Source organism: Streptomyces sp. NPDC056480 (assembly GCF_042795405.1).
Lineage (GTDB): Bacteria > Actinomycetota > Actinomycetes > Streptomycetales > Streptomycetaceae > Streptomyces.
In genome coordinates this window covers 1-55,727 of the sequence record NZ_JBHTSA010000024.1, presented here as the reverse complement: position 1 = coordinate 55,727, position 55,727 = coordinate 1, and the positions used below count along the sequence as shown (strand labels likewise).

The window sequence follows — 55,727 nt, the reverse complement described above, 5'->3', positions numbered from 1 at the left end:
CGGCCTCGCGGAAGGCGTTGACGATGGCCGCCGCCGCCCCCACGGCCGGCAGGCCCTTGCCCCGTACGTCACCGATGAGGAGCCTGACTCCGTACGGCGTGTCGACGGCCTCGTAGAAGTCTCCGCCGATGCGCGCCTCGGCCGCGGCCGCGAGGTACAGCGACTCGATCTCGACGTTTCTGAAGCGGCGCGGCATCGGGCCGAGCACCACCTGCTGCGCCGCGTCGGCGACGAGCCGCACCTGCAGGAGGGTGCGCTCCCGCTGGAGCCGCACATGACTTCCGTACGCAGCGGCGACGGTGACGGCGATGATCCCCGCGGCCGTCCACCAGGTTCCGAGGTCGGGGAAGACGAGGCTGAGGCCGATCATCAGCACCAGGCAGACCGTGCCGAGCAGGACAGTGGGGAGCACCGGCCACATGGCGGCGGCCAGGGCGGGTGCGGCCGGCAGGAGTCGGCTGAAGGCCATCTCCGGCGGAGTGTTGTAGGCCAGTGCGGCGATCACGACCGTCAGAAAGACCGGCGACAGCCGCACGAACATCCCTGGGCCATAGCGCCGACGGAACCGTAGCCGTAGCTGTCCAGACTCGATCACACCGGACAGAATATCCACATAAGAGGGACAAAGCGCCCCAGAGGGCAGGGGCGGCCACAGAGGGTAGCGAGGGTCCGGCACCGGTCAGGCGCGAGCCGGGTACCGGTCGCGGGTGGCATCACCGCTGATCACACGTCGATCCCGCCTCCCGACCCGACGGGCCGGGCGGGCAGCAGGAGGACGCCTGCCCGAACCGCCTTGCTCGCTGCGCGTCAGCACGCCTCGGCCGGGAAGGGGCCCGGCCTCCGCGTCGACCAGGACGACAGGGACGGCAAGGACTGCGAGGAGGGCAGGGACGGCGAAGACGGCCGCAGGTCTACTCGGCGGCCCTGTTCACGTCTACTCGGCGGCCCTGTTCACGCGGATCAAGGTCTGCTGGCCGTTGGCGACCAGCTTGCGCGAGCCGTCGCCCTGGACGCCGTACACCTCCAGCAGGCACACGGTCAGGGTGCGTCCGGACTTCAGGACGGTGCCGACCGCTTCGAGGTGGTCCCCGGTGGCGGGCGCGAGGAGGTTGATCTTGTACTCGACGGTGAGGACGTCCGATTCCTCGTCGAACAGCGTGAGCGCCGCGTAGCCGCCGGCACTGTCCGCGATGGCACTGGTGGCGCCGGCATGGACGTAACCGTGCTGCTGGGTCACCTCGGGTCGGGCCGGGAGCACGATGTGGACGCGACCGGGGCCGATATGCGCAAGGCGCGCGCCGAGGTGGGCCATGAGGCCCTGAAGGTCGAAGCTGTCCTGAACGCGTTTCCGGACTGCGGGGCTCGCCTGTTCCTGCCCCACCTGGCCTTGGCTTTGGCCATGGTTCTGACTTTGGCCTTGCGTGGGGTCTTCCACGTGCCTGCTCCCCTTCGGGACCGTGTCGGATGGAGCTCGGATGGAGCGACAGGGCCATCGCCGGTCGGCCGGAGCCGTCGGCACCGCCCTGGCAGGCGCGCCGCGCCCTACGAGGGCGCCGGCTCGTCGGCGGTGTCCTCGGCCTCCCAGCGCAGCAGGTCTCCCGGCTGGCATTCGAGCACGTCGCAGAGCGCGGCGAGCGTCGCGAACCGCACCGCCTTGGCCCGGCCGTTCTTGAGCACCGCGAGATTGGCGGGCGTGATCCCCACCCGGCCGGCGAGCTCGCCCACGGACATCTTCCGCCTGGCCAGCATCACGTCGATGTCGACGACGATGGGCATCAGATGACCTCGTCCAGCTCGGCCCGCATCCGCGCGGCTTCGGCATCGCGGTCGACGGCCTGCGCGAGCAGCATCCGCAGCACGAACACGATGAGCGCGACCCCCAGGACGGCCACGCCGATCCCGCCCATGATGACGGTGACGCCCGGGTCGTCCCGTTGGCCCGGCGCGTTGATGACCGTGACCGCGAACCACAGGACGGCGGCCGCCACGATCGCGCCGATCACGCGGTCCACGTACCGGAAGGCGGCGAGGGAGAACACCGTTCCACGCCGCACCATCGCCACCAGCCGCCACACAGAGACCAGAGCGACCTGCGCCGCCACCATCCCCAGGGCCACGATCACGCGCAGCGGGGTCAGCGGGAGCGAGCCGTCCTCCGGGTCACTCCCACTGACCACCACCCACACCATCAACACCTGCACCAGAACGGTGCCGACGAGCACCACCGCGAGCACGGTGCGCAGCGCACCCACTGCCAGCTTTCCCATGACCCCTCCTCACATCGACTTACGACCGAAAGCTATCGACTTTCGATAGATCGAGCAAGGGGTGGATCCGAGTGGCGTCGGGGCTCCGGTCACAGCGGGTGGCACCCGGTCGCTATTCGATGCCGGTGTCGCCCAAGGTCTCCAGCACCTGCCGCAGGCCGGCGCCGGTGTTCGCGACCAGGTCGCGGTCCACATCGGCGAGCAGTCGTGCGTAGTTCGCCAGGTGGTCGGCGAAGGCGGCGCGGGTGACCTCGTGACCGTGCTCGGTGAGACGGATCTTGATGGTGCGACGGTCCTCGCCGTCGCGGACCCGCTCGACCAGCCCTTTCGCCTCCATCCTGTCGATCCGGTTCGTGATCGCACCCGAGGTGACCATGGACGCCTTCAGGAAGGCCCCCGCCGTCAGGGCGTAGGGCGAGCCCGAGCGCTGCAGCGTGGTCAGGACGTCGAACTCCCCGTGCTCCACGCCGTGCGCGGCGGCCGAGACCTTGGCGGACTTGTCGATCACCCGGGCCAGCCGCTGGATCCGCCCGAAGAGCTCCACCGGCCACAGGTCCTCCGCGACGTCGGGGCGCTCATTGACCCACTGCCCGATGATCGCGTCCACGGCATCACTCATCGCCGCACTCCTCTCCATAGAAATCCTCTCAACGTTAAGACACTTGACGTTGAGAGAGTCGAGCTGCTTTTATCTCAACGTTGAGATTATCAAGGCTGAACGACAGGAGCATCCCATGCCCGAGCTCGCCCTTCACCCCGCCGCCCAGGACCTCCTCTTCCGCCAGGCCCGTACCGCCAACACCTTCACCTCCGAGCCGGTGACCGAGGACCAGATCCGGGCCGTCTACGACCTCGTCAAGTACGCCCCCACCGCCTACAACCAGTCCCCGCTCCGGGTCGTCCTCATCCGCAGCGACGAGGCCCGCGAACGGCTCCTGACGCACATGGCCGAGGGCAACCGGCGCAAGGCCGCCGCCGCGCCGCTGGTGGCGATCCTCGCCGCCGACAACGAGTTCCACCAGGAACTCCCCACCCTGCTCCCGCACTTCCCCCAGGCCAAGGACGTCCTCTTCGCCGACCGCCCCGTCCGCGAGGAGTCCGCCCTGCTCAACGCGACGCTCCAGGCCGCCTACTTCATCCTCGGCGTCCGCGCGGCCGGGCTGGCCGCAGGGCCGATGACCGGCTTCGACTTCCCCGGCGTGCGCAAGGAGTTCCTGGACGACGACCACAGGCCGCTGATGGTCGTGAACATCGGCCGCCCGGGCGACGACCCCTGGTTCCCCCGGGCCCCGCGACTCTCCTACGACGACGTCGTCACCGCCGTCTGAACCGACTGGCGCCGCGCCCCCCGCCCCGTATCCGCGCCACACGCACCCCGCACCATCCCGCACCATCCCGCACCCACTGCCACACAGGCGCCGCCACGCCTCGTGCCCCGATCGGTCCGCGCCCCCTTCTCCGGAGTCCGCCGTGTCCCTGCTCGACCGCACCCGCCCGATCCAGCCCACCCAGGCACCGCGCCAGATCCACGCGCTGTGGCTCGCGCTGCTCGCCACACCGTTCGCCGCGAGCGCCAACAGCCCCGTCCTCATCCTCCCGGACATGGCCGAGTCCTTCGGTGTCTCCACCGGCACGGCGACCTGGCTCGTCACCGTCTTCGCCTGGGCCGTCGCCGTCGGCACCCCCCTCATGGCGGGACTCCTGCGCCGCCGCGGACCGGGCGTCACGCTCCGGCTCGCCGCCGTCCTCATCACGGCCGGCACCGCCGTCGTCGCCGCGGCCCCCTGGCTCCCCCTCGCCATGACGGGCCGCGCCGCCCAGGCGATGGGCGGCGCCGGTCTCATCACCGTCGCCATGAGCCTGGCCGGCTCGGTCCGCCGCATGGGTGTGATCACCGCGGGCTTCGGCATTCTCGGCGCCGTCGGCCCTCTGCTCGGCTCCACCATCGCCGGCGCGGTGTCCTGGCGCCTCTCCCTCGCCGTCGGAGTCGTCGCGCTCCTCGCCCTGCCGGCCGTCACGCGCCACGCCGACCTGACCGCCGCCCCCAGCCGGACCACCCCCTTCGACGGCCGCGGCGCCGGCCTCCTCGTCCTCCTCGCCACCGCCCTGGTCCTCATCCCCCGTTTCCCGCTCCCCGGGACAGCCGTCTCCCTCGCGGCCGCCGCGCTGCTGGCCCTCCACGTCCGGGCCCACCCCACGGGCTTCGTTCCGGTCTCGCTCCTGCGCACCAGGACCTTCGTCCTGTCCACCCTGCTCGCCTGCACCTTCGCGACCTCGTACTTCACCCTCCTCTTCACCGTCCCGCGGCTGCTCGCCGACCGGACCGACTGGTCGACCTCCACCATCGGCACCGGCCAGCTGATCGCCCTCCTGACCGGTTCCATGCTCTCCATGGCGCTGGCCGCCACCGCGGCCCGGTGGGGCCGCCCGCGCGTCCTGACCATCCTGCTCACCACCGGAGCGCTGGCCCCGCTCATCGTGCTCCTGACCCCCTGGCCGCTGCTGCTCCTGCCGGCCGCGACGCTCGCCGTCCTCACCACGAGCGCGGGCCAGGCCACCCTGGCGGTCTACGCCACCCAGGCCGCGCCCGCCGCGCAACGCCCCACCGCGCTCGGCCTGTTCAATCTCGGCTACCAGCTCGGCGGCGCCTTCGGCCCCGCGATCGCCGCGCTCGTCATCCTGAGCGCCTGAACCCCCGCCTCCCGACGACACGCCCCGCATCCGCAGCCGCCCCCTACCGAGAAGCAGGGGGCGGCTGCGGATGCCTTCGGCAACGGGGCCCGCTCTCTCAGATCCCGGTGGAGAGGGCTACGTGACGCCAGCGGTCGAGTTCACGTCGCACCAGATCCAGCTTCGCCTCGACGCGCTCGATGGCGTCCGCGCCCAGCTGCAGGCGTAGTGGCGGCGCGGCGACCTCCGTGATGTCGACGACGGCTCTCGCCGCCTTGACCGGATCGCCCGGCTGCCGCCCGTCGTTCTCGGCCAGCGCCTTGCGCACCGGCCCCGCGCCGACCACGTAGTCGGCGATGGAGGCCGGCTCGACGCGCATGCTCGAGCCGCTGAGGAAGTCGGTGCGGAACCCGCCCGGCTCCACGATCGTGACGCGGACGCCGAGCGGGGCCAGCTCGCCGTGGAGCGCCTCGGAGACACCCTCGAGGGCGAACTTCGACGCGCCGTACAAGCCCGCTGCCGGAGCGGTGACGAAGCCACCCACCGAGCCGATGTTCAGGACGTGTCCCGAACGTTGCCTGCGCAACGTGGGCAGGGTCGCCCGCAACGTGTTGAGCACACCGAAGACGTTGACGTCGAACAGCGCCCTGGCCGCCTCGTCGGAGACCTCCTCGATCGCCCCGATGAGGCCGTATCCGGCGTTGTTGGCCACGACGTCGATCCGGCCGAATCTCGCCAGGCCGGCCTCCACCGCAGCCGTCAGCTGCTCCGGTTCGGTCACGTCCGCGTCCACCGCCAGCAATCCGTCGGGCACGTACGGGTAGGCCCGGAGCACCGCTGACGCGTCCCTCGCCGTAGCGATCACGCTGTGCCCTCGGTCCAGCGCCTCCCGGGTGATCTCCGCGCCGAGCCCACGCGACGCTCCGGTGACAAACCAAACACTCATGTTCTCCCCTGTTCCGTGGCCCGATGGGCCGACAGCCCGACGCTAGAACCTAGAGTCGGGTCTAGATCAACAGTTGTGTGAGGGAGTGGCGTTCATGGACCTGAGCATCGGCGAGGTGGCACAACGCAGTGGGCTGAGCGTGCACGCGCTGCGGTTCTACGAGCGGGAGGGCCTGTTCGCCAACCCGGTGCGCCGCCTCTCCAACGGCCGCCGGATCTATCACGAGGAAGACCTGGAGTGGCTGGCCATCTGCGTGAAGCTGCGTTCCTCCGGCATGGCCCTGGTGGAGATCCGGCGGTACATCGAACTGGTCCGGCAGGGACCGGGCAACGAACACGAGCGCCTGGAGCTGCTCCGCCGACACGAGGAACGAGTGGAGACGCAGATCCGCGAGCTGCAGGGCACCCTGGACGTGATGCGGCGCAAGGTACGGATCTACGAGGACCACGTCTCCCGTGGTGAAGCCGACCGGCTCTGGAATCCGTCCCATCCGGCTGCGACGCAGGCCCGTGCCCACCAGGAGTGCCGGCCGCCGGAGAGCACGTGATCGTCCGGTGAGGTCTGCACGACATCGGGCTGCGCACCGCCGGGATCCCCGTCCGGACCGACACCTTCTTCGACCGGCATGCCGATGACTTGTAGGATGTACGTCGACATCGCGTGCCGGTCACCGACCGGGTGAGGCATGGAGGTGTCGGGAGATGCCTTCGGAGGCATTCCTTGTCAGTCGAGTTGAACCACACGATCGTCCACGCCCGGGACAACCGCGAATCCGCCGAGTTCTTCGCGGACCTGTTGGGTCTCGAGATCACCGCCGAGTGGGGACCGTTCATCGCGGTCGATCTGAGCAACCACGTCACTCTGGACTTCGCCACGATCCCCGCGGACAGGATCACCCCCCAGCACTACGCCTTCCTGGTCTCCGAGGAGGAGTTCGACGCGGCGTACACACGGATCAGGGAGCGCGGTGTCGAGCACTACGCCGACCCGCACCGCAAGCAGCCTGGCGCGATCAACGACCATGACGGCGGCCACGGCGTGTACTTCGTCGACCCTGCGGGTCACTTCATGGAGCTGATCACCGTGCCGTACGGCGGCCTGCCCTCGTAGACCACCACGTCGAGGGCCGCGCCCCGCGCGCCCCTCGCCCACGCCCCTCGCCCACGCCCCTCGCCCACGCCCTCGCCCATGCCCTCCCCCCTCGCCCACGCCGTCGGCCAAGCCCTCGGTCTCCCACCGGCTCCCAGCTGCGTCCGCGCAGTCATCCCGTGACGACGGCGGGCACGTCGTCCCAGGCCAGCGAGGACATCCTCCAGCCCGCCGGGGTCAGGAGGTACTGGGTGGTCTTGTGACCGGAACCCTCGAACCACTCGCCGTCGCGGTAGCCGGACTTGCGGTATTCACTGAACCGGTGGGCGATCGATCCGAAGATCTCGCTACGCGCGGAGACCTCCTCCTCGGAGAACTCCGTCAGGGTCCCGTCGGTGAGCATCCGCTGACGCGGTGCGATGAACGCGTCGAGATCGTAGATCGCCGGCTCGCCTCCGACGTTGGCGATGATCCTTCCCTGCGGGATGAACACGTCGCGGATCACGTCGAGTTCCGGTCGCCTGCCGCCGGTGTTGGTGAAGGCACCGATGAACACGCCCATCAGCCGGTCGAGTTCGGCCTGGACACCGGACGCGGACCCTTCCACGGCAGCGGGCCACTCCTCGGCGAGGACCGACCAGACCTCGATGTCGTGCCGTACCCCTCGGTACGGAGAATGACGCCGCAGCACGCCGTCGCGCGTCATGCCGAGCCGGCGCGCGGCCCCGATGCTGCGGGTGTTGTGCGCCGCGACCCACCACTCGACCCGGCTCATCCCGCGCTCGGTGAAGGCCCAGTCGATCAGGGTCCGGCAGGCCCGGTTCACCAGGCCCCGCCCCTCCCCCGCCTTCTCGAGCCAGCAGCCGATCTCACACACGCCGGAGACGCTGTCGAAGCGGGTGAACATGACGCCGCCGACCAGCGTGCCGTCCAGCCAGATGCCGAAGATCCCGCCGTTGTCGGTGGCCAGCCGGTCGGCGTAGCGCTGGAGGGTGGCCTTGGCGGACGGCAGGTCGGTGCTGAACGTCGCCCAGGGGATCCACGGGTCGACGGCGTCCCGCGCCCGGTCGATGTGGGCGAGGAACTCCGGTGCCTGCCAGGGCTCCAGAGGGCGGAGCCGGGCCTGATCGCCGATGGGCAGAGTGAACATGTGAGCAGCGCTCCCTCGGTACGTAACAAGCGTTCGGTACGTAAGCTAGCAGGATGCCGCCTGCACCTGGAGACCGTGACGCCCGCCGCGAGGACGTATCCGAGACGGTGTGGCAGGTCCTCGCCGACAAGGGGTTCGGCGGACTGACCCTGCGCGCCGTCGCCACCGCCATGGGCGTCTCGACCGGGATGCTCATGCACTACTTCCCGACCAAACGGGCCCTGATCACCCACGCCCTGGACCTGTTGGAGAAGCGCACCGCGGAACGTCCCCGCCGGGCCCGCCCCGGCGCGGGTCTCGCCACCGTGCGCGTCATGCTGCTGGACATCCTGCCGCTGACTCCGGGTGACACCGCCCGCAACCGCATCTGGGTCAGCTCCTGGGACCTCTCCCTCGCGGACGACGGCCTCGCCAAGGAGCAGGCCGACCGCTACACGCGGCTGCGTTCGGCCCTCCTGCCCCACCTGGAAGCCGCGCGCGACCTCGGCGAACTCCCGGCAGACACCGACCTGGAACAACTCGCCGCCACCGCCGTCGCCTTCACGCACGGCCTCGTCGTCCAGGCCCTCTTCGACCCCGCCAGCTTCCCGGAGGAGGTACAGGGCGCGATGCTCGACGACTTCCTCGCGACGACCACGCTGCCCCGTACCGCCACCGCCACCGCCACCGTCACCGGTGACACCGACACCGACGGCGACGGCGACGGCGACGGCGACGGCGACGGCGGACAGGCCCCCGGCCACCGGTAGGCCAACCAACCACAGTCCCGGCTGCGGCAGTTCACCTCGTAGGAACTCTTGCCGGGGCGACTCCGTCTCTCTAATGTGAACCTTCAAATCCCACGATCGTCACGCAGTGGGCACTTTGAGGGACTGAATTTGAACGCTCAAATCCCCGACTCAGCCGATGCCGCCACCCGCGCGGCCCCCGGCCGGGCCACCCCCGATCGCGGTCCGATGCCGGGCTACCTCGACCACGCCAGGATCGGCCCGCTCTCGCGCAGGGCCGCCGCCGCGCTCGCCGCCGCGACCGCGCTGGCCGGCCGCGCGGACCCCGCCGACCTCGACCGTCTGTTCGCCCTCGGCGACGCCGCCCGGGCCTCCGCCGCGCGGCTCCTCGACGCCCGGCCCCACGAGATCGCCCTCGCCCCGTCCACCAGCAACGGCCTGTTCACCGTGGCCGCCGCACTCCAGGGTCCCGGCACCGTGCTCGTACCCCGTGGGGAGTTCCCCGCCAACGTCTATCCCTGGCTTCGCTTCGCCGGCCGCGGCGGGCCGGACGTCCGTCACGTCGACCCGGACGGACAGCGGCACGTCACCGCCGATCTTCTGCGCCGCCACCTCACGCCCGACGTCACCGCCCTCACCGTCAGCGCCGTGGATTCGCTCACCGGTCATATGGCCCCGCTCGCCGCTCTCAAGGAGGTCCTCGGACCCGACCGGCTCCTGATCGTCGACGCGGTCCAGGGGCTCGGTGCCGTCCCGCTCGAAGCCGACGCCGCCGACGTCCTCGTGAGCGGCGGCCAGAAGTGGCTACGGGCCGGCTGGGGCGCCGCGCTGCTCCTTGTCCGCGACCGGTGCGGCGAGCGTCTCGCTCCCGGGCTCGGCGGCTGGGCCGGTGTCACGGAGCCCTTCGCCGTACGGCATCCGGCGCCCTCCCTCCCCGGCGCCGCCGCCCATCTGGCCACCAATCCGGACTTCCCGGCCGCCGCGGCCATCGGCGCGGCCGTGGACCACCTGCTCGACCAGGGTGGCCCGGCCGTCGTCGGTGCCCGGATCCGGTCCACCCTCGCGGAGTTGCTCGACCGGGCGCGGCAGGCGGGCGCCGAGGTCCTGTCGGACGGGCTCGCCCCCCGGGAGCGCGGCGGAATCGGCACCTTCCGTCTCCCCGGCCATGACCCCGCCACCGTCCATCGCACGCTCGAAGGGGCCGGGGTGATCGTCACGCGCCGAGAGCAGTGGATCCGGCTCTCGCCCCATGCCTCCACCCCGCCCGCCGCGGCGGCGGACCTCTTCGCGGAGGCACTGCGCACCCTCACCCACAGCACCTCCAGCACCTCCAGCACCTCCAGCACCTCCAGCACCAGGGCCAACCTCAGGGCCAACCCCAGCACCAGCACCAGCACCAGCACCAGCACCAGCACCGACCGCACCGCCGAAAGCAGCACCGACGCCCACCCCCGTACCGACGTCCAGGAGCCGACATGTCCCACCAGCTGACCCGACGACAGATCCTTCACCTGGCCACCGCCTCCGCCGCCGGGCTCGGCCTGGCCGCCTGCGGCGGTGGCGGCTCGGGCGGCGGTGCCACCGGTGCCGACGGCGACAGCGGGAAGATCACCGTCTGGAGCTGGACCACCGCGGCCGAGGCCCTGCGCGGCGTCGTCCCCTCCTTCGAACGGGACAACCCCGGCATCGAGGTCGACATCCAGGACGTGGGCAACCCCGCCATCTGGGACAAGATCACCGTCGGTCTCGCCTCGGGCGGCAAGGGGATCGCCGACGTCCTGCACATCGGGGTCGACTACCTCCCCGGTTACCTGGAGAAGTTCCCCGACGGCCTCGCCGACCTGTCGAGACTCGGCGCGGACCGGCACAAGGACGCCTTCGTCGAGGGTCTGTGGCCGACCGTCGTGGGCAAGGACCGAGCCGTCCACGCCCTCCCCTGGGAGGTCAACCCCCTCGGGCTGTTCTACCGGCACGACTACTTCGAGAAGGCCGGGGTAGATCCCGCCTCCCTCACCAGCTGGGACGACCTGATAGCCGCCGGGCCGAAGATCCGTGCCGCCACCGGCGCCCAGCTGCTCGGGCTCGACAAGCCCGGCACCACCCAGGACATGGACTTCTTCCAGAACCTGATGCAGCTCCAGGGAGCCTTATACTTCGACGCGGAGGGAAGGGTCACGCTCGCCTCCCCGGAGGCGGTGCGGGCCCTCACCGTCATCAAGCGGCTCAACGACGGCGGTCTGCTCGCCGACACGGCAGGCCAGGGCACCTGGAAGCGCCTCGTCGGCCAGGGGAGGCTCGCCACCGCCCCGTACCCCGCCTGGGCCGTCGAGTACCTGGCCACCAAGTTCCCCGCGCAGAGCGGCAAGTGGCGTGTGATGCAGCCGCCCGCCGCCGTCCCCGGGGGCGGGCGCAGCGCCATCGTCAACTCCACGTATCTGACCGTCTCCGCCACCAGCAAGCGCCGCAAGGCCGCCTGGCGCTTCGTCGAGTACGCGCTGACCAAGCCGGCCGAGATCAACCGGATGTTCGCCTCCGGCGGCGTCTTCCCCGCCCTCAAGGGGGCCTACTCGGACCCGAAGTTCAGCGCACCCCACCCCTTCTACGGAGGTCAGCAGGTGCTGCGGTCCTTCGTCACCTCGCTCGGCTCCGGTTCGGGCGCGACCAACTTCACCGGTGACTACAGCCGCGCCCTGAAGCTCGCCGCCGACGCCCAGAGCCAGGTGCTGATCAAGGGCGCCGACCCGGCCGAGGCGCTGAAGGCCGCGGCCGGGCAACTCGCCCGGCAGACCGGTCGGCAGCAGGCGGCCTGACCATGTCCCTCGCCCCGTCCGAAAGCGCCCCCGCCGGAGCGCCCGCCGCCTCGGCCGGCCCGCACGCCGGTCGCCGCGGCCACCGCCTCCCCGGCAGGGCCCTCCCCGGCGGCGCCCGCACCGGCCGGCGCCGGCTGCTGACCCGCGCCTCCGTCCCGTACCTGCTGATCATGCCCGCGGTCCTGGGCTTCACGGTCTTCAAGGCGTACCCCATCGCGGCCTCGTTCTGGATCAGTCTCACGACCGGCAACGGCGACGCGCGGCGGTTCGCCGGGCTCGCCAACTACCGTCGCCTGCTTGACGATCCGCTGTTCTGGACCGCTTTGAGGAACACCGCGCTGATCCTGGTCGTCCAGGTGCCGTTGATGCTCGGCCTCGCGCTGCTCGTCGCCCTCGGGCTCAACTCCACCAAGGTCCGGCTGCGTCCGCTGTGGCGACTCGGCGTCTTCGTCCCCTCGCTGACCGGCCTGGTCGCGGCCGGCGTGATGTTCTCCGTGATCCTGAACCACGACGCGGGACTGTTGAACTGGGTCCTCTCCCTGTTCGGCATCGACCGGGTGAACTGGCTCGGCAGCCCCTTCTGGGCCCGCGTCGGCGTCGTCCTCGTCATCACCTGGCACTACACCGGCTACAACGCAGTGATGTACCTCGCCGGCCTCCAGGGCATCCCCAAGGAGTTGTACGAGGCGGCGATGGTCGACGGCGCGGGACCGGTCCGCCGCTTCCTCGCCATCACTCTGCCCCAGCTGCGGCCGATCCTCCTGCTCACGGTGGTGCTCTCGACCATCGGCACCCTGCAGCTCTTCGACGAGCCGTACGTCCTCACCGGCGGCGGCCCCGACAACTCCACCCTCACGGTCACCATGTATCTCTACAACAACGGCTTCAAGTACTTCGACTTCGGCTACGCCTCGGCCCTCGCCTACGCGCTCGCGCTGATCGTGTCCGTCCTCGGCATCCTGCAGGTCCGCCTGATGGGAGAGCGCCGGTGAAGCTCCGCGGCCCCCTGCTCACCGTGCTGCTCGCGGGTGCCTTCGGGCTCTGCGTCGGACCGTTCTGGTGGCTCGCCATGGCCGCCACCCAGGACGACAAGGACGTGTTCTCCTGGCCGCCGAAGCTGCTGCCGGGCGGCCACCTGATGGAGAACCTCCAGGGTCTCGAGGAGTCCATCGGCCTCACGCGCGTCCTCGTCAACACCCTTGTGGTGGCGGGCCTCCAGACCGTCGGCGCGGTCGTCGTCTCGGTCCTCGCCGGGTACGCCTTCGCCAAGTTCGACTTCCGCGGGCGCAACCTGTTCTTCGTCCTGCTGCTCAGCACACTGGTCATCCCCGACGCGGTGATGCTGATCCCGGTCTTCCAGATGATGATGGACCTGGGTCTGATCGACTCGTACGAGTCCGTCGTCCTGCCCGGTCTGGTGACCCCGTTCGGCATCTTCCTGATGCGGCAGGCGCTGCGCTCGATGCCCGACGAGCTCCTGGACGCGGCCCGCGTCGACGGCGCGGGCGAACTGCGCGTGCTGTGGCGGATCGTCATCCCGGTCAACCGGCCGATCATCGCGGCACTCGCGCTGTTCGTCTTCCTCGGCGGCTGGAACCAGTTCGTCTGGCCGCTGATCGCGCTGCGCAGCCCCGAGATGTACACGCTGCCCGTCGCGACCGCCACCCTGCAGGGTCTGTCGACCACCGACTACGCGCAGGTCCTGCTCGCCGGTGCCATCGCCGCCGTCCCCGTGATGGCCCTCTTCCTCGTCCTGCAACGCCAGTTCATCTCCGGCCTGCTCGCCGGGGCCACCAAGGAGTGACCACCGTGACCACCGATCCGAAGACCGTCTCCGCGCAGGACGCTCCTCACCAGGGCTCCGGTCCCCGGCGCGACGCCGACCCCCGACAGCCCGTTTCCCGAAGGCCCGATCCCCAGCGGCCCGACCCGGACCAGCTCGACCCCCAGCAGCCCGATCCCCAGCAGCTCGATCCCGACCAGCCCGACCCCCAGCAGCCCGTCCCGGCCTGGCGACCGGGCGCCCCGACCGGAGGGGCTCCCGGCGCCGTCGTCCACCGCCCGCTCGCCACAGGCCTGTTCCACCCCTCCGGAGACCCGCTCGCCCTCCATCTCACCGGGTTCGGCGGCGACCGGTGGGAGGCCACCGTCGCCGAGGTCCGGGACGGCGTGGCCCTGATCGAGGTCACGGCGGCGGAGGCCGTCACCCTGCGCGCCGAGTGGCGTGTGCCCTGCGTCGGAGCCACCGCCTACTGGACCCCGGACACCGACGCCTCCCGCTGGCTGCCGCCGTCCTGGATCACCCCCCGGACGGTCTCGCTCGCCCTCGGCGCCCCCGTCGCCAGCCTCGTCGGCGCCCACGACCGCGCCCTGTGCACGGCCGCCGCCGGGGAGACCACCGGGCCCGTGCGCGTCGGCGCCGGTGTCGTGGAGGAGAGCGGGGAGTTCGCCTTCACCGTCGAGCAGGACCTCGCCCCGGACGGGCCGCCGATGCGGCTGCGGATCGACCTCAGCGGCCGCCACTTCGCCGCCACCCTGCGGGCCGTCACCGACTGGTGGGCCGAGGGTGTGGACCACCCCGGGGTGGCGCCGGCCGCCCGGATGCCCGCCTACTCCACCTGGTACAGCCTCCACCAGAACGTCGACACCGCCGCGGTCGAGCGGCAGGCCGCGCTCGCCGCCGGCCTCGGCTGCGAGAGCATCATCGTCGACGACGGCTGGCAGACCGCCGACCGCACGCGCGGCTACGGCCACTGCGGCGACTGGGAGCCCAACCCGGCGGCCTTCCCCGACCTCAGGGCCCATGTGGACGAGGTCCATCGGCGCGGCCTCGCCTATCTCCTCTGGTACGCGCTGCCGTTCATCGGCCGGCACGACGACGCCTGGGACCGCTTCAAGGACAAGGTCCTGCGCGAGGAGCCCCACCTGGAGGCGGCCGTCCTCGACCCCCGTCACCCCGAGGTCCGGAACCATCTGACCGACACGATCTGCCGGGCCGTCGAGGAGTGGGGCATGGACGGGGTGAAGCTCGACTTCATCGACCGCTTCGCCGTCGCCGACCCGCCGCCCGCACCGGCCGGCGCCGACCACGTCACCGTCCACGAAGGCCTGCGCCGGCTCCTCGCCGAGCTCGACGCCCGCCTGCGCCGCACCCGGCCGGACGTGATCGTCGAACACCGCCAGCCGTACGTGAGCCCGAGCCTCTGGCCGTACGCCACCATGGTCCGCGCCACCGACTGCCCGCTGAGCCCCGCCGAGAACCGTCAGCGCACCGTCGACTGCCGGCTGACCGCGGGACCGCTCGCCGTCCACGCCGACATGATCATGTGGAACTCCGCCGAAACGCCCGAGTCCGTGGCGGTCCACCTGATCAACGCGCTGTTCTCGGTGCCGCAGATCTCCGTCGACCTCACCGCGGAGACCCCCGGCCGGCTCGCCGCCCTGCGCTTCTGGCTCGGTGTCTTCCGCCGCCACGCCGACGTCCTCCAGCTCGGCGACCTGGAGCCCGCCCGTCCGGACCTCGGCTATCCCCTGGTCAGCGCCCGCGACGACCGCACCACCGTGGTCGCGCGCTACGCGCCGCTGCCCGTCGCCCTCCCGGACCGCGACGGCACGGACGGCCCGTCGACCCTGCTCGTCGCCAACGCGGACCGCGACCACACGGTGCTGCTGGTCGCCAGCGGGCAGGAGCGGGCCCTCGCCCTCGTCCAGGACTGCGGTGGTGAGATCCTGTCCGAGACCGTGCTCGACCTCGTCCCCGGGGTGAACCCGGTGACGGTGCCGACCGGCGGCCTGCTCACCCTGACCCGAGAGCACTGAACGACGGAGGGGCCGGGGACGGCCGTCCGCCGTCCCCAGCCCCTCCGACCAGCGCCCCCAGAGGAACGATGACCGCTCGACAGGTGACCATCGAGGACGTCGCACGCGCGGCGGGAGTCTCCCGCCAGACCGTCTCGAACGCCCTCAACGCCCCCCACCGGCTGCGCGACACCACCCTCGCCCGGGTCACCGCCGCCATCGACGAACTCGGCTACCAGCCCGATCAGTCCGCCCGCAGTCTGCGCACCGGCACCCGCAAGGTCATCGGCTATCCCGCCCCCGCCGACAACCCCGCGGACCCCAACCCCCTGATGGGCGGCTTCCTCCAAGCCCTTGTGAGCGCCGCCGACGCCGTCGGCCACCGCATCCTGCTGTTCCGCTGCGACCCCCAGCAGGGCGTCGCGGAGGTCGCCAAGTCCTTCAACGGGCTGATCGCGGCCCGGCAGGTCGACGGGTTCGTCCTCTCCGACGTCGTGCACGACGACCCCCGCGTCGACGTGCTCGCCGAGGCCGGCTTCCCGTTCGCCGCCTTCGGCCGCACGGCCCCCGGCCGCCCGCAGAACTGGGTGGACATCGACTCCGCGGCCGCCACGGCCGCCCTGGTGGGCCTCCTGATCGAGCAGGGCCACCGCAGGATCTGTTACGTGAACTCCGCGGCCTCGCTGCCCTGGCTCGCCGACCGGCGGGCAGGGCTCCAGCAGGCCGCGGCCGGGGCGCCCGACGGCGCCTTCGAGGTCGGCGTGCCCGAGGACGATCCGGCCGCGCTCTCCCAGGCCCTGCGGCGTCTGCTCGTCGGCCCCGACCGTCCGACCGCCCTGGTGTGCGCGAACGACTGGCTCGCCCTCGCCGCCTACCACGCGGTCCGGGCGGCCGGCCTCACCGTCGGAGTGGACGTCGCCGTCGCCGGGTTCAACGACATGCCGCACTGCACCCTGATCCAGCCGGCCCTCACCAGCGTGCGTCTGCCCCTGTCCGCCATCGCCCACGCCCTCGTCACCCGGCTGATCACCGCCGTCGAGGACCCCGCCGCCGCTCCCACGAGCGGGCTGCTGCTCCCGGCGGAGGCGGTCGTACGGGGCAGCACACCGGCACGGTAGGCGCGCCGCCCGGCCGTGACCAGGACGGGCACCACCTAGCCCCCGGCCGGTCCCCCGCTCCTGGCCCAGAGGGAACGGACGTGTCCCAGGTGCCGGGTCATGCACGCCTCCGCGCCCTCGGCGTCCCCGGCGAGCATCAGGTCGAGGAGTTCCAGGTGCTCCTCGGCCGACGGGATGAGGTCACCGCTCTCGTCGAGGGCGGTGAGCCCGTACAGGCGCGACCGCTTGCGCAGGTCACCGACGGTCTCGACGAGGCGCTCGTTGCCCGCGAGGCCGAGGAGGGTGAGGTGGAAGAGCCGGTCGGCCTCCAGGTAGCCGATGAGGTCGTGCTCACGCGCGGCGCGCACGATCTCCTCGGCCACCGGCCGCAGTGCCTCCAGCTCCTCGCGCGTGGCGGACCGGGTGACGCGGACCACCGTCGGGATCTCGATGAGCGCGCGGATCTCCGTGTACTGGTCGAGGTCGCGTTCGTCGACCTCGGTGACCCTGAACCCCTTGTTGCGGACGGGCTCGACCAGACCCTCACGGGCCAGGTCGAGCATCGCCTCACGCACGGGGGTGGCGGAGATCCCGAAGTCCTCGGCCAGGGTGGGGGCCGAGTACACCACGCCCGGCCGCAGCTCGCCGGAGATCAGTGCGGCGCGCAGGGCATGGGCGACCTGGTCGCGCAGCCGCTCCCGGGAAGCGTTCAGGTCGCGCTGGGTCAGGTGCCCCATGGAGGTGGTGATCCCTTCGGTTCGTTCCGCGTCACCACCGTACGATGTCACGTCGCCGCGCCCGCGGGTGCCAGGGTGTACGTGCGGGAGGACGTGTAGAACTCGAGGGCCGCCCGCCCCTGCTCGCGGGGGCCGTGGCCGGACTGCTTGGCGCCGCCGAACGGCAGGTGGAAGTCGACGCCGGTGGAGGGGGCGTTGATCCGGACCATGCCGGTGTCGACCAGGTCGAGCCCGTACAGGGCCGCGTCGAGGTCGGCCGTGTGGACCGAGGTGACGAGGCCGTACGGCACGGAGTTGGTGATCCGTACCGCGTGGGCGAGGTCGTCGGCGGGGAGCAGCGCGGCGACGGGTCCGAAGACCTCCTCGTTGAGCAGTCGGTGCCCCGGCGGGACCTTCTCGACGAGGGTGGGGGCCGCGTACCAGCCGGGTGTCGTCGGTACGGTGGCGCCGGCGAGGACGGGCAGCCCCTGCCAGGACTCGACGACCCGCTCGCGCGCGCCCTCGTGGACGAGCGGCCCGCACACGGTCTCCTGGTCGGCGGGGTCGCCGACCCGGACGGCCCGGAAGGCCTCGGCGAGGGCTTCGCGCAGGGGGTCGAGGGCGGCCCCGACCGCGACGATCCGGCTGGTGGCGGTGCACTTCTGGCCCGCGAACCCGGCGACCGCGGCGGCGATGTGGGCCGCCGCCTGCCCGATGTCCGCGTCGGGCAGGACGATGGCCGCGTTCAGGCCGCCCATCTCGGCCTGCACGGGGATGCCCCGGGCCGTCGCCGCGCGGACGACGGCCCGGCCCACGGGTGTGGAGCCGGTGAAGGAGACGACGTCGGCGGCGGAGACGAGGGCGTTGCCCTCGGTGGGGCCGCCCGGCAGGACGGTGAACACGTGGTCGGGCAGGGTCTGTCGGACGATCTCGGCGAGGCGCTGGGCGCACGCGGTGGCTTCGGGTGCCGGTTTGAGGACGACCGTGTTGCCGACCGCGAGGGCGGGGGCGGCCTTCCAGCTCGGGATGGCGAAGGGGAAGTTCCAGGGCGTGACGAGCCCGGCCACTCCGTGGGGGCGGCGCCGGCTCAGGAGAAGTCCGGGGCCTGTCGCGGTCTCGTGGACGGAGCCGGTGGGCTCGAACGGCGCCTGGGCGTAGTAGCGCCAGATCGCGACGGTGCGCGCGATCTCGGCCCTGGCCTCGGTGAGGGGCTTGCCGACCTCGCGTACGGCGAGATCGGCGAGTTCGTCGGCCGCGGCGTCCAGGGCCGTGGCGACGGCTCCGAGCGCGGCCGAGCGGGTGGCGGCTCCGGCGCGCTGCCAGCCGGGCTGGGCGGCGCGGGCGCGCTCGACGGCGTCGGCGGCCGCGAAGGCGCCGGGGGCCGGGAGGCTGACGAGTACGTCGGCCGGGTCGGCCGGGTTGTACGAGACGAGGGTGGACACGTCGGTGATCACAGGAGGAAGCCTCCGGGGAAGGGGTCGTCCGGGTCGAGGAAGTACTGGGCGGTGCCGGTGATCCAGGCGCGGCCGGTGACGGTGGGGACGACGGCGGGCAGGCCGCCGACCTCCGTCCCGGCGGTGAGCCGGCCGGTGAACCGGGTGCCGATGAAGGACTCGTTGACGAAGTCGCGGTCGAGCGGGAGTTCGCCCCGTGCGTGGAGCTGGGCCATGCGCGCGCTGGTCCCGGTGCCGCACGGGGAGCGGTCGAACCAGCCCGGGTGGATGGCCATCGCGTGCCGCGAGTGCGTGGCATCGGAGCCGGGTGCCGTGAGGTAGACGTGCTTGAGTCCGGCGATCTCCGGCCGGGTGGGGTGTACGGGACGGTCCGGGGATGCGTTGATCGCGTCCATGATCGCGAGTCCGGCGGTGAGCAGGTCGTCCTTGCGATCGCGGTCGAAGGGCAGCCCGAGGTCGTCGAGGGACACGAAGGCGTAGAAGTTGCCGCCGAAGGCGAGGTCGTAGGTGACCTTGCCGAATCCGGGGACGTCCACGGCGCGGTCCAGACCCACGGAGAAGGCGGGCACGTTGGTGAAGGTGGCGGACTTCGCCGCGCCGTCCTCCACCTGGACGTCGACGGAGACGAGTCCCGCCGGGGTGTCCAGGCGGACCGTGGTGACCGGTTCGGCGACGGGCACCATGCCGGTCTCGACGAGGACGGTGGCGACGCCGATGGTGCCGTGGCCGCACATCGGCAGGAGGCCCGACACCTCGATGTAGAGGACGCCGTAGTCGGCGTCGGGGCGGGTGGGCGGCTGGAGGATGGCGCCGCTCATGGCCGCGTGCCCGCGCGGCTCGAACATCAGGAGCGTCCTGAGGTGGTCGAGGTGCTCGATGAAGTGGAGCCTGCGCTCGGCCATGGTGGCCCCGGGGATCACACCGACGCCTCCGGTGATGACCCGGGTGGGCATTCCCTCGGTGTGGGAGTCGACTGCGTGGAAGACATGACGCGTACGCACGCGGAGTTCCTTTCGGTCCGTTCGATGGGTCCGGTCAGCGGGTCCGGGCGGTGGATCCGGTCAGCGGGTCCGGGCGGTGGGGCCGGTCAGCGGGTCCGGGGCGGTGGGGCCGGTCAGCGGTGACCGTCGGCGACGGCCTTCTCGGTGGCGGTACGCACGGCGGTCTCGGTGGCGCCGGTGAGCGGGAGGCGCGGGGGGCGGGTGGGTCCGCCGGGACGGCCTGCGATGTCCATGGACAGCTTGATGCACTGGACGAACTCGACCTTGGAGTCCCAGCGCAGCAGGGAGTGCAACGAGGAGTAGAGCGGCCGGGCGGTCGCCAGGTCGCCGGCCACGGCGGCCCTGTACAGCTCGACGCAGCTGGCGGGGAGGGCGTTGGGGTAGCCGGCGATCCAGCCGACCGCACCGGCCAGGGCCAGTTCCAGGAGGACGTCGTCGGCGCCGATCAGCAGGTCGAGCTCCGGAGCGAGTTCGGCGATCTCGTATCCCCTGCGGACGTCTCCGCTGAACTCCTTCACGGCGACGATGCTGCCGTCGGCGTGCAGCTTCGCCAGCAGGCTCGGGACGAGGTCGACCTTGGTGTCGATCGGGTTGTTGTACGCGACGACCGGGATGCCGACCCCGGCCACGTCCGCGTAGTGGGCGATGACGGAGCGCTCGTCGGCGCGGTAGGCGTTGGGCGGCAGCAGCAGGACGGAGCCGCAGCCGGCCTCGGCTGCCTGTTCGGCCCAGCGGCGGGACTCGGCGCTGCCGTAGGCGGCGACGCCCGGCATGACCCTGGCTCCGTCGCCCGCGGCTTCGACGGCGGTACGGACGACCCGGGCGCGCTCGTCGGCGGTGAGGGTCTGGTACTCGCCGAGGGAGCCGTTCGGGACGACGCCGTCGCAGCCGTTGGCGATCAGCCAGGCGACGTGCTCGGCGTAGGCGTCGTAGTCGACGGAGAGGTCTTCCTTGAAGGGCAGGGTGGTGGCGACCATGATGCCGCGCCAGGGGCGGTCGGTGGTCCAGGTGGTGGCGTTCATCTCTACGACCTTTCGGTGAGGTGTAACGGGTGGTGGGTGCTGTGGGTGTAGCGGGTGTGGCGGCTCAGGAGGAGACAGGGTCAGTCGGGTCGTCGCACGCCCGAGCCGGTTCCTGCGGCGGCCCTTCGAGTCCGGCCAGCGTCGACAGCGACGGGGACGGCGAACGGGCGGCGTTCGGCGGGCGGTTCGGGGGCTCCTCCGGCGGCCACGAGGCACGCCACGGCCGTCCCGCACATCCGGCCCTGACACCAACCCATGCCGGCCCGGGTGAGGAGTTTGACGGTCCGTGCGTCGCGTGCGCCGCACTCGGCGACCGCCTCGCGGACCCTGCCCGCGGGGACCTCCTCGCAGCGGCACACGTCCGTGTCGTCGGTCAGCCATCCGGTCCAGCCGGGGCCGGGGGCGTGCGCGGCGGACATGACGTCGGCGAAGGCACGCATGCGGTCCCGGCGCCGCCGGAGTCCGGCGGTCGCCTCGGCCCGGGCGGGGCGGCCGAGGAGCCGCGCGGCGATCGCCCGGCCCGCCAACTCGCCCTCGGTCCTCGCCAGTTCGGCGCCTCCCACTCCCCCGGTCTCGCCCGCGGCCCACAGGCCGGGCACCGAGCTCTCCTGGAGGTCGTCCAGGGCCAGGCCCAGGGTGCCGTCGGGCAGCGCGCGGGTGGCGCAGCCGACCGCCACGGCCAGCTCGATCTGGGGCACGAGGCCGTGGCCGACGGCGAGGGCGTCGCAGGCGATCCGGCGGCCCGTCCCCCGTACGGGCCGCCACTCGCGGTCCAGGCGGCTCACCGTGACGGCCTCCACCCGGTCGGTGCCGTGCACCTCGGTCACCGCTCTGCGCAGCCGTACGGGCACCCGGTGCCGGACCAGCGCGGCCGAGTGGACGAGGGCCTCGACCGCCTTGCCCGGGTTGGTGACGAGCGCCCGCGGGGTGCGCCCGTACCGCAGGTACCCCGCCGCCTCGACCACCGCCGGCACCCTCGCCCCCGCCGAAGCGAGGGACGAGGCGACGGCGAGGAGGAGGGGGCCGCTGCCGGCCACGACGATGCTCCGGCCGGGCAGCGCGAGCCCGGACTTGAGCATGGCCTGCGCTCCCCCGGCGCCCACGACGCCGGGCAGGGTCCAGCCGGGAAAGGGGAGTTGGCGCTCGTAGGCGCCGGTGGCGAGGAGCAGGGCACGGGCCCGGACGCGGACGGGCGCGTCCGCGTCTCCGTCCGTGCCGGTGAGGGCGTGCGCCGTCCATGTCCCGTCGGTCTCCTTGATGACGGACCACACATGATGCCCGGTCAGGTGGTGGGCACCGCTGGACTCCAGGCGTCGGCGCAGTTCGGCGAAGGCGGACCAGTGGTGGTGGAGGGCCTCGGGCCGTTGCGCGCCCAGGGCGGGAGCCGGGTGCCGGTAGAACTGTCCGCCGGGCTGGGCCGAGGCGTCCAACAGGGCTACGGAGAGTCCGAGTTCGGCGGCGGCGACGGCTCCCGCGAGCCCTGCGGAGCCCGCGCCGACGACGACGAGGTCGTAGGGCGCGCGTGAGGGTCGGCCAGGGTCGGCCGCGTCTTCGGGTTCAGACGCCGAGGCTGTCATGGCCGTGCCCTTCCTGGGTGGTGATCGCGTCGCCGGGTCGGGCCGGGACCAGGCAGGCGCGGCGGTTGGGCTGTCCGTTGACGGTGGCGAGGCAGTCGTAGCACTGGCCGATGCCGCAGAACGCGCCGCGCGGGCGGCCTCCGTCCCGCGTGGTGCGCCAGGCCAGGATGCCCGCGCCCCACAGGGCGGCGGCGAGGGTCTGGCCCGGCAGGGCCAGGACGGGCCGGCCGTCGAAGGTGATCTCGAACGGCGGATCGGGCTCTGCCCCGACGAGGCCGATGGGGGTACGGGCCACGGGCCCTCCTCTCGTGACGGTGGATGCGCGCCTCAGGATGCGGTGGCGTCGAAGCGCTCGGGGCGGAACGGGCGGAGGTCGAGGGGAGGTTCGGCGCCGGTCATGCAGGCGGCGACGATCTGTCCCGTCGCCGGTGCGAGACCGATTCCCGCGCCCTCGTGACCGCAGGCGTGCAGCAGGCCGGGGACGCGCGGGTCGGGCCCGATGGCCGGCAGATGGTCGGGCAGGTAGGGGCGGAAGCCGAGGTAGGTGCGGATGGCCCGTACGGTGCCGAGGACGGGGAACAGTGCGGTGGCCCCGGCGGCGAGGCGGCGCAGGACCTCGGTGGAGAGGGTCCGGTCGAAGCCGACGCGCTCGCGGCTGGCGCCGATGAGGACGGGTCCGGCGGGGGTTCCCTCGACGACGGCCGAGGTCTGGAGCGCGGCGGAGCCGCTGGCCACGTCGGCCACGTAGTCGGCGGCGTACACCTTGTGGCGGACGATGCGCGGCAGGGGTTCGGTGACGAGGACGAAGCCGCGCCGGGGCAGGACGGGCAGGTGGACTCCGGCGAGGTCGGCGAGGGCGCCGCCCCAGGTGCCCGCGGCGTTCACGACGTACGGGGCGTGGAGTTCGCGGGTGGCGGTCCGTACTCCGCGGACCGCTCCGCCCGCGCCGGTGAGGAGGCCGGTGACCTCCTCTCCCGGCGCGAGGCGGACCCGGTCGCCGGCGGCTCGGAGGAGCTGCGCGGCAGCGTGGGCGGGCATCACCTGGGCGTCCTGGGGGTAGTGGAAGCCGCCGGTGAGGCCCGGTGCGAGGTGGGGCTCCAGGTCGTGGAGCCGGTCACCGGGCACCTCGTGCGCGACGACACCCGCTTTCTCCTGGCGGGAGGCGAACTCCCGCAGGGCGCGCAGTCCCGTCTCGTCGGAGGCGACGACCAGGCCTCCCTTGGCCTCGTACTCGACGGCAGGTGGGAGCCTGTCGGCGAGTTCGGTCCACAGCGTGGTGGAGAGGAGGGCGAGTTCGAGTTCGGGGCCGGGTTCCTTGTCGGAGACCAGGAGGTTTCCCTCGCCCGCTCCGGTCGTGCCGCCGGCGACGTAGCCTCGGTCGACGACGGTGACGGAGAGGCCGGCGAGGGCCGCGTAGTGGGCGCAGGCCGCGCCGACCACGCCGGCGCCGATGACGATGACGTCCGAGGTATCTCTCGTGGGCACGGCAGTAATATTTCACATTGCACACCGGCTGCCAAGACCCCCGTCGAGACCCTCGCCAAGGGATCCATCGAGGCGTCCGCGAGGGCTCCACCCGAACGCCCCGGTCAAGCACCCGAACACGCCGGTCAAGCACGCGAACGCCCCGACTGAGCACGCGAACGCGCCGGCTGAGCACACCGGCGCCCCGGTTCCGCCTGCGCGCGGGACCGGGGCGCGGGTGTGCTCAGGACGGACGGGCCGCCTTGTACAGGGCGGTGGCGACGGCGAGGTCCTCCCAGGCCATGCCCACGCTCTTGAAGAAGCGCGGACGCCCGGCCGCCGGTGCCCTGCGGCCGGTGACCAGATCCGCGAGGTCTCCCGCGATGTGGTCGGCCCCGATCGCCCCCTCGGCGATCGGGACGAGCAGGTCGCCCGCCTCCCGCAGCGCGGCGGTCCGCGCCTCGACGTGGACCTCGGACCGGACCACGAGCGCGGTGTCGGTCTCGCGGGCGCTCGGCTCGTGCGAGCCGACGGCGACGACGGTGGCGCCGGGTGCCACCAGGGTTCCGTCGAAGAGCGGTTCCCGGGCCGTGGTGCAGCAGACGACGAGGTCCGCGCCGGCCACCTCGTCGGGCGTGCCGGTGCGGGCGGGCACACCGAGGGTCCGCGCGTACCCGGCGAGGGCGCGCCCGCCGACCGGCCCGCGTGCGACGACGACCGCCTCGGCGATCTCGCGGACGGCGAGGACGGCCTCCAGGTGGCCGTACGCCTGGGGGCCCGCCCCGAAGAGGACGAGGCGCAGGGGCCGGTCGTCCGGTGTGAGGGAGCGGACGGCGAGGGCGGAGACGGCCGGCGTGCGCAGCTCGGTGAGCGCGGCTCCGTCGAGGAGGGCGAGCGGCCTGAGGTCGGCGCCGTCGAGCAGGAGGTAGGAGCCGGTGATGCGGGGCAGACCGCGCTCCGGGTTGCCGGGGGCGACTCCCGCGACCTTGACGCCGGCGAACGGGCCGTAGGCCGCCGGCATCAGGAGGAGTTCACCGGCGGGGACGGACACGGCCGTGCGGGGAGGTCCCGCGTCGGGGTCGAGTCCGGCCCGCAGGACGTCGGCGATGACGTCGGTGACCGCCGCCGGACTCATGAGGCGGGCGATCGTCGCGGCGTCGAGGAGGAGGGGCGGGCTCACAGGAGGAACCCCGCTCCCAGGGCGTCGTCCGGGTCGAGGACGAAGGCGTGGGTGCCGGTGCGGTGGGTGGTTCCGCTGATCTCGGTGATCCCCTCCGCGAGGAGGCGTCCGGTGAAGACGGTGCCGACGACGGACTCGTGCCGCAGGGTGGCCCCGACGGCGAGACGTCCGTCGTCGCCGAGGAGGGCGAGACGCGCGGAGGTGCCCGAGCCGCAGGGCGAGCGGTCGATCTGCCCGTCGGCGAAGACGGTGACGTTGCGCTGGTGGAGTCCCTCGGGGGTGTCGGGGAGCTCCTCGTACAGGATGACGCCGTACACGTCGTATGCGGGGAGCGCGGCACGGATCTCCCGTCCGGCGCGCACGAGTTCGGGCAGCGCGCGCACGGAGACGTCGAGGCCGAGGTCGCGGGCGGCGACGGAGACGTAGAGGGCGCCGGAGTCGGCGAGGTCGGCGTCGACGGTGCCGAGCGTGGTGTTCACCTTCACGTCGCGGGCGACGACGCGGGTCGGGACGTTGCGGAAGGTGACGCCGGTGGTGCGGCCCTCCGTGCGGTGCACGGCGGCGGTGACGCGGCCGGAGGGCACGTCGATCCGCACGGAGACGGCGCCGTCGTCGGGGGCGGGGACGCGACCCGTGTCGACGGCCCAGGCGCCGAGAGCCATCGTGCCGTGGCCGCAGGCGGTGGAGTAGCCGTCCTTGTGCCAGAACAGCACGCCGAAGTGGGCGCCGTCGTCGTCGGGCGGCACCACGAAGCCGCCGTACATGCCCGCGTGCCCGCGCGGCTCGCGGGACAGGAGACGGCGCAGGTCGTCGAGGGGGCCGGGGCGCGGGTCCGTGCCCGATCCGCCGGTCGTGAGGGCGGTGGCGCGGCGCTCGGTGACGGTGTCGCCGGGGATCGGGGGCAGGTCCTCGTCGACGATCCGGAAGGGTTCGCCGGCGGTGTGGTAGTCGGTGGTGCGGACCGTGTGCGGGGTGGTGCTCACGAAGTACGGCCTCCGGGACGGGATTTCGGGTCGAGCGCCGGGCCGGTACCCCCTCGTGGAGTGACCGGCCCGGACAGGAGGGCGGGCTCGGGGTGAGCCAGGGGCGGGTCAGCTGCGGAGGGGGCCCTCACAACTGAAGCCGGCCGTGCCGGCGACCCTGGTGGACCAGATGTCGATCGGTCCGAAGGAACAGTTCATGTCGGCCAGGTTGTTGGAGGCGGCGCCGGCCCGGTCGAGGATGAAGTAGTCGACCGTCTCGGACATGTCCTTGAAGTTCTGGTCAGCGCTGCCGGCGTCGGACAGGTTGGCGGTGATCCGGCCGGTGCAGACGAACCGGCGCTTGCCCGGCTCGCCGTTCTCGACGCAGTCGGGGGTGTTGTAGGTGGCGGCGGCGAAGGTGGACTTCACGGTGGCCAGGGCCGCGTCGCGCAGCTGGGCGTTGGGGGTGAACGTGGTGTTGGGCACGTACAGCGTGTCGACCTGGGCGATCTGGGTGTCGAGGAAGCGGTTGTAGTCGCTCTGGAGGCCCGCGTCGGAGCCGAGACGGACGCGCCAGGCGTCGTACGCGGCGACGTCGTTGTTCCGCAGGTGGGTGTACATCTCGCGGATCAGGGAGGGCTTCTCGTTCCAGAGGAACTCGAAGAACGTTCCCGCGTAGTTGTAGAAGCGGAAGCCGTCGCCGTCGTAGGTGGCGTTGAGGATCTGCCGGAGGTTCATCCGGGGGCCGCCGCCCGCGGTGTCGTTGATGATGCCGCGGACCAGGGACTTGCGGACCTTGATGCCGTCGCTGCGGGTGGCGCCGTCGAAGAACTCGGCGGTGCCCTCGTCCATGAAGGTGGTGCGGTCTCCCTGGTACCAGGGGCCCTCGCCGAAGAAGCCGGGGACGGCGTAGCGGCCGTTGAGGTAGTGGGTGTACTCGTGGCGGAAGAGCTCTTCGAGCGTCAGCGAGGAGTCCTGCGGGACCCGGCGCTGGTAGGTGTAGAAGGTGGCGCCGCGCTCGATGTAGATGCCGCCGTTGTCGGTGTCCATCCCGGTCAGAATGGGGTGGTAGTTCTCGTAGTCGGCCCGCGAGCCGTACAGGACGATGGTGAGGGTGGTGTTGGGGTCGCCCGCGAGCGGCTGGTCCGTGCCGACCACGCGGTGGAACTGGGCCTTGACCTGCTTGCTCGCGTAGTAGAGCTGGTCGACGGTGGCCCGGTCGAGCCCCGTGCGGACCTTGATCGCGCCGTTGTCGTAGGTGTACGTGTACGGGAAGATCTGCGCTTCGATGTCCGCCTTGCAGACGCCGTACGGCTTGCACGCGTCGAAGTAGTTGAGCCAGGAGACGACCTTGGCCCACTGCTGGCTGCCGCGGCCGAAGGTGGTGACCGCCTGGCCGAGCAGGCCGCCGAGTCCGGCGGAGATCTCCGTCCGCAGGCTCGGGATCTCGCCGAAGCGGCCGTACTCGCCGAGGGCGTCGCGGGCGACCCAGTCGTTGGCGGTGCCCTTCAGGTGGCCGTAGCCGGCGAAGGCCTTGAAGACGGCGCGGTACGCCGGGTCGGCGGCGGCCGCGGCCTGGAAGGCGGCGTCCTGGTTGCCCGGGTAGACGCCCAGGTAGTTGACCGAGAGCGCGGCGAGCGCGGCCCCGGCCCAGGACGGGTCGAGGTGGGTGGCGGTGTGCGAGGGGTCCATGGTGGCGAGGACACGCGTGATCAGACCGAGCTGGTGCTGCCGGAGTCCGGGGGCGCTGGCCGCGTAGAGGGCCTCGCGCAGGGTGAGGGCGTTGCTCTTCGTGACGTCGAACGTGCGGGCCGCGTTGCCGAAGTCGGCGACGGCCTGGCGGACGGCGTTCACGGTGGGCGCGTCGGTGGTGTCGATCTCGTCGCGGGAGTAGTCGTGGTACGCGACGGCGTGCAGGTAGGTGAACATCTCCTCCAGGTGGGAGGAGTTGCGGCCGTCATGGGCGGCGGCAAGGCCGGATATCCGGCGGGCGACGGCCTGGACGTGGGCATCGGACATGACGGGAGCGAGCCGGGCGTCCCAGGTCCAGATGAGTCCGCGCAGACAACCGTCGGCGAGGACCGCGGGGTCGGCGAGGAAGTCGGCGAACTGCTCGGGGCCGAGCCCGGTGATCCCGTCGAGCGTGCAGGGAACGCCTGCGGCGGTCGTCCCGGTGCCGGCCGTGAGGGTACGCGCGGCAGTGGCGGTGGCGACCGGGGCCCGGCCGGGGACGCGCCCGGTGGCCAGGCCGCCGGGGGCGGGCGCGGGCCCGAAGGTCTTGCGGGGAGCGGTGGCGAGGCGCTCCACCTCGTCGAACGGGTTGGTTCCGTGCTCGGCCCGTGGGGCCGGGGCGCCGGTCGGCGCGGCGGGGACAGCGGTGGCGCGGGCGTCCGCGTCGGCCGCGGAGGCCCCGGTCTGGCCCGAGGAGGCCAGGAGGGTCACCGCGACGGCGGAGGTGAGCAGGGACGAACGCACACGTCTGTGGATGGACAACAGAACTCCATGAGTGGTGGGGGCACGTCACTGGGGAGGTGACGAGAACTGTTGTGGTGCGCACGGTGTTTGACGGAGGTTCATCGAACCGTGTGCGGTGTAACATAGTAATGTGAAATTGCACTGACAACCCCTGTGCGACCACGAGTTCGACCTCGATCCGCCACTCCGGGAAGGCCCACGCCTGATGCGATGCGACTGGCTGTTGTGGCGGGACGTTCGCCTCGCCGCACTGCGCGAGGCACCTCACGCCTTCAAGGCCGGGCTCGCGGAATGGCACGACGGCGGGGAGGACCGGTGGCGTGCGCGCCTGACGTCGCCGGCCGCGTACAACATCGCCGCGTCGCTGGACGGCCGGTCCGCCGGGATGGCCGCCGGTCTCCCCGGGGACGAGGGCGCGTGCGAGCGGCGGTCGGTGCGGGTCGGCCCCCGGGCGCGGCGCCGGGGTTTCGTCGACACGGGGGAACCCGGAGACCTGCTGTCCGACGGGTGAGCGGGGAACGCCTGATGGTCAAAGTGCTGCGCTGAGAAGGACGGCGGGCACGGACGGCGGGCCGGGCGACGGGCACGGACGAGGGGCCCAGACGCCGAGCACGGACGGCGGGCACGAACGCCGGGCACGGACGACAGGTTGGCGGCGCCGTCGCTTCGACGCCGCAGGTCAGCGTGCGGCGTCGGCTCCGTCGGCACGCAGGTCGAGCGTCCAGTTCTGACCGACGAGGTCGTGGCCGTAGCTGTGGTGGCGCTCCTCGTCGGCGAGGGTGAATCCGAAGCTCTGGTAGATCCTGCGCGCCGCCGTCAGCACGTCGTTGGTCCACAACGTCACGCGCTCGTAGCCCGCCTCGCGGGCGAAGGCGAGGCACTCCTCGACCAAGCGCGTGCCGAGGCGGAGCCCCCTGCCCTCCGGGGTGACGAGCAGGATCCGCAGCTTGGCCAGCTTGGGCCGATCGCCCGCGACGAGGAACACACAGCCCACACGCCGGCCGTCGACCTCGGCGATCCAGCCCGCTTCGCGGGCCGGGTCGTGCCGGGCGCCGTAGTCGGCGACGATCCCGGCGACCAGGGCCTCGAAGTCGGTGTTCCAGCCGAACTGCCGGTCGTACGACTCGCCGTGCGCCATCACCACCCATCCCAGGTCGCCGGGACGGTCGGCGCGACGCACGACGACCTGCTTCTGATCCTGCTGCGACATGAGCTGCTCTCCTGGCCCCGCGATCGTTCCACCACACCACTGAAACAGTTGTTTCAGTTAGGCTAACCGCATGCCCCAGGAAGCGCCAAACCCCTCCGCCCGACAGAACGAGCTGCTGGAAGCCGCGTACCGGTACGCGCTCACCCACGGCCTGGCCGACCTGTCACTGCGCCCGCTGGCCGAGGCCATCGGCTCCAGCCCACGGGTCCTGCTCTTCCTCTTCGGGAGCAAGGACGGCCTTCTTCGCGCGCTGCTCACGCGCGCACGCGCCGACGAGCTCGCACTCCTGGACCGAGCCGGCGAACCCGACCACCCCGATCGACCCGATCGACCCGATCAGCCCGATCAGCCCGCCGGACTCGTCCCGGCCGTCGAACGCATCTGGACCTGGCTCGCCGCGAAGGAACACCGCCCGCTGCTACGCCTCTGGGCCGAGGCGTATACACGCTCCCTCGTGCAGCCCGACGGAGCCTGGGCCGGTTTCGCCCGAGCGACAGTCGATGACTGGCTCCGCTTCCTGGCAGCCCTCCAACCGCCCTCCGAAAGGGACAGCGAGGCAGGCACCACCCGCCGCACCCTCGCCCTCGCCCTGCTGCGGGGCGCCTTGCTCGATCTGCTGGCCACGGACGACGAGGAGCGGCTCACCGCGGCCGTCGAGCACCAACTGACCCTGCTGCAGGACGACACCGCCTGACGGCCTTCACCCCGACGCCCGGCCGTTCTCGCCCGCGCGTTCTCGCCCGCGCTTGCCCGCCTACCCCTTCCCGCCTGCCTTCACTTCCGTCCGACGCCCGCGTACATCGCGACGTCCGGCGTCGCGGTCTCCGGCCGCCACGCCGAGCAGGACACCACCCCCGGCTCGAGCAGCTCCAGGCCGTCGAAGTAGCGTGCGACGGCGGCAGGGGTCCGCTGGGTGAGCTTCGGCGTGCCGTGCTCGTTCCAGAACGCCACCGCCGCGTCGACGTCCGCCATCGCGGGGTGCTTGACCGTGTGGGACAGGACGAGGTGACTGCCGGGCGCCAGCGCGTCCATGAGCCGGCGGACGATCGCGTACGACTCCTCGTCGCCCTCGACGAAGATGACCACCCCGAGCAGCATCAGCGCGACCGGCTGCGAGAGATCGAGCGTCTTCGACGCCGCGGCCAGGATCGTGTCGACGTCCCGGAGATCGGCGTCCAGGTAGTCGGTACGTCCCTCGGGCGTCCCGACCAGCAGGGCGCGGGCGTGCGCGAGCACGAGCGGGTCGTTGTCCACGTACACGACCCGCGCGTCGGGGGCGACGCGCTGGGCGACCTCGTGCGTGTTGTCGGCGCTCGGCAGCCCCGTCCCGATGTCCAGGAACTGCCGGATGCCCTCGTGCTCGGCCAGGTGTCGCACCGCCCGCCCCAGGAACAGCCGGTCCGCCTTCGCGTACTCCCCGATCCCGGGGTGCAGCTCTCGGATCCGGTCGCCGGCCTCCCGGTCGACCGGGTAGTTGTCCTTGCCGCCGGTCCAGTAGTTCCAGATCCGGGCGGTGTGCGGCCGGGAGGTGTCGATGCGCGATTCGATGTCGGTCACACCCTCAACCTATCGCGGCACTCCGGCAACTCCCCTGCGCCGATGGCTCATTGCCTTGCACTGTTCACGTCGGCACGAGCGGCTTGACCTTGCCGCGACGTCAGGGTCTGTACTGGGTGACATCCCGACCCGGAGCGTTCACCGAGCTCACGGGAAGGCCCCCGGAAAGGACTACGGACATGACCACCGCACCCGAGAACAACACGGCCCTGTTGCACACCGCGTACCGGGCCGTGGAGAGCGGCGACCTCGACGCGGCCGAGCACCTGCTGACGGAGGACTTCATCGCCAACGTTCCCGGGCTCTCCGAGCCGCTGGTCGGGCGCGACGTCTGGCGCCTGGGCACGCAGGCGATGAAGGACGCCTTCCCCGACCTGAAGATCGACATCCAGGACGTCTTCGGCGTCGGCGACAAGGTGACGGTGCTGCTCCACTTCGAGGGGACGCACCTGGGCGCGTTCCAGCAGATCGAGGCCACCGGCCGGCGGGTCCGCTTCGGCAGCATCGAGGTCTACCGCGTCGAAGGCGACAGGATCGCCGAGGAGTGGGTCGCCCCGGACATGCTCGGCCTCATCCGGCAGATCTCGCCCGCCCCCGCCGGTCACTGACCTCCGCGAGCCCTTCCGGCGGTAGCCCGGAAGGGCTCTCAGTGCGCGAGCACACGCGCGGACCGGTTTATAAATGAATGGCCATTTATAAACAGTGCTAGAGTCGGTCGCGAGAGGGAGGCACCCATGCCGCGACCGCGTACGACCAGCGACACCGAGATCCTCGCCGCCACCGCGCGGGCCATCGGCGCTCACGGGCCGTCCAGGCTCACACTGGCGCTCGTCGGCGCCGAAGCGGGCGTCGCCCCGGCGACGCTGTCGCAGCGCTTCGGGTCGAAGCGGGGCCTCCTCCTGGCGTTCGCTTCGCACGCCGCCGCGGACGCGGCCATCCCCTACGAGAGGGCGCGGGCCGCGCACGACTCCCCCCTGGCGGCGCTGCACGCGGTCGCCGAGGAGTTCGTCGGTCACATGTCGACCCCCGAGGAGATGGCGAACCACCTCAGCATGCTCCAACTCGACCTTTCGGACCCGGAGTTCCGCGCGCATGCCGCCGCGCACTCCCGCACGGTCGACGCGGCCCTGCGCGGGCTGCTCACCGACGCCGTCGCGGCGGGCGAGCTTCCGCCGGGCTCGGACGTGCCGCGCACGGCGCGCGCCGTCCAGATCACCATCCACGGCTCCCTCCTCCGATGGGCCCTCACCGGAGAAGGCGATCCCGCCGACCTGCTCCACGACGACCTCGACCACCTGCTCAGGAGGACCCCGTGACCTTCTCCGCCACCGTCTTCATCGGTACCAGTCTCGACGGCTACATCGCCCGCCCCGACGACGACATCGCATGGCTGACCTCGCGCGGCGAGGCCGTCGGCGACATGGGCTTCTTCGAGTTCCTCGACTCGATCGACACCGTGATCATGGGACGGAACACCTACGACAAGGTCATCGGCTTCGGCGAGGAGAACTGGCACTTCGGCGACCGTCACGTCGGCGTCCTGAGCACCACCCTCCCCGAGGACGTCGACCGGCGCGTCACCGTCTACCGGGACATGGACGGCCTCGTCGCCGATCTCGACCAGCGGGGGAGCGAGCACGTCTACCCCGACGGCGGACGTCTCATCCAGAGCTTCATCCGCGCCGGACGCGTCGACGGGTTCGTCATCAGCGTCGCCCCGGTCCTGATCGGCTCCGGACACCGGCTCTTCGGAGAGCTGGTCGAGGACGTCCCGCTGCGCCTGGACTCGGTCGCCGACCTCGGCGGTTTCGCGCAACTGCGCTACACCGTCGAGAAGTAGGCGACCGGTACGCCCCTCACCGGCCCGCGCCGCGGGACTCCCCCACCGCTCGGGCCGGCACCTCGTCCTCGCTACTTCACCGAGCCGGCCATCACTCCCTGGACGAAGTGCTTCTGGAAGGCGAAGAACACGACCAGCGGTACGACGAGCGAGAGGAAGGCACCCGGTGCCAGGACGCCGATGTTGCTGCCGAACTGCCTCATCTGGGACTGGAGCGCCACGGTCAGCGGCTGCGACTCGCTGTCGGCGAACAGCAGGGCCACGAGCATGTCGTTCCACACCCAGAGGAACTGGAAGATCGCCAGGCTGGCGACGGCGGGACGGCCGAGCGGCAGGATCAGTCGCAGGAAGATCCGCCACTCGCTGCCGCCGTCCAGGCGTGCCGCCTCCAGCATCTCCTTCGGGATCTCCGCGAAGTAGTTGCGCAGCAGGAAGACGGCGAAGGGCAGCCCGTACGCCACGTGGAAGAGGATCACACCCGCGACGGTGCCGAAGAGGCCGACCGCACCGAAGAGTTTGGCCACCGGCAGCAGGCCGATCTGGACGGGCACCACGAGGAGGCCGACGACCACGAGGAAGACGGCGTCCCGGCCCGGGAAGCTCAGCCAGGCGAAGGCGTATCCCGCGAGGGCCGCGATGCCGACGACGAGCATGGTCGTCGGCACCGAGATGAGGACCGTGTTCCAGAAGGCCGAGACGAGACCGGAATCCTCGAACAGGGCGCGGTAGTTGTCGACCGAGAGCTGGGCGGGGTCGACGAGCGACGTCCACCAGCCCTTCGAGGCGTTGTCCTGCTCCGAGCGCAGCGAGGAGAGGAAGAGCCCCGCGAGCGGGGTGATCCAGACGAGGGCCACGAGGACCAGGAAGGCCTGGACCACGGAGCTGCCCAGCCACCGGGTCGGCCCGGTGCGGCTTCTCCTCGCACCGCGGCTCCTCCCGCCCGTACCGCTTCTCGTTCCGGTGTGGCTGCTCATGATCCGCCCTTCCGGAAGCGCCGGATGTTGAAGATCATCGCCGGTACGACGAGGGCGAGGAGCAGGACGCTGAGCGCGCTGCCGAGGCCCTGGTCGTTGCCGCCGCCGAAGGAGACCAGCCACATGCGCGTGGCCAGGACGTTGGCGTCCTCCTGTACGGGTCCCGGGGCGATGATGTAGACGAGGTCGAACACCTTCATGACGTTGATGACGAGGGTCACGAAGACGACGGTGAGCACGGGGGCGAGCAGCGGAACCGTGATCTTGCGGAAGATCTGGCCCTCGTTCGCGCCGTCCACCCGGGCCGCCTCCAGGGCGTCGCGCGGGATGGCCGCGAGCCCCGCGCCGATCAGGACCATCGAGAATCCGGTCCAGACCCACAGGTAGGCGCCGATGACGGCGGCGGTGACCAGGCTCGGTCCCAGCCAGTCGACACCGGTGTAGCCGGCGGCGAAGTTGGACGCGGGGATCCGCAGCGCATAGGCGTCGTCGCCGAGGCCGGCGAAGCGGAACGAGCCGTCGTCGCCCGTCTCCGCGGATCCGACGACCGTGCCTCCGCGCAGCACCTCGACCGTCACGCCGGGAAGGCCCTTCTCCTTCGTGTCGATCTGGCCCTGCCGGCCGCCGGCTCCGGGCGTGAAGTCCAGGTACACGGCGCCCGACAGGCTTCCCGCCGACGGCTCCGGCGTCCGCGCGGGCGCCGCCCTCGGGGGCACGGCCTCGGGTGCGACGCCGACGAAGGGCAGGGCGATGCCGTCCCCGGGCCGGACCTCGACGGTGGTGTAGCCCTCGCCCGGACTGCCGTTCAGGTTCTTGCCCTCACGAGCACGCGCCGTCGGGTACGGGGACGGTTCGACGATCGTGTCGTGGACGCCGACGATCGCCGCGTTGAGTACGCCCCGGTCGGGGTCCTGGTCGTAGGCGAGGCGGAAGATGATGCCCGCCGCGAGGAAGGACACGGCCATGGGGAGGAACAGGACGAGTTTGAACGCGGTGGCCCACCGCACCTTCTCGGTGAGGACGGCGAGGACGAGTCCGAGCCCGGTGAGCAGCACGGGCGCGACGACGACCCAGATCACGCTGTTGCGCAGGGCCTTCTGCGTGGCAGGGTCCTGGAACATCTCCAGGTAGTTCCCGGCGCCCACGAAGCGGTCGCCGCTCGCGTCGAAGAGACTGCGCCCGACGGAGTACACGACGGGGTAGACGACCAGTGCCCCCAGGAGCAGCAGGGCCGGGAGGACGAAGAGCGCGCCGAGCAGGCGCCTTCTGCGCAGGGCACGGCGCCGCGGGTTCGCCGCGGCGCGTGCCTTCGGGGTGTCGGCCATGACCGGGCGGCCTCAGTTCCCGTACGCCTTGGCCGCCGCGGCCTCCAGAGCCGCCGCGGTCGCCTTCGGGTTCGAGGGGTCGCGCAGGAAGTCCTGGAGGATCTTCCACTCGCCGGCGCCCTTGGTGCCGCCGAAGGCCGCGGGGGCCTGGTCGGACATGTCGAAGCGCACCGAGTCTCCGGCGGCGACGAGCGAGGCGGCGGTCGCGCGCGTGGTGGCGTCCCCGTAGGCCTCGGGCTTGACGTTCTTGTTCGGGGAGAGGAAGCCGCCGGCCCCGGCCCAGACCTCGGCCGCTTCCGGGGTGGCGAGGAACTCGAGGAGCTTCATGCCGGCCGCGGCGTTCTCGGCGTCCTTGAGGACCACGGCGGCGTCCCCGCCGCTGACCACGGGCGGGGCGCCCGCGGCGACCGCGGGGAACGGGAAGAACTTGGCGTCCTCGCCGGGCTTCTTGCCGAACTCGTCCTTGGCGACGCCGCCGACGAAGTCGCCTTCGTAGACCATGCCGGCCTCGGGCTTCGGACCGAAGACCTTCTCCACGGAGCCGGGGAAGTCGGTCTGCAGGGCCCCCTGGGCTCCGCCGGCCACGAGTTGCTTGTCCTTGAAGACCACGGCGAGCGTCGAGAGGGCTGTGACGACGCTCTGGTCCGTCCACTTGAGCTTGTGCTGGGCGAGCTGGTCGTACTTCTCCGGTCCGGCCTGGGAGAGGTAGACGTTCTCGAACCAGTCGGTCAGCGTCCAGCCGTCCTCTCCGGCGACGGCGAAGGCGGGGCGGCCGGAGTCCGCGAGCGTCCGTCCCGCCGTGAGGAGCTCGTCCCAGCTCTTGGGCTCGTTCACCCCGGCCTGGGTCAGCGCCTCGGGGGCGTACCAGATGGTGGACTTGTGGGCCGCCTTGAAGTAGAGCCCGTAGTACTTCCCGTCGACCGTGCCGTAGTTCTTCCATACGGGGGCCAGGCCCGCGGTGGCGGTCTCCGTGGTCTTCTCGGAGAGCGGCTGGAGCCAGCCCGCCTTGGCGAACTGCTGGAGGACGCCGACCTGCGGGACGAGCACCACGTCGGGGGCGTTGCCGCCCTCGATCTTGCTGCCGACGAAGGTGGAGACGTTGTCGCCGGAGGGCACGAAGACGGTCTTGGCGCCGGTCTTCTCGCTGAAGGCGTCGAGCACCTTCTTGAAGTTCTTCTGCTCGCTACCGGTCCAGACACCGGCCACGGTGACGGTCTTTCCGCTGAGTTCGCCGTCGGCGGCGGGTTCCCCGTCTCCACCGCAGGCGGTGGCGGTGAGCGCCAGGGCCAGCACGGCGGAGACGGTGCCGGTGGTACGGAGGGTCGTGGCGGCGGATCGTCTCATGACGGTCCATCCTTCCTTCGGGAACGGAATGGAGCGGGACGGAACGGGGCGGGACGGGGAGAGACGGGGCGGGACGGAGTAGGACGGAATGGAGCGGGACGGAACGGGGCGGGACGGGGAGAGACGGGGCGGGACGGAGTAGGACGGAATGGAGCGGGACGGAACGGGGCGGGTCAGGTGTCGGGGGTGTCGGTGGACCACCAGGCGGCGGTCGCCCCGGGGAGTTCACCGGCTGGGCAGGGTCCGCTGGCCAGCAGCGGCGCACCGGGCACCGGGGCGGGGACGGTCTCGGAGCCGAAGTTCACGGCGCAGACCAGGCCGTCGCCACGGGCCATGGCGAGCACCTGGGGTGGCGCCTCCAGCCAGCGCAACGCCCCTTCTCCCAACTGGGGCAATTCGCGCCGCAGTTGGAGTCCCTCGCGGTAGAGGTGCCAGAACGACCGGGTGTCGGCGAGGGCGCGGTCGGTGGCGTACTCGGCGAACCACTCCGGCTGCGGCAGCCAGGTGCGCACGCCGGCCGCGCCGTCGCTGAACCCGAAGGGCGACGCCTGGCCCGACCAGGGAAGGGGGACGCGGCAGCCGTCCCGGATCCTGGCGCGGCTTCCCGTGCGGCGGAAGATGGGGTCCGTCAGCACGTCGTCGGGCAGGTCGAGCACCTCGGGCAGCCCGAGTTCCTCACCCTGGTAGACGTAGGCGGCGCCCGGGAGCGCCAGCATGAGGAGCGCCGCCGCGCGGGCGCGCGCGGCGCCGACGTGCTCGGCACCGGGGCCACCCGCGTACCGGGTGACGGTGCGGACCTGGTCGTGGTTGTTGAGGACCCAGGTGACCGTGGATCCCGTGCCGGCGATGTCGCGGAGGGCCTCGTCGATGACGGCCCGGAAGGCGGCGGCGTCCCAGGGGGCGCTGAGCAGATCGAAGAAGAACGCCTGGTGCAGTTCGTCCGGCCTTACGTACAGGGCGTGTTCACGTGCGCTCGGGACCGACACCTCGCCCACGAGCAGCCGTTCGATGCCGTCGGATGCCGTGTACTCCTCGCACACGGCGCGCCAGCGACGCCACACGTCGTGGACCTCGGGCTGGTTCCAGGCCAGTGGATTGACCGAGTCGCGGGTGCGCTCGTCCGCCGTCGGATCGTCCGAGTCGGGGAGGTCGGGGTGCTTGTGGAGGCCGGCGGCGACGTCGATGCGGAATCCGTCCACTCCGCGGTCCAGCCAGAAACGCAGCACCTGCTCGAAGTGCTCGCCCACGCGCGGGTCGCGCCAGTTGAGGTCCGGCTGTTCGGGTGTGAAGAGGTGGAGGTACCACTCGCCGGGGGTGCCGTCCGGTTCCGTGACCCGGGTCCAGGCGGGACCGCCGAACATCGCGTGCCAGTTGTTCGGCGGCTCGTCCCCGTCCGGGCCTCGGCCCGGGGCGAAGTGGAACCGTGACCGGGCGCGGCTTCCGGGTCCGGCGGCCAGGGCCTCACGGAACCACCGGTGCTCGGTCGAGCAGTGGTTGGGAACGATGTCGATCAGCAGCTTGAGCCCGAGCCGATGGGCCTGCGTCACCAGGCGTTCGAACTCGGCGAGGTCGCCGTACACGGGGTCGACGTTCTGGTAGTCCGCGACGTCGTAGCCGTGATCGTGCTGCGGGGAGGGATAGAACGGGCTCAGCCAGATGCCGTCGACGCCCAGCTTCCTCAGGTAGGGAAGGCCGGCGCGGACGCCGGCGAGGTCTCCGACGCCGTCCCCGGTGCTGTCGAGGAAGCTGCGGACGTAGACCTGGTAGATCACCGCGTCCCGCCACCAGGGGGTGGTGGCGTGGGCGCCGGAAGAGCGGCCGGCATGGGCCGTAAGAGTGCTGAGCATCTCGCGTCGACCTGTCTGCAGTGAAGGCGAGAGCACCCGAACGGGAGCCTCTGCTATGCATTCATGTTAAGTAGCCATGACGGCGTGATGTCAACGAGGCTGCAGAACTTGCTTGCGGAGATGCCCGATTGGGCAGACAGGACGAGCGCAGGGGAAGGCTCAGGAACCTCGCAGCGTTCAGGAACCCCTCAAGAACCGCTGGAGACGGCGCCCAGCTCGCGCGTCAGCCGCCGCACGGCTTCCTCAGGTGTGTCGCGGAGCCCCAGCACGTCCTGGCCGATCGCCTGGACGACCAGGCTCACCTGGTCGTACCGCGCGCTCTTGGGACGAGGCACGGCCGCGAGCACGCTCTCCCGGAGGATCGGGAGATAGGGGTGGGACGCGACGAGGGACGGGTCGTCGTAGAGCGAGGCCCTCACCGGCGGCAGAGCGCCCCGCGTCAGGACCCGGCGCTGCACCGGCTCGCTCGTCAGGTACGCGATGAAGTCGGCAGCCGTGTCGGCGTTCCTCGAACGGGCGGACACGGCGAGGTTCGATCCGCCGAGCACGCTCGTGCCCGGCCCGTCGAGACCGGGCAGCGGCACGGCGCCGAAGCGTCCCGCGACCTTCGATCCCGGGCCGTTGGCGTCCGTGTAGACGTACGGCCAGTTCCGCAGGAAGAGGAGACGCCCCTCCTCGAAGGCGGCACGGGACTCCTCCTCCTTGTACCGCAGGGCCTCCGGGGGTATCCAGCCCTCGCGCAGCCCGTCCGCGAGGAACGCGAGGCCCGCCCGCGCCGCGTCCGAGTCGACCGCGACCGTCGTGCCGTCGTCACGCAGGACGGTGCCGCCCGCGGACTGGATCGCCTCGGTGACGTTCACGGTCAGCCCCTCGTAGGGGAGGAACTGGCCCGCGTACCCCTCGAGGCCGTGCCGGGGAGCGAGCGTGCGCGCCTGGCGGGCCAGCTCGGCCCAGGTCCTCGGCGGCTTCTCGCCGGCCGCGTCCAGGACGTCCTTGCGGTAGTAGAGCAGCCCCGCGTTGGTCACGTACGGGACGGCGTACAGCCTCCCGTCGAACGTGGCCGTGTCGACCACGGGGCGCAGAAAGGCGTCGAGTGCGAAGCGGTCGCGCTCCAGGGGGCTGATCAGACCCGCCGCGGCGAACTCCGAGGTCCAGGCCACGTCGAGGTTGAGCACGTCGAACCGGCTGCTGCCGGAGCGCAGTTCGCTGAGCATCTGCGCCCGGGTCTCGTCGGCCGAGTCCGGCAGCTCGACGAGGGTGACCCGCTCGTCCGGATGCCCGCTGTTCCACTCGTCGACCAGCGGAGACAGGTAGCGGGTGAGGTCTCCCGCCGTGACGAAGGTCAGCGGTCCCCGGCCCTCTGCCGAGGGCTCCGCGGGACCCTGCGCGACGCCGGAGTACCCGGCCAGCACGATCGCCGCCGCGAGAACGCCCCTCCTCACGGCCCGTATCCACCGCATAGGTTCCTCCTGGACGTGGTCCCGGACGCGACGTGGACCATCGTGGCATAGGTCGAGCCCGGGGAATCGGCGATACTGGACCGCCGGATGACAGCGCCGTCACCTGGTCATACGGTCTCAGGTCCGGCATCGGGTTCCGGAACGACACAGAAGGGGGAGCGTGTGCGGCAGCAGCTGCTGGCACTCCTCACCCGGGGCCCAGCCCACGGTTACGAGCTCAAGCAGGGCCTTGAACAACTCCTCGGCTCCGCATACCCTCAGCCGAACGTCGGCCAGGTCTACGTGACGCTCGGGCGGCTGGAGAAGAGCGGTCTCATCGAGGGTGAGGATGTCGAACAGTCCGGTCGCCCCAACAAGCGGACGTACCGGTTGACGGAAGCGGGGCGGGAAGCCGTCTCCGCGTGGTTCGAGGAGACCGCCGACGAGCCGAGGGTGCGCGACGAGTTCTTCATGAAACTCGCGCTGGCCCCGTTGTCGGGACTCGCCGATCCGATCACCCTGATCAACAAGCAGCGGCGCCAGCACCTGAACACCATGCGCACCCTCTCCAGGCTCGCCGCTTCGGAGGACCGTGGCAACAAGATCGCCCAGCTCCTGATCGAGGGTGCCATGCTGCACCTGCAGGCCGACCTCGACTGGCTGGAGCGTTGTCAGGAGGAGCTGGAATGACGGAAGGTCCCACCGCGGCGCCCCCACAGGACACGATCGTGCATGCCGAGGGTCTGACGAAGACCCACCACGGCGACAGCGCGCCAGTCCAGGCGGTACGAGGTGTGGACCTGACCGTGCGGCCGGGTGAGTTCGTCGCGATCACCGGCCCGTCCGGAGCGGGAAAGTCGACCCTGCTTCACCTCGTGGGCGGTCTCGAGCGGCCGGACAGCGGACACCTGTGGCTGGGCGGGGAGAAGGTCGACGGGTACTCGGAGGCCCGCTGGGCGATGCTGCGCCGCCGCCACATCGGCATCGTCTTCCAGTTCTTCAACCTGGTCTCCAACCTCACCGTCGCCGACAACATCGAACTGCCGGCGCTCCTCGCCGGGGCCTCACCCCGGTCGGCCCGGCGGAGCAGGGCGGAACTCCTCCAGGAACTCGGCCTGGAGGGCAGGGACCGCTCGATGCCGGGAGAGCTCTCCGGGGGCGAGCAACAGCGGGTCGCGCTCGCCCGCGCCCTGGTCAACGACCCGGCGTTGCTGCTCGCCGACGAGCCCGCGGGAAGCCTCGACAGCAAAGGGACCCGCGATGTCGCACGGTTGCTCTCGCGCTTCCACCGGCGGGGCCAGAGCATCCTCATGGTCACCCACGACGCCCGCATGGCCAGTGCCGCGGACCGGGTCATCAGCTTCTTCGACGGACGGACGGCCGACGACGCGGCCCTCGGCGACGGCGGCACCGCACGTCCGGGAGTGTCCGGCGTGCTCGAACTGCGAGACTGAGGCGGTACGTCGTGCGGGCCATTCTGCGGTGGGCTCACTCCGACCTGCGCGCCCATCGGGGCGAGGCGCTGTTCGCCGTGCTGGCCAGTGCCGGGGTGATCGCCTCGTTGCTGCTGTCCGCGGCACTGCTCAGCTACGCCGTCAACCCCTGGCAGCGGGTGTTCAACCAGTCCCAGGGCGCGCACATCTGGCTTCACACCCGCGGTGATCCCGACCCGTCCTCGCTCGCCTCGCTCGCCTCCCTGGACGAGGTCGCCGCGCTCTCGGGCCCCTTCCGGACGGTCGACGCCACCGTCGAGGTGGCCGGCGCGCGGGCGCCGGTCGTCCTGCGGGGCACGGCGCCCCAACCTTCCGCGGTGGCCCGCCCCCTCGTCACCGAGGGACGGTGGCTGACGGCGGGGACCACCGGTGGCCGGCAGGGCGAGATCGTGCTGGAGAGCACCCTCGCCCGGGCGCTGTGGGCCGATCCCGGCGAGACCGTGACGGTCGCCGGCGAGGACGGCGCACCGTTGTCCCTGCGGATCGTGGGGATCGCGGAGAGCGCAGAACCCCTCTACCGGGCCGGCCAAGGGTCGGGCGTCGCCTGGGTGCCGCCCGGGGAACTGGACCACGTGGCCTCGGCCGGCGCGGGACAGAGCGTCGGCCTGCGGCTCGAGGACCCGGACGACACGGACTACGTCGTCCAGCGAGCCGTGACACTGCTCGGCGCCCCACGGGTCGACCGGGTGACGAACTGGCAGGAGGCCAAGGCCGACAGAGGCGGCGACGACCGGCTGCTCGGGCAGATGTTCGCGGCCTTCGGCCTGGCCGCCCTCTTCGCGGCCGCGGTCGCCGTCTCCGGCGCGGTCAGGGCACGCGTACGGGGCCAGCTGAAGGACATCGCGGTGCTGAAGGCCATCGGCTTCACCCCCGGCCAGGTGACCCTGGGGTTCCTCGTCCAGCACCTGGGCTTCGCGATCCTCGGCGCGGGGCTCGCCACGGCGGCCACCCTGACGCTCGGGCGGTGGATACCCGGCAGGATCGGGGAGGCGGTGGTCCTGTGGCCGGAGATGCCCGGGCACCGGGCGATCGTGGCCGGACTGCCCGGCGCCGCGGTCCTTCTCATCGGCACCGCCACCGGGCTCGCCGCCTGGCGGGCCGGCCGGGTGCCGCCCGTCCCCACCGCCAGGGCGGCGCTCCTCACCGCCGCCCCGATCACCCTCCTGGGCCGCCGTGCCATCGCGCTGCGACTGTCACCCGCGCTGGTTCTCGGCTGGCGCTCCGCGTTCTCCGGCCGCGGCCGTGACCTGTGGTCGATCACCAGGCTCGCTCTCCCCATCGCCCTGATGACCGTGGCCCTCGTCGCCTGGTCGACCCTCGAGCAGTTCCGCAGCGACCCCGCCCAGATGGGCCGCGCCGCCGCCCTGACCGTACGCGCCGAGCAGCCGGGCCCGGGGGACGACCCGGCGCTCGAACGGGTCCTGACCTCGGTCCCCGGCGTCGAAGACGCCTTCCCCGGCGCGGAGTTCGTCGCCCTCGTCCCCGGCCAGACCGGGACGATCACCCTACGGGGACTGGGCAGCCGGAACCGGCCGTACCCACACACCGTCGTCGAGGGCCGGGCGCCGACCGGCCCGGACGAGGCGGTCGCCGGGCAGGGACTCCTCGACCTCCTGGGCGTACGGGTCGGGGAGTGGGTCCGCATGACCGTCGAGGGCCGCCCGCGGATCCTGCACATCGTGGGCCGCAGCGTCGAACCCGACCAGGGCGGCCGGGTGATCTCCACCTCGCTCGACAGCCTCAGGGACGACGCCCCGGCACTGAGCGCGCGTTTCCACGCACTCGTCCTCCGGCCGGGGGCCGACCCGAGGGGGGTGGCGGCCGCCGTCTCCGGGTCGACCACCGAAGCCCTGGAGGTCCGTGAGACTCCCACCCCCGCGGACCGGCTGGACACCCCGCGCGGAGTCATCGCGGCGCTCATCGCCGTCCTCGCCTTCATCGCCCTCGTCGAACTGCTCACCCTGATCAGCGCGGGTGTACGCGCCCGGATGCGCGACCTCCTGGCCCTCCGGGCCATCGGTCTCACCCCCCGCCAGATCGGCTCGGTGACCGTCACGGCGGCGGCCCTCACGACGCTGGTCTCCGCCCTCCTGGGCACCGGAGCCGGAGCGGCGCTCGGCCGGTGGCTCGTCGACGAGGAGGGCCGATCCAGCGGCATCGGCGCGGGCATCGCGCACGTGCCCTCGCCGCTGGTCCTGGCGATCCTGATCGCCACGGCGACCGCGGTCGGCGCGGTGGCCGCGCTGGCACCCGCCGTGAAGACCGCACGTCGCCGCCTCATCGACTCGGCGAGCGAGACGTTCTAGCGGGGGGTGTCTCGAGCGACAGGCCCCCCGATGCGTGGACGGTGATGGTGTCGGCTCCCCCTCTCACCGTTCTCGCGCATTCGAGGCCGCGTTCCGCGAGGTGCGGACCGGGCCTGCGGATGCGGGGACGCCCCGCGCGTTCCCGTGCCGACATCGCGAGCCGTCTACTTACCTGTTAGGTAGAGAGGATCCCGCAGAGGCAACTCTTCACGACGAAGCGGCCGCCGTGGTGTGCGGTCGTGCAGAACCAGGAGCCGTTCGGGCAACAGGGGCCGCACAGGGTGGCGCGGGTGCGACACCGACGACAAGCTCGGGCACCAGGACCAGCGCCCGCACGGACCGGGCCGCCGGCCGCCGGCCGCTGGGCCAGGCCGGGCACCCTGATCCGCCGGACAGGCCCCGGCGACCACGAGACACCTGAGCGACGAGGCACCCCTAGGGCTCCACGCGCGGAAGCTCCAGGGCGAAGGCGGTGGCGCCCGGTTCGCTGCGCAGGGTCAAGGTGCCGCCGTGCGCCGCGACCAGGGAGCGGGCCACCGCGAGGCCGAGGCCGCTGCCGCCGTTCTCGCGGCTACGGGCCTTGTCCACCCGGTAGAAGCGGTCGAAGATCCGGCGCTGGTCGGCGTCCGTGATGCCGGGCCCCGCGTCGGCCACGACCACCCGGGCGGCCTCCGGCGTCCCGCCCACCATGACGGACACGCGTGTCCCGGCGGGCGTGTGGACGGCCGCGTTGGTGAGCAGGTTGTCGAGCACCTGGCGGATGCGGACGGGGTCGAGGCTCAGGGGCAGCGGCCGGGACCCGGCGTCCACGGTGAGCGGGTGGCCGGGATGGGCGGCGCGGAAGGCGTCGGCGGCCTGCCGGGCGAGGTCCGCCAGATCGCACGGTTCCAGGCGCAGCGGAGCGTCCACCTCGGCGGCGTCGAGCCGGGCGAGCAGCAGCAGGTCGTCGAGGAGGACGCCCATGCGGGCGGCTTCGGACCGCAGCCGGGCGAGGTGTCTGTCGCGCTCCCCGGGGACGTTGGCGGCGGCGTACTGGAACAGGTCGGCGTAGCCGCGTACCGACATCAGCGGGGTGCGCAGTTCGTGCGAGGCGTCGGCGACGAAGCGGCGCAGCCGCTGCTCGGCCTCGGCGCGCACGGCCAGGGAGTCGTCGATGTGCTCCAGCATCGTGTTGAAGGCGGTGCGCAGCTCCTCGACCTCGGGTCCGCCGCCGGACCGGTCGGCGCGCAGCGGCAGTCGGGCCGCCGATTCGGTGAGGTCGTGCGAGGCGATGCCGTGGGCGGTGCGCGCCATGTCGCTGAGCGGTTTCAGGCCGCGTCGCAGCAGGATCCGCCCGAAGACGACGAGGGCGAGCAGGGCGACCGTGAACGCGATCACCTGGACCGTGATCAGCTGGTCCACCGTGTCCTCGATCTCCGCCATCGGGGCGGCACTGACCAGGACGACCCCGGGCACGACCTCGCAGGCCCGCAGCCGGTAGGCGCCCTTCCCCGCGATCTGCGCGGTGCTCGTCACGTCGCCGGCGGAGTCGGCGCGCGCCTGGGCGAGGGCGGTGAACCCCGCGGTGTCGTCCGGCACGTCGGCGGGCCGGCGCAGGGCCGCCGTACCGTCGCGGACGTCGTACACCGCCGTGTACCACCCGTAGTACGGCTGCCGTTTGACCGTGCCGTGCTGGGCGGCGTCCTTGGCCTGGATGTTCTGTACGAGCTTCAGCTGGGCGACCTGCTGGTGTCCGAGGTAGTCGCGCATGTACGTGGTCAGGGCCGTACCGAGGACGGCGAAGGCCACGAGCGACAGCACGCCGAGGCCGAGCGCGAGCCGGGTTCCGAGGCGGAGCCTGCCGTACGTGTCGCGCATCCGCGCGCTCATGGGCCGGCCTCCCTGACCACGTAGCCGAAGCCGCGGACGGTGTGGATCAGCGGGGTGCCGGTGGCGTCGAGTTTGCGGCGCAGCCGGCTGACGACCAGCTCGACGACGTTCGAGCGGCCGCCGAAGCCGTACTCCCACACGTGGTCGAGGATCTGCGCCTTGGTGAGCACGGTCGGGGACTTGCGCATGAGGTAGCGCAGCACCTCGTACTCGGTCGGTGTGAGTGTCAAACGGTCCTCTCCGCGCCGTACTTCCCGCGTGTCCTCGTCCATCGTCAGATCGGAGACGCGCAGGATGGACCGCTCGAAGCCCGGCCCCGCGCTGCGCCGCAGCACGGTGCGCAGCCGTGCCATCAGCTCCTCCACGGCGAAGGGCTTGACCAGGTAGTCGTCACCACCGCGGGTCAGCCCCGCGACCCGGTCGGCGACGGTGTCGCGCGCGGTGAGGAACACCACGGGGACCATCGTCCCGGCCGCGCGCAGCCCGTCGAGCACGCCGAAGCCGTCGATGTCGGGCAGCATCAGGTCCAGGACGACGATGTCCGGGTGGAAATCGGCGGCCAGCCGCAGTGCCTCCCGCCCCGAGTTGGCCGTGACGGCGTCCCAGCCCTCGTAGCGGGCGACCGTCGCGACGAGGTCGGCGATCGGGGGGTCGTCGTCCACCACCAGCACGCGTATCTTCTCCACCCGCCCATCTTGCGGCACGCGCGCGGCGGCGCGGCCCCCGCTGATCAGGGCCGGGGCACTTCGATACGGAGTTGAAAGTCTCCTGACAGGGGATCGACAGGTCCCGGCGGTCAAGCTCTCTCCATCGACTCGGTCAGCCGATCAGCTCGGCCCGCTCGATCAGCTCGGTCCGCTCGATCAGCTCGGTCCGCTCGATCAGCTCCGTCCGCGTGATCTACGCGATCCACTTGATCCACTCGTTTCAGGAGGTTCCGGCCCGTGACCGCTGCTGTCCCCGCGACATCCGCGCCGCCGTCCCCGACGCCGGCCCCGCCCGCTCCCCCTTCGGCGCTGCGCCCCCGGGTGGTGGCCCGGGCCGGCCTGTACGTCCTGCTCGCCGCGAACGCGGCGATCGTCGGGTACTTCTTCTCCCAGGCCGGCTTCGCCTCCAACGCGCTGATCGTCCTCGGCCGCCTCTTCGGCCTCTACGGCGCCCTGTTCATGGCCTTCCAACTGCTGCTCGTCGCCCGGCTGCCGTGGTTCGACCGCCGCATCGGCATGGACCGGCTCACCGCCTGGCACCGCGTCACCGGCTTCGGGCTGCTGTGGACGCTCGTCGGCCACGGCGTCTTCATCACCTTCGGCTACGCCCAGTCCTCCTCGCTCGGCCCGGTCGACCAGCTGATCGACCTGGCCGAGACCACCGAGGGCGTCCTGCGGGCGGTCGTCGCGATGGTCCTCATCCTGGTCGTCGGAGGGGCCTCGGCCCGCTGGGCGCGGCGCCGACTCGCGTACGAGACCTGGCACTTCATCCATCTCTACACCTATGTCGCGGTGGTCCTCGCCTTCACCCACCAGGTCGCCGCGGGCACCACGTTCACCACGTCGCCGGCCGCCACCGCGTACTGGTACGGCCTGTGGGTCTGCGCGCTCGGCGCGGTGTTCGCCGGCCGCGTCGCGCTCCCCCTCCGACGGAACCTGCGGCACCGGCTGCGGGTGTCGGCGGTCGTGCCCGAGTCCGAGCACGTCGTCTCCGTCTATCTGACGGGCCGCGATCTGGACCGGCTCCCCGCCCGCGCGGGCCAGTTCTTCCTGTGGCGGTTCCTGACGAAGGACCGCTGGTGGCAGGCGAACCCGTACTCCCTGTCGGCCGCTCCCGACGGCACCCACCTGAGGCTGACGGTGAAGGCGTCCGGCGCGGGGTCCGCGGCGCTGCGCCGTCTGGAGCCGGGGACCCGGGTCTTCGCCGAAGGCCCCTACGGCGCCTTCACCACGCTGCACCGGACCCGCCCGAACACCCTGCTGATCGCCGGCGGCGTCGGCATCACCCCGATCCGCGCACTCCTGGAGGAGCTGCCCGGCCATGCCGTGCTCGTCTACCGCGTCTCCGCCGCACAGGACGCGGTCCTCTACGGCGAACTGCGGGAGCTCGCCGCCGCCAAGGGCGCGTCGCTGCATCTGATCAGCGGACCGCCGGCGCCCGACCCGCTGGCGCCGGACGCGCTGTCCGCGCTCGTCCCCGATCTCGTCGAACGCGACGTCTACGTCTGCGGCCCGCCCGGCATGACCGGTGCCGTGCTGCGCGGCCTGCGCACGCTCGGCGTCCCCGAGCGGCAGGTCCACTTCGAACGCTTCAGCCTGGCCGGCTGAGCCTGATCACTGCAGACAAGGAGGATCCTCACGTGAAACGTGCGCTGCCCGCCCTGGTCCTGTCCGTCGCGGCCCTGATCCCGATCTGGCGGTACACACCGTCGATCGGTTCGTCCGCCCAGGCACCGCCGAGCGGGGCGGAGGCACTCTCCCCGCCCGCGCCCCCGTCGAACTCGGCCGCTCCGCCGGCGGGCTCGGCGGGCTCGTCCGCACCGCCGGAATCGTCGCCCGGATCATCCGCCCCGCCGACGACCGCCGCTTCCGGTCCGCAGGTGATAGCCGGGTCGACGGTCCCGACCGAGAAGGGTGACGTCCAGGTCGAGGTGACCCTCACCGCGGGCCGGATCACCGCGGTCCGGGCCCTCAAGGCGCCCCCGCACCCGCAGACCGCGGCGGCCCTCCCGAAGCTGGTCGAGGCGACCCTCGAGGCGCAGAGCGCCGACATCGACGCGGTGACGGGGGCGACCGTCACCAGCGACGGCTACCGGGAGTCCCTCCAGGCGGCCCTCGACCTGAAGAGCGGCGCCTGAGGTGAACCGGGTCGAGCACGTCATGGGCCTGCCGGTCTCCCTCCGCGTCGACGACGCGCACGTCCCCGAGGGCGCTGCGGACGCGGTCTTCGCCTGGCTGCGCGAAGTCGACGCGCGGTTCAGTCCGTTCAAGCCGGACAGCGAGGTGTCCCGCCTGGGCAGGGGCGAACTGGCCACCGCCGATGTCAGCCCCGACCTCGCCCATGTCCTGGAGCTGTGTGAGCAGTACCGCAGAGCGAGTGGCGGCGCCTTCGACGTACGGCTGCCGGGCCGGGGGCTCGATCCCTGCGCGGTCGTGAAGGGCTGGTCGGTGCAGCGGGCAGCGGAGCTGCTGAGGGCGGCCGGGGTGCGGCGGTTCTGCCTGAACGCCGGAGGCGACGTCGTCGTGGGCGGCGGCCCCTGGAGGGTGGGTGTTCGCCATCCCGAGGACGCCGGCCGGGTCTGCGCGGTCCTGGAGCTCACCGACGCGGCGGTCGCCACCTCCGGAGCCTACGAGCGGGGCGCCCACATCCTCGACGCCCGGACCGGCCTTCCCGCCACCGGGCTGCTCTCCCTCACGGTCGTCGCGCCGACGCTCACGGCGGCGGACGCGACGGCGACGGCGGCGTTCGCGCTGGGCGCGGAGGGTGTCGCGTGGGCGGCCGGGCGGCCGCACTGCGAGGTGTTCGCCGTCGACGCGGCCCGCAGGGTCCTGCGCACGGCGGGGCTGCCCGCGGCGCGCACCCCCGTGGGCGACGCCGCCTGATCGAGGTGGCGGCGTCACGCGCCCGGTCGGTGGGACAGCTCCGTCCACAGGTCGAGGAAGGCCCGCAACGGCGCGCTCTGCCGGGTGCCCACGCGCCAGACGAACACCTTCCGCAACCGGATGGCGGGCTCGAGCGGCACGACGACGAACCGCGGGTCGGCGGCGAGAACCGGACTCGCGTGGGAGGTCAGGGCGACACCGATCCCCTCGGCGACCAGCGCGACCTGGAGGGCGACGTCGTTCGTCGCGTACGCGATGTCCAACCGCAGCGACTGCTCGGCGAAGGCCTCCCGGATGTACGCGTGCACTCCGCTCTCGGGGCTGTAGCTGATGACCGGGTTCCGGACCGCCTCGTCGAGCGTCATCGGACGGTCCGCGGCACGGCTTCCGGCGGGAAGGACCGCGACGATACGGTCCTCCAGGAGCACCCGTGACGCCACGCCGGCGGGCTCGCCGTCCGGCGGTCCCGCGACGACGGCCGCGTCGATCTCCCCGGCACGCACCTTCGCGAGGAGAGACGGGCTCGACGCCCCGAGGAGTGTCACCGCGACCCTCGGGTACCGTCGGTGGTACTCCCCGAGCAGCCGGGGAACGATGGTGCCCTCCAGCCCTCCTACGGTCCCCAACGCGAACGAGCCGCTGAGCAGACCGGAACGGTCGGCGAACTCCCTGACGGCCGACGCGGCCGCCGCCAGACAGGCGCGGGCGTGCGGCAGCAGGGCCGTGCCGCCGGAGGTGAGAACCACCTGCCGGGGCAGCCGTTCGAACAGCGGCTCGCCCAACTCCTTCTCCAGGGCCTGGATCTGCTGACTGATCGCGGGCTGCACGACATGACATCGGGCCGCCGCCCTGGTGAACGACCGCTCCTCCGCCACCGCGACGAAATACTCAAGTGTACGGAGCTCCATGACCGCCAAAATATCAACTCCGGCGGTGTAAGCCCGAATTGTGTGAACCACGGTCGGAACCGAGCCGGACCGGGGAGGGAGCACCGGTGCGATCAGTGAGCGTGACCGCTGCCATCACCGCTGTGTATTGGACGTGCGCGGCCGATGTCCCGAGGCTGGTCACAGACGGTCGGCCACGGCGAAGGGTGAAGACAGACGCATGCGAGTGACCGTGGTCGGCGGAGGCATCGCCGGACTGACCTGCGCCCTGAGCCTGCACGCCGCGGGCTTCGAGCCACTGGTGTGCGAAGCGGCGCGGACGGTCGAGGCGATCGGGGTGGGGATCAACCTCCTGCCGCACGCCGTCCGGGAGCTCTCCGAGCTCGGGCTCGACGGCGAGCTGGCCACCGCCGGGTTGCCCCCGCGACGACTGAGCTACCACGACCGGACGGGTGGGGTGGTCTGGGAGGAGCCGCTGGGCCGGACGGCCGGCTACCGCTGGCCGCAGTACTCCGTCCACCGAGGACGGCTGCAGGTGCTGCTGCTCGCTGCCGTACGGGAGCGCCTGGGCCCGGACTCGGTCCGCACCGGCCTGCTGTTCCGGCGGTTCGAGGAGACCCCGGGCGGCGTCCGCGCCCATTTCCTGGACCGGTCGAGCGGGCTGCCGGTGGCCGAGGACGCCGACGTGCTGGTTGGCGCCGACGGCATCGACTCCGCGGTCCGCGCCCAGCTCCACCCGGACGAGACCGCCCCGCGGTGGAACGGCGTCCACATGTGGCGTGGCCTCGCGCCCCACCCGCACGTCCTCGACGGCCGTTCGATCGTGGTGGCCGGGGGCACCCCCGGCGAGAAGTTCGTGGCCTACCCCATCGAGGATGCCGCGGCCGCCGGCGGCGAAGCCCTGCTGAACTGGGTCCTCGAGGTTCGGCACGGACCGCAGGCCCCGCTCCCCTCCGGCACCGGCGGCCGTCGCGTCACGGCGGCGGAGGCCCGCGCCGGGCTGTCGTCCTGGAACCTGCCGTGGATCGCCCCCGGGACGCTCGCCGAACGCTCCCCGGCGATCTTCGAGTATCCGATGCTGGACCGCGATCCCCTGCCGCGGTGGAGCTTCGGGCGGGTCACCCTGCTCGGCGACGCCGCACACCCGATGTTCCCCATGGGCATGAACGGCGGATCGCAGTCCGTCGTCGACACCCGCGTGCTGGCCTGGTGCCTGGCCCGGGACAACGACCCCGTGGCCGCGCTCCGCCGCTACGACCGGATGCGCCGACCGACCGTCAACGCGGTGGTGCTGGCCAACCGGACCCTCGGACCGGAGGAGATCCTCGCGCGAGCCGAGGCCCATGGCGGGGCGCTGCCCGCCGGGCAGGCCGAGGCGATCGCGACCGGTTACCGGAAGCTGGCCGGGGCCACCGTGGCCCAGGTCAACACCCACCCGTCCTGGACGGTCCCGCGCCGGGCCCCGGACCCGGCGCGCTGAGAGCCGCATCCGTCCGTGCACGGTCTCCGGCCCGTGCTTTCACTGCTGATCGGGGAGAGTGACTGTATGGAGGGAACGGGCCGACCCGGCTTCGGGGAGGTGCTGCGTGGTCACCGCCGCGCGGCACACCTGACGTTGGAGCAGCTGGCCGAGGTCTCGGGTGTCAGCGCACGGACGCTGTCGGACATGGAGCGGGGACGGAGCAAGGGACCCCAGGCCCGTACCGTCACGGCTCTGGCGGATGCGCTGAAGCTGGACGACAGCGACCGAGAGCGGCTGAGCGACCTGGCGCGCGACGGCCGGCTGCGGGATCACTGGGGGCGGGGCGGTCTGTGCGAACTGCCCCGGATCGTGGAGGACTTCACGGGTCGGGCCGAGGAACTGATCTGGCTGAGCGAGCTCGTGTACGCCGAGAGTTCGCCGGGTGTCGGCGTGGTCGGGCTCATCACCGGCTCCGCCGGCCTGGGGAAGACCACCTTCGCCGTCCGTGCCGCCCATACGGTGCGGCCGAGCTTCCCCGACGGGGTCCTGTTCCTCGATCTGTTCGGCATGTCCCAGCGGCCGGTGACCGCCGGCGACGCGCTGCGCCAACTGCTGCGCGCGCTCGGTGTCGCCGACCGGCAGGTCCCGGCCGACCTCCAGGAACGCGCCTCCCTGTACCGGTCGTCGCTGCGGGACAAGCGCGTGCTGGTGGTCCTCGACAACGCCGCGTCGGAGGAACAGGTGCGGCCGCTGCTGCCGGGAGGCGGGACGATGAGGGCACTCATCACCACGCGGCGGTTGCTGGCCGGCCTGGAAGGCGTCCGCAGACTCGTCCTGGGCCCCCTGCAGGTGCCGGAGTCCACGGAGCTGCTGACCGGGATCTTCGGCGAACGCTCCGCACACGACGAGGTGTCGACGCTCACCCGGCTCGCCGAGCTGTGCGGCGGGCTGCCCCTGGCGCTGCGGATCATCGGGAACCGGCTGCTGAGCCGGCCCGACTGGGACGCCGCCCAACTCGCCGCCAGGCTGGCGGACGAGGGGCGACGGCTCGAGCAGTTCAAGGCAGGCGACCTCAAGATCGCCACCGCGTTCGGGCTGTCGTACGAGCAGCTCGCGGACTCCGCACGCCAGGTGTTCCGTAGCCTCGCCGTGGTGCCCGGCCGGGACTTCGACGCCGCTCTGACGGCCGTCGCGGGCGGGACGCCGATCACGGACGCCTGGGACGCACTCGACGAGCTCGTCGACCTCGGCCTGCTGCAGGACAGCAGCGGCGGCCGGTACCGCTTCCACGACCTCGTCCGCCTCTTCGCCCGCGACCGGCTCCTGAAGGAGGAGTCCGAGACCGGGCGGCGGGCACTGGCCGAACGGGTGACGACGTGGCTGCTGCGGATGGCAACGCTGTCCGGGCGGTGGTTCGAGCCCGGTTACGGCCGTCCCGACCGGCCCGATCCGCAGCTCCCCGTCCCGTCCTCCGCGGAGGAGGCCGACGCGTGGCTGCGGGTGAACGTGGACAACTGGCTGGGCGCGATGCGGGCCGCGGCGGCGACCGGCCGGCACTCCCCCGTCCTCGACTGCGCGGAGTCGATGCACTGGTTCTCCGACCGGTGGCTCCACAGCCCGCACTGGCAGGAGGTCTTCACCATGGGTGCGGAGGCCGCCGCCGCCCTCGGGGACCCGGCGCAGCAGGCCACCCAGCTGAACTATCTGGCCTGGGTCCACTCGGTGCCGCCCGGTGACCCGGAGGCCGTACTCCGGTACGCGACCGAGGCGCGGGAACTGGCCACCCGGTGCGATGCCACGGCGCAGATAGCCTGGGCCCACGAGTACACCGCCGATGCGCTGCTCATGCTCGGCCGGCACGACGAGGCCGTCGTCTCGTCCTCGCGGGCAGCGGAGATCTTCCAGGCCATCGGCGACATCGACTCGTACGTGCAGAGCAACGCCGCCATCACCAGATGTCTCTACGGCGACGGGCGCTACGCCGAGGCCCTGGAGCGCTACCTCGACCTGCTCGCCGTGCTGGACGACCCCGGGTCGGGCATGACGCCGAGCGTCGTCGTGCACAGTCGGCCCCTGGCTCTGCTGCGCATCGGGTCCTGTCTCCGGCACCTCGGCCGTCGTACGGAGGCGATCACCGCGCTGGTCGAGGGGATCGAGCTGGTGGACAGGCTCCGGGCCTCGGACTACCGGCAGGCGGACGCCCTGGAAACGCTGGCCTCCCTGCTGGCCGACGAGGGGCGGACCGACGAGAGCCACCGTGCCTACGGTCGGGCGGCACAGGTCTTCGCGTCGATCGGCGACACCGAGGCGAGCAGCCGCTGCCGGGCCTCGGTGACGGCCACGACCTGACACCCGGCGTCCGGAGCCGGGGCCCGGGGCGCCCGGGGGCCGGGGCCCGGGGCCCGGTCCTGCCAACTCTGCATGCTGCTCTGCGTGTTCACCGCCCGCCCGGACGACTTGGATGGAGGTGCCGGGCGGGCATCGGGCCCGTCCCTCCAGAGCGGAGACGCCCATGGCAACCATCAGGAACGTCGTGCTCGTACACGGTGGCTTCGTGGACGGGTCGGGATGGCAGGCGGTCTACGACCACCTGACCGCCGACGGCTACCGGGTCGCCGTCGTCCAGAACCCGACCGAGTCGCTGGCCGGTGACGTCGCCGCCACCCACCAGGTCCTCGACCGCCTCGACGGCCCGGCCGTGCTGGTCGGCCACTCCTACGGCGGCGTCGTCATCACCGAGGCCGGCAACCACCCGGGCGTCGCCGCACTCGCCTACATCGCCGCCTTCGCGCCGGACAAGGGCGAGTCGGTCGGATCCCTGATCGCCGACCCGCCGCCCGGTGCGCCGGTCCCGCCGATCCTGCCGCCCACGGCCGGCCGGCTGCTCCTGGACCGGGACAGGTTCGCCGCCTCCTTCGCCGCCGACGTCCCCGAGGCCACGGCCGCGTTCATGGCCGACTCCCAGGTCCCCTGGGGCGTCGACGCCCTCGAAGGGGCGGTCTCCACACCGGCCTGGCAGACCAAGCCGTCGTGGTACCTGGTCGCCACCGACGACCGCATGATCCCGCCGGCCGCCCAGCGCGCCATGTCCGAACGCGCCGGCGCGACCGTCACCGAGACCCCCGGCAGCCACGCCGTCTACGTCTCCCGCCCGGCGGTCGTGGCCGCCGTCATCACGCAGGCCGCGCACGGCGTCGGCACCCACTCCTAGGGACAGCCTTCGGTCGCTTCCGCGACCGCGTTCCCGATCCGGCACCCGTGACCGGACACGACACCGCGCCCCGACCACCCCTGGGAGTCCCCATGGAACCTGACCTGACCCGCCGTAGAGTCCTCGCCGGCACCGCCGCCGCGGCCGGCACGGCAGCACTGCTGGGACCGCTGTCCTCGGCGGCCTCCGCCGCCGCCCCCGTCGCCCCCGCCGAGGCCGGGACCAAGCCGACCGTCGTGCTGGTGCACGGCGGATTCGCCGACGCCTCCTGCTGGAACGGCGTCATCGAGCGCCTCCAGCACGCCGGCTACCCGACCATCGCACCCGCCAACCCGCTGCGCAGTCTGCCCACCGACGCCGCCTACATCGCCAGCGTGCTTCGCTCGATCAGCGGCCCGGTGGTCCTGGTCGGCCACTCCTACGGCGGCGCCACCATCACCAACGCCGCCGCCGGTGCCGCCAACGTCAAGGCCCTCGTGTACGTCGCCGCCTTCGTCCCCGACAAGGACGAGCAGCTGAGCGTACTGATCAACAGATACCCCGGCAGCATCATCGAGGCCGCGACCCGGGGCGTCCCCTACGACGCCCCCGACGGCACCACGGGTGTCGACCTGTATCTGGAGGCCGACAGGTTCCGGGCCGCGTTCGCAGCCGACCTGCCGATCGCCACCACCCGGCTCATGCAGGCCACCCAACGCCCCTTCAGCGCCGCCTGCTTCACGGACCGCACGGCCTCCGTGGCCTGGCGCAGCGTCCCCTCCTGGGCACTGGTCGCCGACGCCGACAAGGCCATTCCGCCCGCCCTGCAGCGCTTCTTCTACGACCGGGCGCGTGCCCGCCAGGTCGTCGAGGCGCGGGGGGCGTCCCACGTCGCCATGATCAGCCATCCCCGCACCACGACCCGCCTCATCGAGGCCGCCGCCCGGGCGACCTGCTGACCCTCTCCCCGCCCGCCCCGGCCCGCACC

At 72.2% G+C, this 55,727-nt stretch carries 53 protein-coding genes (1 of these 53 running past the window's edge); 26 read left to right on the top strand and 27 right to left on the bottom strand.

Annotation, left to right across the window (positions count from 1 at the left end; genetic code table 11):
* The 5 genes from ACFQ79_RS13720 to ACFQ79_RS13700 all read right to left on the bottom strand — a co-directional run.
* On the bottom strand, nucleotides 1-541 hold the 5' portion of the coding sequence (locus ACFQ79_RS13720) for a PP2C family protein-serine/threonine phosphatase (protein WP_383582529.1). Its footprint begins 503 nt before the window's first position; only the first 541 of its 1,044 coding nucleotides appear in the window; its start codon is at nucleotides 539-541; the stop codon falls past the left edge of the window.
* 393 nt (nucleotides 542-934) lie between these two features.
* Complete coding sequence (locus ACFQ79_RS13715) at nucleotides 935-1,312, bottom strand: PaaI family thioesterase (RefSeq protein ID WP_383582613.1); 378 nt, start codon at nucleotides 1,310-1,312, stop codon at nucleotides 935-937.
* Between the two features lie 230 nt (nucleotides 1,313-1,542).
* Nucleotides 1,543-1,776, bottom strand: coding sequence for a helix-turn-helix domain-containing protein (locus ACFQ79_RS13710; protein ID WP_383582526.1), 234 nt, complete (start codon nucleotides 1,774-1,776; stop codon nucleotides 1,543-1,545).
* Entirely contained in the window at nucleotides 1,776-2,267 is a 492-nt protein-coding gene (locus tag ACFQ79_RS13705) for a DUF2975 domain-containing protein (RefSeq protein WP_383582523.1), read from the bottom strand. The genes ACFQ79_RS13710 and ACFQ79_RS13705 overlap by 1 nt, the downstream gene beginning before the upstream one ends.
* 112 nt (nucleotides 2,268-2,379) lie before the next feature.
* Entirely contained in the window at nucleotides 2,380-2,886 is a 507-nt protein-coding gene (locus tag ACFQ79_RS13700) for a MarR family winged helix-turn-helix transcriptional regulator (protein WP_383582520.1), read from the bottom strand.
* A gap of 115 nt (nucleotides 2,887-3,001) precedes the next feature.
* Between ACFQ79_RS13700 and ACFQ79_RS13695 the strand changes: the two genes are divergently transcribed.
* Nucleotides 3,002-3,595 carry a malonic semialdehyde reductase gene (locus tag ACFQ79_RS13695; RefSeq protein WP_383582517.1) on the top strand — a complete coding sequence of 198 codons (594 nt, stop codon included), beginning with the start codon at nucleotides 3,002-3,004 and terminating at the stop codon, nucleotides 3,593-3,595.
* Between the two features lie 142 nt (nucleotides 3,596-3,737).
* The gene (locus tag ACFQ79_RS13690) at nucleotides 3,738-4,958 is read left to right on the top strand and encodes an MFS transporter (RefSeq protein ID WP_383582514.1); all 1,221 of its coding nucleotides are present in this window, start codon (nucleotides 3,738-3,740) and stop codon (nucleotides 4,956-4,958) included.
* A 97-nt stretch (nucleotides 4,959-5,055) separates the two neighbouring features.
* On the opposite strand, the gene ACFQ79_RS13685 is transcribed toward ACFQ79_RS13690, so the two are convergent.
* Nucleotides 5,056-5,883, bottom strand: a complete 828-nt coding sequence (locus ACFQ79_RS13685) for an oxidoreductase (RefSeq protein ID WP_383582511.1) — start codon at nucleotides 5,881-5,883, stop codon at nucleotides 5,056-5,058.
* A gap of 94 nt (nucleotides 5,884-5,977) precedes the next feature.
* On the opposite strand from ACFQ79_RS13685, the gene ACFQ79_RS13680 reads away from it, so the two are divergent.
* Nucleotides 5,978-6,430 (top strand): MerR family transcriptional regulator, encoded by a 453-nt coding sequence (locus ACFQ79_RS13680; protein ID WP_383582508.1) that lies wholly within the window; start codon nucleotides 5,978-5,980, stop codon nucleotides 6,428-6,430.
* A gap of 173 nt (nucleotides 6,431-6,603) precedes the next feature.
* Entirely contained in the window at nucleotides 6,604-6,993 is a 390-nt protein-coding gene (locus ACFQ79_RS13675; protein WP_383582505.1) for a VOC family protein, read from the top strand.
* 151 nt (nucleotides 6,994-7,144) lie between these two features.
* Here ACFQ79_RS13675 and ACFQ79_RS13670 read toward each other — a convergent pair whose 3' ends face one another.
* Nucleotides 7,145-8,122, bottom strand: a complete 978-nt coding sequence (locus ACFQ79_RS13670) for a GNAT family N-acetyltransferase (protein ID WP_383582502.1) — start codon at nucleotides 8,120-8,122, stop codon at nucleotides 7,145-7,147.
* A 53-nt stretch (nucleotides 8,123-8,175) separates the two neighbouring features.
* Between ACFQ79_RS13670 and ACFQ79_RS13665 the strand changes: the two genes are divergently transcribed.
* The 7 genes from ACFQ79_RS13665 (at nucleotide 8,176) to ACFQ79_RS13635 (ending at nucleotide 16,576) form a co-directional block, all read left to right on the top strand.
* Entirely contained in the window at nucleotides 8,176-8,871 is a 696-nt protein-coding gene (locus ACFQ79_RS13665) for a TetR/AcrR family transcriptional regulator (protein ID WP_383582500.1), read from the top strand.
* Nucleotides 8,872-9,000: 129 nt separating this feature from the next.
* Entirely contained in the window at nucleotides 9,001-10,341 is a 1,341-nt protein-coding gene (locus tag ACFQ79_RS13660; RefSeq protein ID WP_383582498.1) for an aminotransferase class V-fold PLP-dependent enzyme, read from the top strand.
* A complete protein-coding gene (locus tag ACFQ79_RS13655) occupies nucleotides 10,326-11,660 on the top strand; it encodes an ABC transporter substrate-binding protein (protein ID WP_383582496.1) in 1,335 nt (444 codons plus the stop codon). Before ACFQ79_RS13660 ends, ACFQ79_RS13655 begins: the two co-directional genes overlap by 16 nt.
* Nucleotides 11,661-11,662: 2 nt before the next feature.
* Nucleotides 11,663-12,652 (top strand): carbohydrate ABC transporter permease, encoded by a 990-nt coding sequence (locus ACFQ79_RS13650; protein ID WP_383582493.1) that lies wholly within the window; start codon nucleotides 11,663-11,665, stop codon nucleotides 12,650-12,652.
* A complete protein-coding gene (locus ACFQ79_RS13645) occupies nucleotides 12,649-13,464 on the top strand; it encodes a carbohydrate ABC transporter permease (RefSeq protein ID WP_383582490.1) in 816 nt (271 codons plus the stop codon). Before ACFQ79_RS13650 ends, ACFQ79_RS13645 begins: the two co-directional genes overlap by 4 nt.
* A gap of 5 nt (nucleotides 13,465-13,469) precedes the next feature.
* Nucleotides 13,470-15,479 carry a glycoside hydrolase family 36 protein gene (locus ACFQ79_RS13640; RefSeq protein ID WP_383582488.1) on the top strand — a complete coding sequence of 670 codons (2,010 nt, stop codon included), beginning with the start codon at nucleotides 13,470-13,472 and terminating at the stop codon, nucleotides 15,477-15,479.
* 68 nt (nucleotides 15,480-15,547) lie between these two features.
* Entirely contained in the window at nucleotides 15,548-16,576 is a 1,029-nt protein-coding gene (locus tag ACFQ79_RS13635; protein WP_383582486.1) for a LacI family DNA-binding transcriptional regulator, read from the top strand.
* A 35-nt stretch (nucleotides 16,577-16,611) separates the two neighbouring features.
* Here ACFQ79_RS13635 and ACFQ79_RS13630 read toward each other — a convergent pair whose 3' ends face one another.
* From ACFQ79_RS13630 to ACFQ79_RS13585, 10 genes are all read right to left on the bottom strand, one after another.
* Nucleotides 16,612-17,292: a GntR family transcriptional regulator gene (locus tag ACFQ79_RS13630; RefSeq protein ID WP_383582484.1), complete on the bottom strand. Its 681-nt coding sequence runs from the start codon at nucleotides 17,290-17,292 to the stop codon at nucleotides 16,612-16,614.
* Between the two features lie 47 nt (nucleotides 17,293-17,339).
* Nucleotides 17,340-18,725: an aldehyde dehydrogenase family protein gene (locus ACFQ79_RS13625; RefSeq protein ID WP_383582482.1), complete on the bottom strand. Its 1,386-nt coding sequence runs from the start codon at nucleotides 18,723-18,725 to the stop codon at nucleotides 17,340-17,342.
* A complete protein-coding gene (locus ACFQ79_RS13620; RefSeq protein WP_383582480.1) occupies nucleotides 18,722-19,726 on the bottom strand; it encodes a proline racemase family protein in 1,005 nt (334 codons plus the stop codon). The genes ACFQ79_RS13625 and ACFQ79_RS13620 overlap by 4 nt, the downstream gene beginning before the upstream one ends.
* Before the next feature lie 113 nt (nucleotides 19,727-19,839).
* A complete protein-coding gene (locus ACFQ79_RS13615) occupies nucleotides 19,840-20,748 on the bottom strand; it encodes a dihydrodipicolinate synthase family protein (RefSeq protein WP_383582477.1) in 909 nt (302 codons plus the stop codon).
* Between the two features lie 80 nt (nucleotides 20,749-20,828).
* Nucleotides 20,829-22,325 carry an NAD(P)/FAD-dependent oxidoreductase gene (locus ACFQ79_RS13610; RefSeq protein ID WP_383582475.1) on the bottom strand — a complete coding sequence of 499 codons (1,497 nt, stop codon included), beginning with the start codon at nucleotides 22,323-22,325 and terminating at the stop codon, nucleotides 20,829-20,831.
* A complete protein-coding gene (locus tag ACFQ79_RS13605; protein ID WP_383582473.1) occupies nucleotides 22,306-22,620 on the bottom strand; it encodes a (2Fe-2S)-binding protein in 315 nt (104 codons plus the stop codon). The genes ACFQ79_RS13610 and ACFQ79_RS13605 overlap by 20 nt, the downstream gene beginning before the upstream one ends.
* Nucleotides 22,621-22,652: 32 nt before the next feature.
* Nucleotides 22,653-23,810 (bottom strand): NAD(P)/FAD-dependent oxidoreductase, encoded by a 1,158-nt coding sequence (locus tag ACFQ79_RS13600; protein ID WP_383582471.1) that lies wholly within the window; start codon nucleotides 23,808-23,810, stop codon nucleotides 22,653-22,655.
* Nucleotides 23,811-24,033: 223 nt separating this feature from the next.
* Complete coding sequence (locus ACFQ79_RS13595; RefSeq protein WP_383582469.1) at nucleotides 24,034-24,969, bottom strand: ornithine cyclodeaminase family protein; 936 nt, start codon at nucleotides 24,967-24,969, stop codon at nucleotides 24,034-24,036.
* Nucleotides 24,966-25,952 carry a proline racemase family protein gene (locus tag ACFQ79_RS13590; protein WP_383582467.1) on the bottom strand — a complete coding sequence of 329 codons (987 nt, stop codon included), beginning with the start codon at nucleotides 25,950-25,952 and terminating at the stop codon, nucleotides 24,966-24,968. The genes ACFQ79_RS13595 and ACFQ79_RS13590 overlap by 4 nt, the downstream gene beginning before the upstream one ends.
* Nucleotides 25,953-26,060: 108 nt before the next feature.
* The gene (locus tag ACFQ79_RS13585; RefSeq protein ID WP_383582465.1) at nucleotides 26,061-28,424 is read right to left on the bottom strand and encodes a collagenase; all 2,364 of its coding nucleotides are present in this window, start codon (nucleotides 28,422-28,424) and stop codon (nucleotides 26,061-26,063) included.
* A gap of 187 nt (nucleotides 28,425-28,611) precedes the next feature.
* Here ACFQ79_RS13585 and ACFQ79_RS13580 point away from each other — a divergent pair, with 187 nt between their 5' ends.
* Nucleotides 28,612-28,917: a hypothetical protein gene (locus ACFQ79_RS13580; RefSeq protein WP_383582463.1), complete on the top strand. Its 306-nt coding sequence runs from the start codon at nucleotides 28,612-28,614 to the stop codon at nucleotides 28,915-28,917.
* Between the two features lie 168 nt (nucleotides 28,918-29,085).
* Here ACFQ79_RS13580 and ACFQ79_RS13575 read toward each other — a convergent pair whose 3' ends face one another.
* Nucleotides 29,086-29,616, bottom strand: a complete 531-nt coding sequence (locus ACFQ79_RS13575; protein ID WP_383582461.1) for a GNAT family N-acetyltransferase — start codon at nucleotides 29,614-29,616, stop codon at nucleotides 29,086-29,088.
* Nucleotides 29,617-29,686: 70 nt separating this feature from the next.
* On the opposite strand from ACFQ79_RS13575, the gene ACFQ79_RS13570 reads away from it, so the two are divergent.
* Complete coding sequence (locus ACFQ79_RS13570; RefSeq protein ID WP_383582458.1) at nucleotides 29,687-30,310, top strand: TetR/AcrR family transcriptional regulator; 624 nt, start codon at nucleotides 29,687-29,689, stop codon at nucleotides 30,308-30,310.
* Between the two features lie 80 nt (nucleotides 30,311-30,390).
* Here ACFQ79_RS13570 and ACFQ79_RS13565 read toward each other — a convergent pair whose 3' ends face one another.
* Nucleotides 30,391-31,173 carry an SAM-dependent methyltransferase gene (locus ACFQ79_RS13565; RefSeq protein ID WP_383582456.1) on the bottom strand — a complete coding sequence of 261 codons (783 nt, stop codon included), beginning with the start codon at nucleotides 31,171-31,173 and terminating at the stop codon, nucleotides 30,391-30,393.
* A 179-nt stretch (nucleotides 31,174-31,352) separates the two neighbouring features.
* Between ACFQ79_RS13565 and ACFQ79_RS13560 the strand changes: the two genes are divergently transcribed.
* From ACFQ79_RS13560 to ACFQ79_RS13550, 3 genes are all read left to right on the top strand, one after another.
* Nucleotides 31,353-31,781 (top strand): ester cyclase, encoded by a 429-nt coding sequence (locus ACFQ79_RS13560; protein ID WP_383582453.1) that lies wholly within the window; start codon nucleotides 31,353-31,355, stop codon nucleotides 31,779-31,781.
* 126 nt (nucleotides 31,782-31,907) lie between these two features.
* Nucleotides 31,908-32,489 carry a TetR/AcrR family transcriptional regulator gene (locus tag ACFQ79_RS13555; protein ID WP_383582450.1) on the top strand — a complete coding sequence of 194 codons (582 nt, stop codon included), beginning with the start codon at nucleotides 31,908-31,910 and terminating at the stop codon, nucleotides 32,487-32,489.
* Nucleotides 32,486-33,013 carry a dihydrofolate reductase family protein gene (locus ACFQ79_RS13550; RefSeq protein ID WP_383582447.1) on the top strand — a complete coding sequence of 176 codons (528 nt, stop codon included), beginning with the start codon at nucleotides 32,486-32,488 and terminating at the stop codon, nucleotides 33,011-33,013. Before ACFQ79_RS13555 ends, ACFQ79_RS13550 begins: the two co-directional genes overlap by 4 nt.
* A gap of 71 nt (nucleotides 33,014-33,084) precedes the next feature.
* On the opposite strand, the gene ACFQ79_RS13545 is transcribed toward ACFQ79_RS13550, so the two are convergent.
* The 5 genes from ACFQ79_RS13545 to ACFQ79_RS13525 form a co-directional block, all read right to left on the bottom strand.
* On the bottom strand, nucleotides 33,085-33,987 hold the full coding sequence (locus ACFQ79_RS13545; RefSeq protein ID WP_383582444.1) for a carbohydrate ABC transporter permease: 903 nt from the start codon (nucleotides 33,985-33,987) through the stop codon (nucleotides 33,085-33,087).
* Entirely contained in the window at nucleotides 33,984-35,312 is a 1,329-nt protein-coding gene (locus ACFQ79_RS13540; protein WP_383582441.1) for an ABC transporter permease subunit, read from the bottom strand. Before ACFQ79_RS13540 ends, ACFQ79_RS13545 begins: the two co-directional genes overlap by 4 nt.
* Nucleotides 35,313-35,324: 12 nt before the next feature.
* The gene (locus tag ACFQ79_RS13535; RefSeq protein WP_383582438.1) at nucleotides 35,325-36,656 is read right to left on the bottom strand and encodes an ABC transporter substrate-binding protein; all 1,332 of its coding nucleotides are present in this window, start codon (nucleotides 36,654-36,656) and stop codon (nucleotides 35,325-35,327) included.
* A gap of 173 nt (nucleotides 36,657-36,829) precedes the next feature.
* On the bottom strand, nucleotides 36,830-38,503 hold the full coding sequence (locus tag ACFQ79_RS13530; protein ID WP_383582435.1) for a glycoside hydrolase family 13 protein: 1,674 nt from the start codon (nucleotides 38,501-38,503) through the stop codon (nucleotides 36,830-36,832).
* Between the two features lie 188 nt (nucleotides 38,504-38,691).
* Nucleotides 38,692-39,963, bottom strand: coding sequence for an ABC transporter substrate-binding protein (locus tag ACFQ79_RS13525; RefSeq protein WP_383582432.1), 1,272 nt, complete (start codon nucleotides 39,961-39,963; stop codon nucleotides 38,692-38,694).
* Nucleotides 39,964-40,125: 162 nt separating this feature from the next.
* Between ACFQ79_RS13525 and ACFQ79_RS13520 the strand changes: the two genes are divergently transcribed.
* Genes ACFQ79_RS13520 through ACFQ79_RS13510 form a run of 3 tightly spaced genes read left to right on the top strand, consistent with a single transcriptional unit; the run spans nucleotide 40,126 to nucleotide 43,741 of the window.
* A complete protein-coding gene (locus ACFQ79_RS13520; RefSeq protein ID WP_383582429.1) occupies nucleotides 40,126-40,632 on the top strand; it encodes a PadR family transcriptional regulator in 507 nt (168 codons plus the stop codon).
* Entirely contained in the window at nucleotides 40,629-41,396 is a 768-nt protein-coding gene (locus tag ACFQ79_RS13515) for an ABC transporter ATP-binding protein (protein ID WP_383582426.1), read from the top strand. The genes ACFQ79_RS13520 and ACFQ79_RS13515 overlap by 4 nt, the downstream gene beginning before the upstream one ends.
* Nucleotides 41,397-41,407: 11 nt before the next feature.
* Nucleotides 41,408-43,741, top strand: coding sequence for an FtsX-like permease family protein (locus tag ACFQ79_RS13510; RefSeq protein ID WP_383582423.1), 2,334 nt, complete (start codon nucleotides 41,408-41,410; stop codon nucleotides 43,739-43,741).
* 435 nt (nucleotides 43,742-44,176) lie between these two features.
* On the opposite strand, the gene ACFQ79_RS13505 is transcribed toward ACFQ79_RS13510, so the two are convergent.
* On the bottom strand, nucleotides 44,177-45,610 hold the full coding sequence (locus tag ACFQ79_RS13505; protein WP_383582420.1) for a sensor histidine kinase: 1,434 nt from the start codon (nucleotides 45,608-45,610) through the stop codon (nucleotides 44,177-44,179).
* Entirely contained in the window at nucleotides 45,607-46,296 is a 690-nt protein-coding gene (locus ACFQ79_RS13500) for a response regulator transcription factor (RefSeq protein ID WP_383582417.1), read from the bottom strand. Before ACFQ79_RS13500 ends, ACFQ79_RS13505 begins: the two co-directional genes overlap by 4 nt.
* Nucleotides 46,297-46,554: 258 nt before the next feature.
* On the opposite strand from ACFQ79_RS13500, the gene ACFQ79_RS13495 reads away from it, so the two are divergent.
* The 3 genes from ACFQ79_RS13495 to ACFQ79_RS13485 are packed head-to-tail and all read left to right on the top strand — an operon-like array spanning nucleotide 46,555 to nucleotide 49,200.
* Nucleotides 46,555-47,925 (top strand): ferric reductase-like transmembrane domain-containing protein, encoded by a 1,371-nt coding sequence (locus ACFQ79_RS13495; RefSeq protein ID WP_383582414.1) that lies wholly within the window; start codon nucleotides 46,555-46,557, stop codon nucleotides 47,923-47,925.
* Nucleotides 47,926-47,957: 32 nt separating this feature from the next.
* Entirely contained in the window at nucleotides 47,958-48,455 is a 498-nt protein-coding gene (locus ACFQ79_RS13490) for an FMN-binding protein (protein ID WP_383582411.1), read from the top strand.
* Between the two features lies 1 nt (nucleotide 48,456).
* A complete protein-coding gene (locus ACFQ79_RS13485; RefSeq protein ID WP_383582409.1) occupies nucleotides 48,457-49,200 on the top strand; it encodes an FAD:protein FMN transferase in 744 nt (247 codons plus the stop codon).
* A 14-nt stretch (nucleotides 49,201-49,214) separates the two neighbouring features.
* Here ACFQ79_RS13485 and ACFQ79_RS13480 read toward each other — a convergent pair whose 3' ends face one another.
* Nucleotides 49,215-50,108 (bottom strand): LysR family transcriptional regulator, encoded by an 894-nt coding sequence (locus ACFQ79_RS13480; RefSeq protein WP_383582406.1) that lies wholly within the window; start codon nucleotides 50,106-50,108, stop codon nucleotides 49,215-49,217.
* Between the two features lie 199 nt (nucleotides 50,109-50,307).
* On the opposite strand from ACFQ79_RS13480, the gene ACFQ79_RS13475 reads away from it, so the two are divergent.
* The 4 genes from ACFQ79_RS13475 to ACFQ79_RS13460 all read left to right on the top strand — a co-directional run bounded on the left by ACFQ79_RS13475 (nucleotide 50,308) and on the right by ACFQ79_RS13460 (nucleotide 55,698).
* Complete coding sequence (locus ACFQ79_RS13475) at nucleotides 50,308-51,567, top strand: FAD-dependent monooxygenase (protein WP_383582403.1); 1,260 nt, start codon at nucleotides 50,308-50,310, stop codon at nucleotides 51,565-51,567.
* Nucleotides 51,568-51,633: 66 nt separating this feature from the next.
* Nucleotides 51,634-53,898, top strand: coding sequence for an ATP-binding protein (locus tag ACFQ79_RS13470; protein ID WP_383582401.1), 2,265 nt, complete (start codon nucleotides 51,634-51,636; stop codon nucleotides 53,896-53,898).
* Between the two features lie 163 nt (nucleotides 53,899-54,061).
* On the top strand, nucleotides 54,062-54,760 hold the full coding sequence (locus ACFQ79_RS13465; RefSeq protein ID WP_383582398.1) for an alpha/beta fold hydrolase: 699 nt from the start codon (nucleotides 54,062-54,064) through the stop codon (nucleotides 54,758-54,760).
* Between the two features lie 92 nt (nucleotides 54,761-54,852).
* Nucleotides 54,853-55,698 (top strand): alpha/beta fold hydrolase, encoded by an 846-nt coding sequence (locus tag ACFQ79_RS13460; protein WP_383582396.1) that lies wholly within the window; start codon nucleotides 54,853-54,855, stop codon nucleotides 55,696-55,698.
* The last annotated feature ends 29 nt before the right edge of the window (nucleotides 55,699-55,727 follow it).

Excerpts from the sequence above, each read along its gene's own strand:
- ACFQ79_RS13715 (WP_383582613.1), bottom strand. The coding sequence starts at position 1,312 with ATGGCCCACCTCGGCGCGCGCCTTGCGCATATCGGCCCCGGTCGCGTC.
- ACFQ79_RS13710 (WP_383582526.1), bottom strand. The coding sequence starts at position 1,776 with ATGCCCATCGTCGTCGACATCGACGTGATGCTGGCCAGGCGGAAGATG.
- ACFQ79_RS13705 (WP_383582523.1), bottom strand. The coding sequence starts at position 2,267 with ATGGGAAAGCTGGCAGTGGGTGCGCTGCGCACCGTGCTCGCGGTGGTG.
- ACFQ79_RS13700 (WP_383582520.1), bottom strand. The coding sequence starts at position 2,886 with ATGAGTGATGCCGTGGACGCGATCATCGGGCAGTGGGTCAATGAGCGC.
- ACFQ79_RS13695 (WP_383582517.1), top strand. The coding sequence starts at position 3,002 with ATGCCCGAGCTCGCCCTTCACCCCGCCGCCCAGGACCTCCTCTTCCGC.
- ACFQ79_RS13685 (WP_383582511.1), bottom strand. The coding sequence starts at position 5,883 with ATGAGTGTTTGGTTTGTCACCGGAGCGTCGCGTGGGCTCGGCGCGGAG.
- ACFQ79_RS13680 (WP_383582508.1), top strand. The coding sequence starts at position 5,978 with ATGGACCTGAGCATCGGCGAGGTGGCACAACGCAGTGGGCTGAGCGTG.
- ACFQ79_RS13670 (WP_383582502.1), bottom strand. The coding sequence starts at position 8,122 with ATGTTCACTCTGCCCATCGGCGATCAGGCCCGGCTCCGCCCTCTGGAG.
- ACFQ79_RS13665 (WP_383582500.1), top strand. The coding sequence starts at position 8,176 with ATGCCGCCTGCACCTGGAGACCGTGACGCCCGCCGCGAGGACGTATCC.
- ACFQ79_RS13655 (WP_383582496.1), top strand. The coding sequence starts at position 10,326 with ATGTCCCACCAGCTGACCCGACGACAGATCCTTCACCTGGCCACCGCC.
- ACFQ79_RS13650 (WP_383582493.1), top strand. The coding sequence starts at position 11,663 with ATGTCCCTCGCCCCGTCCGAAAGCGCCCCCGCCGGAGCGCCCGCCGCC.
- ACFQ79_RS13635 (WP_383582486.1), top strand. The coding sequence starts at position 15,548 with ATGACCGCTCGACAGGTGACCATCGAGGACGTCGCACGCGCGGCGGGA.
- ACFQ79_RS13630 (WP_383582484.1), bottom strand. The coding sequence starts at position 17,292 with ATGGGGCACCTGACCCAGCGCGACCTGAACGCTTCCCGGGAGCGGCTG.
- ACFQ79_RS13615 (WP_383582477.1), bottom strand. The coding sequence starts at position 20,748 with ATGAACGCCACCACCTGGACCACCGACCGCCCCTGGCGCGGCATCATG.
- ACFQ79_RS13610 (WP_383582475.1), bottom strand. The coding sequence starts at position 22,325 with ATGACAGCCTCGGCGTCTGAACCCGAAGACGCGGCCGACCCTGGCCGA.
- ACFQ79_RS13580 (WP_383582463.1), top strand. The coding sequence starts at position 28,612 with ATGCGATGCGACTGGCTGTTGTGGCGGGACGTTCGCCTCGCCGCACTG.
- ACFQ79_RS13575 (WP_383582461.1), bottom strand. The coding sequence starts at position 29,616 with ATGTCGCAGCAGGATCAGAAGCAGGTCGTCGTGCGTCGCGCCGACCGT.
- ACFQ79_RS13570 (WP_383582458.1), top strand. The coding sequence starts at position 29,687 with ATGCCCCAGGAAGCGCCAAACCCCTCCGCCCGACAGAACGAGCTGCTG.
- ACFQ79_RS13560 (WP_383582453.1), top strand. The coding sequence starts at position 31,353 with ATGACCACCGCACCCGAGAACAACACGGCCCTGTTGCACACCGCGTAC.
- ACFQ79_RS13555 (WP_383582450.1), top strand. The coding sequence starts at position 31,908 with ATGCCGCGACCGCGTACGACCAGCGACACCGAGATCCTCGCCGCCACC.
- ACFQ79_RS13545 (WP_383582444.1), bottom strand. The coding sequence starts at position 33,987 with ATGAGCAGCCACACCGGAACGAGAAGCGGTACGGGCGGGAGGAGCCGC.
- ACFQ79_RS13540 (WP_383582441.1), bottom strand. The coding sequence starts at position 35,312 with ATGGCCGACACCCCGAAGGCACGCGCCGCGGCGAACCCGCGGCGCCGT.
- ACFQ79_RS13535 (WP_383582438.1), bottom strand. The coding sequence starts at position 36,656 with ATGAGACGATCCGCCGCCACGACCCTCCGTACCACCGGCACCGTCTCC.
- ACFQ79_RS13530 (WP_383582435.1), bottom strand. The coding sequence starts at position 38,503 with ATGCTCAGCACTCTTACGGCCCATGCCGGCCGCTCTTCCGGCGCCCAC.
- ACFQ79_RS13525 (WP_383582432.1), bottom strand. The coding sequence starts at position 39,963 with ATGCGGTGGATACGGGCCGTGAGGAGGGGCGTTCTCGCGGCGGCGATC.
- ACFQ79_RS13515 (WP_383582426.1), top strand. The coding sequence starts at position 40,629 with ATGACGGAAGGTCCCACCGCGGCGCCCCCACAGGACACGATCGTGCAT.
- ACFQ79_RS13505 (WP_383582420.1), bottom strand. The coding sequence starts at position 45,610 with ATGAGCGCGCGGATGCGCGACACGTACGGCAGGCTCCGCCTCGGAACC.
- ACFQ79_RS13480 (WP_383582406.1), bottom strand. The coding sequence starts at position 50,108 with ATGGAGCTCCGTACACTTGAGTATTTCGTCGCGGTGGCGGAGGAGCGG.
- ACFQ79_RS13475 (WP_383582403.1), top strand. The coding sequence starts at position 50,308 with ATGCGAGTGACCGTGGTCGGCGGAGGCATCGCCGGACTGACCTGCGCC.
- ACFQ79_RS13470 (WP_383582401.1), top strand. The coding sequence starts at position 51,634 with ATGGAGGGAACGGGCCGACCCGGCTTCGGGGAGGTGCTGCGTGGTCAC.
- ACFQ79_RS13465 (WP_383582398.1), top strand. The coding sequence starts at position 54,062 with ATGGCAACCATCAGGAACGTCGTGCTCGTACACGGTGGCTTCGTGGAC.
- ACFQ79_RS13460 (WP_383582396.1), top strand. The coding sequence starts at position 54,853 with ATGGAACCTGACCTGACCCGCCGTAGAGTCCTCGCCGGCACCGCCGCC.